The sequence below is a fragment of the Neobacillus sp. NPDC093182 genome, assembly GCF_044754045.1.
Genome location: NZ_JBIVOI010000001.1, coordinates 403072 through 459387 on the forward strand (window position 1 = coordinate 403072; position 56316 = coordinate 459387).

At 37.8% G+C, this 56316-nt stretch carries 64 protein-coding genes, 2 pseudogenes and 1 riboswitch (2 of these 67 cut by a window edge); of the genes and pseudogenes, 12 read left to right on the forward strand and 54 right to left on the reverse strand.

The annotated features are described in order from the left end of the window. The 6 genes in view from spoIIIAF to spoIIIAA are tightly spaced (at most 37 nt apart) and all read right to left on the reverse strand, a layout consistent with a single transcriptional unit that may run on beyond the window. A protein-coding gene (gene spoIIIAF / locus ACIQAA_RS02135; protein ID WP_402614356.1) for a stage III sporulation protein AF crosses the window boundary here: on the reverse strand, positions 1-86 show its 5' end (the start). The gene continues 535 nt to the left of window position 1, outside the view; 86 of the gene's 621 nt are visible here — the first part of the coding sequence; its start codon is at positions 84-86; its stop codon lies off the left edge, out of view. An 11-nt stretch (positions 87-97) separates the two neighbouring features. Next, on the reverse strand, positions 98-1294 hold the full coding sequence (gene spoIIIAE, locus ACIQAA_RS02140; protein WP_402615585.1) for a stage III sporulation protein AE: 1197 nt from the start codon (positions 1292-1294) through the stop codon (positions 98-100). Positions 1295-1331: 37 nt separating this feature from the next. Then, positions 1332-1721: a stage III sporulation protein AD gene (gene spoIIIAD, locus ACIQAA_RS02145; RefSeq protein WP_174524393.1), complete on the reverse strand. Its 390-nt coding sequence runs from the start codon at positions 1719-1721 to the stop codon at positions 1332-1334. A 16-nt stretch (positions 1722-1737) separates the two neighbouring features. Then, entirely contained in the window at positions 1738-1941 is a 204-nt protein-coding gene (gene spoIIIAC / locus ACIQAA_RS02150) for a stage III sporulation protein AC (protein WP_007084610.1), read from the reverse strand. Between the two features lie 11 nt (positions 1942-1952). After that, a complete protein-coding gene (spoIIIAB, locus tag ACIQAA_RS02155) occupies positions 1953-2468 on the reverse strand; it encodes a stage III sporulation protein SpoIIIAB (protein WP_335530334.1) in 516 nt (171 codons plus the stop codon). Then, positions 2469-3392 carry a stage III sporulation protein AA gene (spoIIIAA, locus tag ACIQAA_RS02160; protein WP_402614359.1) on the reverse strand — a complete coding sequence of 308 codons (924 nt, stop codon included), beginning with the start codon at positions 3390-3392 and terminating at the stop codon, positions 2469-2471. It lies immediately after the preceding gene. Positions 3393-3583: 191 nt separating this feature from the next. Between spoIIIAA and ACIQAA_RS02165 the strand changes: the two genes are divergently transcribed. Next, positions 3584-4258: an SIMPL domain-containing protein gene (locus ACIQAA_RS02165; protein WP_402614362.1), complete on the forward strand. Its 675-nt coding sequence runs from the start codon at positions 3584-3586 to the stop codon at positions 4256-4258. Positions 4259-4303: 45 nt separating this feature from the next. Here ACIQAA_RS02165 and ACIQAA_RS02170 read toward each other — a convergent pair whose 3' ends face one another. The 16 genes from ACIQAA_RS02170 to ACIQAA_RS02245 form a co-directional block, all read right to left on the reverse strand. After that, entirely contained in the window at positions 4304-4813 is a 510-nt protein-coding gene (locus ACIQAA_RS02170; RefSeq protein ID WP_402614365.1) for a TlpA family protein disulfide reductase, read from the reverse strand. Positions 4814-4887: 74 nt separating this feature from the next. Next, positions 4888-5013: a CcmD family protein gene (locus ACIQAA_RS02175; RefSeq protein WP_082799345.1), complete on the reverse strand. Its 126-nt coding sequence runs from the start codon at positions 5011-5013 to the stop codon at positions 4888-4890. Between the two features lie 12 nt (positions 5014-5025). Beyond that, on the reverse strand, positions 5026-5787 hold the full coding sequence (locus ACIQAA_RS02180) for a cytochrome c biogenesis protein (RefSeq protein WP_402614369.1): 762 nt from the start codon (positions 5785-5787) through the stop codon (positions 5026-5028). 3 nt (positions 5788-5790) lie between these two features. After that, complete coding sequence (locus ACIQAA_RS02185) at positions 5791-6465, reverse strand: heme exporter protein CcmB (protein WP_402614372.1); 675 nt, start codon at positions 6463-6465, stop codon at positions 5791-5793. After that, positions 6465-7169 carry an ABC transporter ATP-binding protein gene (locus ACIQAA_RS02190; protein WP_402614375.1) on the reverse strand — a complete coding sequence of 235 codons (705 nt, stop codon included), beginning with the start codon at positions 7167-7169 and terminating at the stop codon, positions 6465-6467. Before ACIQAA_RS02190 ends, ACIQAA_RS02185 begins: the two co-directional genes overlap by 1 nt. A 24-nt stretch (positions 7170-7193) precedes the next feature. After that, positions 7194-8189 (reverse strand): hypothetical protein, encoded by a 996-nt coding sequence (locus ACIQAA_RS02195; protein ID WP_402614378.1) that lies wholly within the window; start codon positions 8187-8189, stop codon positions 7194-7196. Beyond that, the gene (locus ACIQAA_RS02200) at positions 8186-8563 is read right to left on the reverse strand and encodes a hypothetical protein (RefSeq protein WP_402614381.1); all 378 of its coding nucleotides are present in this window, start codon (positions 8561-8563) and stop codon (positions 8186-8188) included. The genes ACIQAA_RS02195 and ACIQAA_RS02200 overlap by 4 nt, the downstream gene beginning before the upstream one ends. A gap of 12 nt (positions 8564-8575) precedes the next feature. After that, positions 8576-9079 carry a cytochrome c-type biogenesis protein gene (locus tag ACIQAA_RS02205; RefSeq protein WP_402614384.1) on the reverse strand — a complete coding sequence of 168 codons (504 nt, stop codon included), beginning with the start codon at positions 9077-9079 and terminating at the stop codon, positions 8576-8578. A 1-nt stretch (position 9080) separates the two neighbouring features. Continuing rightward, positions 9081-11063 (reverse strand): heme lyase CcmF/NrfE family subunit, encoded by a 1983-nt coding sequence (locus ACIQAA_RS02210; protein ID WP_402614387.1) that lies wholly within the window; start codon positions 11061-11063, stop codon positions 9081-9083. A gap of 15 nt (positions 11064-11078) precedes the next feature. Then, positions 11079-11543 carry a cytochrome c maturation protein CcmE gene (locus ACIQAA_RS02215; RefSeq protein ID WP_402614390.1) on the reverse strand — a complete coding sequence of 155 codons (465 nt, stop codon included), beginning with the start codon at positions 11541-11543 and terminating at the stop codon, positions 11079-11081. A 13-nt stretch (positions 11544-11556) separates the two neighbouring features. Beyond that, positions 11557-12606, reverse strand: a complete 1050-nt coding sequence (locus ACIQAA_RS02220) for a hypothetical protein (RefSeq protein ID WP_402614393.1) — start codon at positions 12604-12606, stop codon at positions 11557-11559. A 220-nt stretch (positions 12607-12826) separates the two neighbouring features. Further along, positions 12827-13474, reverse strand: coding sequence for a c-type cytochrome (locus ACIQAA_RS02225; protein ID WP_402614396.1), 648 nt, complete (start codon positions 13472-13474; stop codon positions 12827-12829). 10 nt (positions 13475-13484) lie between these two features. After that, on the reverse strand, positions 13485-13934 hold the full coding sequence (locus ACIQAA_RS02230) for a PCYCGC motif-containing (lipo)protein (protein WP_349654866.1): 450 nt from the start codon (positions 13932-13934) through the stop codon (positions 13485-13487). Between the two features lie 186 nt (positions 13935-14120). Next, positions 14121-14678: an elongation factor P gene (gene efp / locus ACIQAA_RS02235; RefSeq protein ID WP_283861464.1), complete on the reverse strand. Its 558-nt coding sequence runs from the start codon at positions 14676-14678 to the stop codon at positions 14121-14123. 20 nt (positions 14679-14698) lie between these two features. Continuing rightward, positions 14699-15760: a M24 family metallopeptidase gene (locus ACIQAA_RS02240; protein ID WP_402614399.1), complete on the reverse strand. Its 1062-nt coding sequence runs from the start codon at positions 15758-15760 to the stop codon at positions 14699-14701. Positions 15761-15864: 104 nt separating this feature from the next. Further along, complete coding sequence (locus tag ACIQAA_RS02245) at positions 15865-16362, reverse strand: YqhR family membrane protein (protein WP_402614402.1); 498 nt, start codon at positions 16360-16362, stop codon at positions 15865-15867. Positions 16363-16692: 330 nt separating this feature from the next. On the opposite strand from ACIQAA_RS02245, the gene ACIQAA_RS02250 reads away from it, so the two are divergent. Beyond that, entirely contained in the window at positions 16693-17082 is a 390-nt protein-coding gene (locus ACIQAA_RS02250; protein WP_402614405.1) for an SA1362 family protein, read from the forward strand. Positions 17083-17106: 24 nt separating this feature from the next. Here ACIQAA_RS02250 and ACIQAA_RS02255 read toward each other — a convergent pair whose 3' ends face one another. The 8 genes from ACIQAA_RS02255 to ACIQAA_RS02290 form a co-directional block, all read right to left on the reverse strand. Further along, the gene (locus ACIQAA_RS02255; RefSeq protein ID WP_402614408.1) at positions 17107-17991 is read right to left on the reverse strand and encodes a patatin-like phospholipase family protein; all 885 of its coding nucleotides are present in this window, start codon (positions 17989-17991) and stop codon (positions 17107-17109) included. A 98-nt stretch (positions 17992-18089) separates the two neighbouring features. Next, positions 18090-19115: a spore photoproduct lyase gene (gene splB, locus ACIQAA_RS02260; protein ID WP_402614411.1), complete on the reverse strand. Its 1026-nt coding sequence runs from the start codon at positions 19113-19115 to the stop codon at positions 18090-18092. Between the two features lie 252 nt (positions 19116-19367). Further along, on the reverse strand, positions 19368-20744 hold the full coding sequence (locus tag ACIQAA_RS02265) for a HAMP domain-containing sensor histidine kinase (RefSeq protein ID WP_402614413.1): 1377 nt from the start codon (positions 20742-20744) through the stop codon (positions 19368-19370). Continuing rightward, positions 20745-21431 carry a response regulator transcription factor gene (locus tag ACIQAA_RS02270; protein ID WP_402614415.1) on the reverse strand — a complete coding sequence of 229 codons (687 nt, stop codon included), beginning with the start codon at positions 21429-21431 and terminating at the stop codon, positions 20745-20747. A 125-nt stretch (positions 21432-21556) separates the two neighbouring features. Next, entirely contained in the window at positions 21557-23971 is a 2415-nt protein-coding gene (locus ACIQAA_RS02275) for a heavy metal translocating P-type ATPase (RefSeq protein WP_402614418.1), read from the reverse strand. 84 nt (positions 23972-24055) lie between these two features. Further along, on the reverse strand, positions 24056-24262 hold the full coding sequence (copZ, locus tag ACIQAA_RS02280) for a copper chaperone CopZ (protein ID WP_402614421.1): 207 nt from the start codon (positions 24260-24262) through the stop codon (positions 24056-24058). A 175-nt stretch (positions 24263-24437) separates the two neighbouring features. Then, the gene (locus ACIQAA_RS02285) at positions 24438-25172 is read right to left on the reverse strand and encodes an urease accessory protein UreH domain-containing protein (protein ID WP_402614423.1); all 735 of its coding nucleotides are present in this window, start codon (positions 25170-25172) and stop codon (positions 24438-24440) included. A 163-nt stretch (positions 25173-25335) separates the two neighbouring features. After that, positions 25336-26148 (reverse strand): hypothetical protein, encoded by an 813-nt coding sequence (locus ACIQAA_RS02290; protein WP_402614426.1) that lies wholly within the window; start codon positions 26146-26148, stop codon positions 25336-25338. Positions 26149-26427: 279 nt separating this feature from the next. Here ACIQAA_RS02290 and ACIQAA_RS02295 point away from each other — a divergent pair, with 279 nt between their 5' ends. Beyond that, the gene (locus ACIQAA_RS02295; RefSeq protein WP_402614429.1) at positions 26428-27612 is read left to right on the forward strand and encodes a chromate transporter; all 1185 of its coding nucleotides are present in this window, start codon (positions 26428-26430) and stop codon (positions 27610-27612) included. 39 nt (positions 27613-27651) lie between these two features. Here ACIQAA_RS02295 and ACIQAA_RS02300 read toward each other — a convergent pair. Together ACIQAA_RS02300 and ACIQAA_RS02305 are read right to left on the reverse strand one after the other, a co-directional pair. Next, positions 27652-28239 (reverse strand): annotated as a pseudogene (locus tag ACIQAA_RS02300) (hypothetical protein); the annotation flags it as partial. 298 nt (positions 28240-28537) lie between these two features. Beyond that, positions 28538-30499, reverse strand: a pseudogene (locus ACIQAA_RS02305) (vitamin B12-dependent ribonucleotide reductase); the annotation flags it as partial. A gap of 380 nt (positions 30500-30879) precedes the next feature. Between ACIQAA_RS02305 and ACIQAA_RS02310 the strand changes: the two are divergent. Continuing rightward, positions 30880-31359, forward strand: a complete 480-nt coding sequence (locus tag ACIQAA_RS02310; RefSeq protein ID WP_402614431.1) for an SRPBCC family protein — start codon at positions 30880-30882, stop codon at positions 31357-31359. 36 nt (positions 31360-31395) lie between these two features. On the opposite strand, the gene ACIQAA_RS02315 is transcribed toward ACIQAA_RS02310, so the two are convergent. Then, positions 31396-32232 (reverse strand): lipoate--protein ligase family protein, encoded by an 837-nt coding sequence (locus ACIQAA_RS02315; protein WP_402614434.1) that lies wholly within the window; start codon positions 32230-32232, stop codon positions 31396-31398. A gap of 181 nt (positions 32233-32413) precedes the next feature. Between ACIQAA_RS02315 and ACIQAA_RS02320 the strand changes: the two genes are divergently transcribed. Then, positions 32414-32797: a rhodanese-like domain-containing protein gene (locus tag ACIQAA_RS02320; protein WP_307194484.1), complete on the forward strand. Its 384-nt coding sequence runs from the start codon at positions 32414-32416 to the stop codon at positions 32795-32797. 269 nt (positions 32798-33066) lie between these two features. Here the strand turns inward: ACIQAA_RS02320 and gcvPB are convergent, their stop codons facing one another. Genes gcvPB through gcvT form a run of 3 tightly spaced genes read right to left on the reverse strand, consistent with a single transcriptional unit; the run spans position 33067 to position 36991 of the window. After that, positions 33067-34527, reverse strand: coding sequence for an aminomethyl-transferring glycine dehydrogenase subunit GcvPB (gene gcvPB / locus ACIQAA_RS02325; RefSeq protein WP_402614437.1), 1461 nt, complete (start codon positions 34525-34527; stop codon positions 33067-33069). Then, positions 34520-35866, reverse strand: a complete 1347-nt coding sequence (gene gcvPA / locus ACIQAA_RS02330) for an aminomethyl-transferring glycine dehydrogenase subunit GcvPA (protein ID WP_402614440.1) — start codon at positions 35864-35866, stop codon at positions 34520-34522. The genes gcvPB and gcvPA overlap by 8 nt, the downstream gene beginning before the upstream one ends. Positions 35867-35887: 21 nt before the next feature. Then, positions 35888-36991, reverse strand: a complete 1104-nt coding sequence (gene gcvT / locus ACIQAA_RS02335; RefSeq protein WP_402614443.1) for a glycine cleavage system aminomethyltransferase GcvT — start codon at positions 36989-36991, stop codon at positions 35888-35890. A 186-nt stretch (positions 36992-37177) separates the two neighbouring features. After that, positions 37178-37266: riboswitch (glycine riboswitch) on the reverse strand. A gap of 153 nt (positions 37267-37419) precedes the next feature. Here gcvT and ACIQAA_RS02340 point away from each other — a divergent pair. Together ACIQAA_RS02340 and ACIQAA_RS02345 are read left to right on the forward strand one after the other, a co-directional pair. After that, the gene (locus tag ACIQAA_RS02340; protein WP_402614446.1) at positions 37420-39108 is read left to right on the forward strand and encodes a DEAD/DEAH box helicase; all 1689 of its coding nucleotides are present in this window, start codon (positions 37420-37422) and stop codon (positions 39106-39108) included. Next, positions 39086-39877 carry a YqhG family protein gene (locus ACIQAA_RS02345; RefSeq protein ID WP_402614448.1) on the forward strand — a complete coding sequence of 264 codons (792 nt, stop codon included), beginning with the start codon at positions 39086-39088 and terminating at the stop codon, positions 39875-39877. The genes ACIQAA_RS02340 and ACIQAA_RS02345 overlap by 23 nt, the downstream gene beginning before the upstream one ends. A gap of 33 nt (positions 39878-39910) precedes the next feature. Here ACIQAA_RS02345 and ACIQAA_RS02350 read toward each other — a convergent pair whose 3' ends face one another. The 8 genes from ACIQAA_RS02350 to comGA all read right to left on the reverse strand — a co-directional run bounded on the left by ACIQAA_RS02350 (position 39911) and on the right by comGA (position 44194). Further along, positions 39911-40099, reverse strand: coding sequence for a YqzE family protein (locus ACIQAA_RS02350; protein WP_063251304.1), 189 nt, complete (start codon positions 40097-40099; stop codon positions 39911-39913). Positions 40100-40167: 68 nt separating this feature from the next. Next, complete coding sequence (gene comGG, locus ACIQAA_RS02355) at positions 40168-40551, reverse strand: competence type IV pilus minor pilin ComGG (protein WP_402614452.1); 384 nt, start codon at positions 40549-40551, stop codon at positions 40168-40170. Further along, positions 40548-41021 carry a competence type IV pilus minor pilin ComGF gene (comGF, locus tag ACIQAA_RS02360; RefSeq protein WP_402615588.1) on the reverse strand — a complete coding sequence of 158 codons (474 nt, stop codon included), beginning with the start codon at positions 41019-41021 and terminating at the stop codon, positions 40548-40550. Before comGF ends, comGG begins: the two co-directional genes overlap by 4 nt. Next, positions 40972-41310 carry a competence type IV pilus minor pilin ComGE gene (gene comGE, locus ACIQAA_RS02365; RefSeq protein ID WP_402614454.1) on the reverse strand — a complete coding sequence of 113 codons (339 nt, stop codon included), beginning with the start codon at positions 41308-41310 and terminating at the stop codon, positions 40972-40974. The genes comGF and comGE overlap by 50 nt, the downstream gene beginning before the upstream one ends. Beyond that, entirely contained in the window at positions 41294-41728 is a 435-nt protein-coding gene (gene comGD / locus ACIQAA_RS02370) for a competence type IV pilus minor pilin ComGD (protein ID WP_402614457.1), read from the reverse strand. Before comGD ends, comGE begins: the two co-directional genes overlap by 17 nt. After that, positions 41728-42036 carry a competence type IV pilus major pilin ComGC gene (gene comGC, locus ACIQAA_RS02375; RefSeq protein WP_402615590.1) on the reverse strand — a complete coding sequence of 103 codons (309 nt, stop codon included), beginning with the start codon at positions 42034-42036 and terminating at the stop codon, positions 41728-41730. The genes comGD and comGC overlap by 1 nt, the downstream gene beginning before the upstream one ends. A 54-nt stretch (positions 42037-42090) precedes the next feature. Continuing rightward, positions 42091-43122 (reverse strand): competence type IV pilus assembly protein ComGB, encoded by a 1032-nt coding sequence (gene comGB / locus ACIQAA_RS02380; RefSeq protein WP_402614459.1) that lies wholly within the window; start codon positions 43120-43122, stop codon positions 42091-42093. Next, the gene (comGA, locus tag ACIQAA_RS02385) at positions 43109-44194 is read right to left on the reverse strand and encodes a competence type IV pilus ATPase ComGA (RefSeq protein WP_402614462.1); all 1086 of its coding nucleotides are present in this window, start codon (positions 44192-44194) and stop codon (positions 43109-43111) included. Before comGA ends, comGB begins: the two co-directional genes overlap by 14 nt. Before the next feature lie 288 nt (positions 44195-44482). Here comGA and ACIQAA_RS02390 point away from each other — a divergent pair, with 288 nt between their 5' ends. Together ACIQAA_RS02390 and ACIQAA_RS02395 are read left to right on the forward strand one after the other, a co-directional pair. Beyond that, positions 44483-45178, forward strand: coding sequence for a helix-turn-helix transcriptional regulator (locus ACIQAA_RS02390; RefSeq protein WP_402614465.1), 696 nt, complete (start codon positions 44483-44485; stop codon positions 45176-45178). A gap of 80 nt (positions 45179-45258) precedes the next feature. Continuing rightward, entirely contained in the window at positions 45259-45507 is a 249-nt protein-coding gene (locus tag ACIQAA_RS02395; RefSeq protein ID WP_179596782.1) for a DUF2626 domain-containing protein, read from the forward strand. 47 nt (positions 45508-45554) lie between these two features. On the opposite strand, the gene ACIQAA_RS02400 is transcribed toward ACIQAA_RS02395, so the two are convergent. Together ACIQAA_RS02400 and ACIQAA_RS02405 are read right to left on the reverse strand one after the other, a co-directional pair. Continuing rightward, a complete protein-coding gene (locus ACIQAA_RS02400; protein WP_402614469.1) occupies positions 45555-46640 on the reverse strand; it encodes a class I SAM-dependent methyltransferase in 1086 nt (361 codons plus the stop codon). 321 nt (positions 46641-46961) lie between these two features. Then, positions 46962-47597, reverse strand: coding sequence for an MBL fold metallo-hydrolase (locus tag ACIQAA_RS02405; RefSeq protein WP_402614472.1), 636 nt, complete (start codon positions 47595-47597; stop codon positions 46962-46964). A 194-nt stretch (positions 47598-47791) separates the two neighbouring features. On the opposite strand from ACIQAA_RS02405, the gene ACIQAA_RS02410 reads away from it, so the two are divergent. Further along, complete coding sequence (locus ACIQAA_RS02410) at positions 47792-47968, forward strand: DUF2759 domain-containing protein (protein WP_402614474.1); 177 nt, start codon at positions 47792-47794, stop codon at positions 47966-47968. 39 nt (positions 47969-48007) lie between these two features. Here ACIQAA_RS02410 and ACIQAA_RS02415 read toward each other — a convergent pair whose 3' ends face one another. From ACIQAA_RS02415 to ACIQAA_RS02430, 4 genes are all read right to left on the reverse strand, one after another. Next, complete coding sequence (locus tag ACIQAA_RS02415) at positions 48008-49150, reverse strand: YqgU-like beta propeller domain-containing protein (protein WP_402614477.1); 1143 nt, start codon at positions 49148-49150, stop codon at positions 48008-48010. 192 nt (positions 49151-49342) lie between these two features. Next, on the reverse strand, positions 49343-50530 hold the full coding sequence (locus ACIQAA_RS02420; protein WP_402614479.1) for a M14 family metallopeptidase: 1188 nt from the start codon (positions 50528-50530) through the stop codon (positions 49343-49345). A gap of 99 nt (positions 50531-50629) precedes the next feature. Next, entirely contained in the window at positions 50630-51604 is a 975-nt protein-coding gene (locus ACIQAA_RS02425; RefSeq protein WP_402614482.1) for an ROK family glucokinase, read from the reverse strand. A gap of 5 nt (positions 51605-51609) precedes the next feature. Further along, positions 51610-51822: a YqgQ family protein gene (locus ACIQAA_RS02430; protein WP_402614485.1), complete on the reverse strand. Its 213-nt coding sequence runs from the start codon at positions 51820-51822 to the stop codon at positions 51610-51612. Positions 51823-52016: 194 nt separating this feature from the next. On the opposite strand from ACIQAA_RS02430, the gene ACIQAA_RS02435 reads away from it, so the two are divergent. Both ACIQAA_RS02435 and ACIQAA_RS02440 read left to right on the forward strand, forming a co-directional pair. Beyond that, positions 52017-52721 carry a hypothetical protein gene (locus ACIQAA_RS02435; RefSeq protein WP_402614488.1) on the forward strand — a complete coding sequence of 235 codons (705 nt, stop codon included), beginning with the start codon at positions 52017-52019 and terminating at the stop codon, positions 52719-52721. Then, positions 52678-52851: a hypothetical protein gene (locus ACIQAA_RS02440; RefSeq protein ID WP_402614490.1), complete on the forward strand. Its 174-nt coding sequence runs from the start codon at positions 52678-52680 to the stop codon at positions 52849-52851. The genes ACIQAA_RS02435 and ACIQAA_RS02440 overlap by 44 nt, the downstream gene beginning before the upstream one ends. Here the strand turns inward: ACIQAA_RS02440 and ACIQAA_RS02445 are convergent. The 4 genes from ACIQAA_RS02445 to ACIQAA_RS02460 all read right to left on the reverse strand — a co-directional run. Continuing rightward, a complete protein-coding gene (locus ACIQAA_RS02445) occupies positions 52814-54382 on the reverse strand; it encodes a rhomboid family intramembrane serine protease (RefSeq protein WP_402614493.1) in 1569 nt (522 codons plus the stop codon). The two genes, ACIQAA_RS02440 and ACIQAA_RS02445, sit on opposite strands and share 38 nt — an antisense overlap. Positions 54383-54518: 136 nt before the next feature. Then, the gene (locus ACIQAA_RS02450) at positions 54519-54725 is read right to left on the reverse strand and encodes a hypothetical protein (RefSeq protein ID WP_402614496.1); all 207 of its coding nucleotides are present in this window, start codon (positions 54723-54725) and stop codon (positions 54519-54521) included. Positions 54726-54782: 57 nt separating this feature from the next. Beyond that, positions 54783-55733 (reverse strand): L-lactate dehydrogenase, encoded by a 951-nt coding sequence (locus ACIQAA_RS02455; protein ID WP_402615592.1) that lies wholly within the window; start codon positions 55731-55733, stop codon positions 54783-54785. A gap of 114 nt (positions 55734-55847) precedes the next feature. Beyond that, on the reverse strand, positions 55848-56316 hold the 3' portion of the coding sequence (locus ACIQAA_RS02460; protein ID WP_402614499.1) for a DUF92 domain-containing protein. Its footprint extends 323 nt past the window's final position; 469 of the gene's 792 nt are visible here — the last part of the coding sequence; its start codon lies beyond the right edge, outside the window; the stop codon is at positions 55848-55850.

Genomic DNA, 56316 nt, shown 5'->3' on the forward strand with positions numbered 1-56316 from the left:
CTTGTATTAGGAAGCAGCATATCAATAACCGTTGCTAAAAGAATAAATAGGATGATATTGGTAACCCATTCTATTAAAAACTCCATAATGTTCTCCCCTATCTCATCATCATTGTTAAATTCCCTGCTGCGACAATTACTGTAATACTTAAAAAGAACATGAGAGAGACAATACCCAGTGCAGCAAACACATATATAACACTTTTGCTGATAATATCTAAACATTTAATAACGGGACCCCCGCCTAATGGCTGTAATATCGCAGCTGCAAATTTATAGATAAAGGCGATCATTAAGATTTTAAAAGCAGGGAAAGCAACGATAATGAGGAGAATAGCGACCCCTGCAATACCAACTGAATTCTTTAATAATCCAGAAGCACTTACTACTGTATCGGCTGCATCAGTGAAGATTCTGCCAATAACAGGGATAAAGTTCCCTGTAACGAATTTTGCTGTACGGATGGCTACACCATCGGTTATAGCAGTAGAAGCACCCTGGACTGAAATGACTCCAAGAAAAACCGTCAAGAAAAGCCCCATTAAACCAATGCTCCAGTTTCTTAACAGCTGTGCCAGCTGTGTCACCTTATACTGGTCGGACATCGTACTTACGATACTTAAAAGAGTGGCTAAAAAGAGAAGCGGGAGAATAACAAATTGCATAAACATTCCGCTTATATTCATTAAAAACAAGATAACTGGGTGAAAGAAAGCGGCTGAGATTATTCCTCCAGAAGAAGCAATTAAGGCTAACAAAAGCGGAATCAGTGCCAGCACAAATGAAATCATACTGCCTATTGCCTCATTGGTATATTCTATGACGATATGAAAACTATTAAGCGCAATAATTACTAGGACCATATAGACGATGGAGTAGGCAACTTTACTGATCGTACTGCTCTCAAATGCATTCTGCATCGATTGGAGAAACATACTGAAAATCGTAAGTAAGATTAATGAACCTAGCAGTTTTCCATTTACGACAAATTCATGAAACAAGAATTTAATAATTCCCTGGGTCCATTCCTTGAAAGAGAATTGCTTGTCTCCCTTCACAAAATCGTACAGACTCCCTTTTTGGCTTTCAGGGAGGAAGCCGCCATATTTAGTTTGTATATCCTCCCAATATTGTTTAAGTTCTGTTAAATCCATTGTCTCAAGCTGTGCATCTACTAATTCCTGTGGCGATAGAGGTGTGCTGGCTTCCTTTTCTTCGTTAGCTTTTACACTTGTTGAAGTAAAAAACATACATAATAGAATGATAATGGGAATAATCTGCAGCCTTTGCTTCATCATTTTTCACCTCATATTTTAAAAAGAAAATACCTTTCTAGCTTGGAATCAGCTTGATTATGGTTTCAATCATGACAGTTAATATTGGAATTGCCATCGCCAGAATCAATACTTTTCCAGCAAGTTCAATTTTCGAAGCCACAGCACCCTGGCCTGCGTCCTTGGTAATTTGAGATGCAAATTCAGCAATATAGGCAATTCCAATGATTTTTAGTATGGTCTCTACGTAAATCAAATTCACATTTGCATTCACGGCGAGCTTTTCAAGCATATGAATAATTTCATAAATTTTATCAACTAAAAACAGGAAAATGCTGCATCCAACAAATACAATTAAGAGGAAGGCGAAATTAGGTTTTTGCTCCTTTATTATTAATGCTAGGAAGGTTGCGACAAGAGCCACGCCAACTATTTTAATAATTTCGATGGCAAAGCCCTCCTTTCTATTGAAACAAGAAGACAGATTTTATTTTCTGGAATAGATCATCAACAATTGATGCGACTTGAAACAAAATGTAAATAAAGCCAAATAGTGTTACCCACTGGGCATATTCCTTTTTCCCAACCTGATCAAGAACAGTATGCAAAAACGCAACCACTATGCCCACTCCGGCTATTTTAAAGATAATATCTACTTCTAAGCCCATTGCTTTTCCCCCTAAATTAATAAAATGATCAGTAATAATCCTGAAAAGAACCCTAAACTCTTTACCATTTTTTCGTATTTCGCCTGGCTTTGAATGGCGTCCGCTTCTTCTCTTTCGAGATGGGAAAGAGTTAGCATAATATGTTTTTGCTGGGAAAAGCGATCGTGCCGACCGAGGGTTTCCCCGAATTGTTTCATGATTTCAAATTCACCTTGTTTAAATGCCGTTTGCTTCCAAACCTCCTTCAAGCTGTCTTCCCAGGCTTCTTTTACCGTTGTTTCCGTATCGGTCAACTTCTTTGCAAAGCTTTCAAAGAAGGATGACAATGGTTTAGATAGTTGTGCAGCCAATCTCCTCGCGGCTTCATGCAAGGGTGTATGACCATACATAATTTCTGCTTCAAGTGATTGTAGTGCTGATTTTAACTGCCTAAGCTGTCTAGGCCGCTCGCTTAAATGTTTGGCTGCTTCAAACCCTGTCCAAGTGGTAGCGAGAATAATAAAAATGGCTCCAATTAATTTAACCATTTACATCACTCTCACTTTTTGACTCAGTTCTTTTCCGCTTCCATCCAAAATATGTGTAATGGTTCCTGGACCTTGAGACCTGCTTAGTACAATAAATCGTTGGAATATGTTTTGGTCGATAATGGAGCTTAATGAAGGTCTTTTCTTTACCTCCTCCAAGCTCGATCCATGAGTGGTCATAATTAGTTTTATGCCTGCGTGGACAGCTTCTTGTATAGCCTCTGCATCCTCTGCACGACCGATTTCATCAACAACTAATACCTCTGGACTCATTGAACGAATCATCATCATCATTCCCTCTGCTTTTGGGCAGGCGTCTAATACATCTAGACGATGACCGAACGACATTTGAGGAATTCCATTTACACATCCAGCAATTTCCGAACGTTCATCCACGATCCCTACCTTATATGCGTGTATACCTTTTTGATGGTTTCCGGTTGAGATAATTCTGGCGATATCCCGTAAAAGCGTTGTTTTTCCTGTTTGTGGGGGACCAACAATCATTGTATGCATCCAGGAGTCTTGAAATAGTAAGGGCATAATCTTCTCTGCTATACCTAACTTCTCCTTGGCAATCCGAATGTTAAAAGATGCAATATCCCTTATCGCTTTTACCTTTCCTTCTTCAAGGATCACCTTTCCTGCAAGTCCAATTCGATGGCCTCCAGAAACTGTTATATACCCCCGCTTCAACTCTTCCTCAAGTGTATAGATAGAGAATTGGCTGATTTTATTCATTAAATGAAAAGCATCTTCTTGCTGAATGATATACGATAGAAACCTTGGAGCTCCTTTCATCGTAATTTCTATAGGACGTCCGATGCGGATTCTGATTTCTTCCAATTCTGCTTTTTGATTAGGAGGGATTTTACTGATTAGATCGGCAATGTTTTTGGGTAAGAATTTAAGGATCGTTTCCACATTTCTTCCTCCTTGTTGCTTGTCTCATTATTTAAAATGTATGCCCTTTGATAAGCAATATGACTTTGAAAATTTCAATTCTTTTAAAATACTCTTATATTCTATTTTTTCGAAAGAGTTACTAGAACTAGGAATACTTCATTTAGCTAAACGTAATGTATTAGTAAGAAATTTTAATAAGGGGGAATCCCGTGTATATTCAGAACCCTGGATACCTTAAAACCCTGAGCCAACAGAACCATTTAATAAAAGTAAGAGGGGAAGGAGAAATAGCAGTTCAGCCAGATACTGCCTCTGTTAATCTTGGTGTAGTCACGGAGAGTAAAGAATTAATTGAGGCACAGCAAGAGAATTCAATGACTGCAAACAAGGTAATTGATTCTCTCATGAGATTAGGGATTGAAAGAAATCAGATACAAACCTTTGATTACCGGATTGAACCTGATTATGAATATGAACAAGGAAAACAAATTTTTCGAGGATATAAAGTCACACATATTTTGCAGGTGAAAATAGAAGACTTAAACATTATTGGGAAAGTAATAGATACTGCTGTCCAAAACGGGGCCAACTACGTCGCAAATGTTCAATTCACAACGAGATACAAAGAATCTTATTACCAACAAGCACTCGCTATCGCTTTAAACAATGCCAGTAACAAAGCGAAAACCATAGCCAATACCCTAAGAGTGAACCTTAATCCCACGCCAATTCTTGTCACGGAAGGCGGCGAAATGATTCAGCCTATAGAGGTCCAACAAGCTGCGTTTGCTAAAGCAGTTAGCACAACTCAAATTCAACCAGGACAACTGAGTATCAAAGTAAGTATCGCCGCAGATTATAAATATCATCCAATTAGTGGATAAAAAAAGGACTGAATCAATTGTATAGTGATTCAGTCCTGACTATTATTATTGGTCATACTTCTTTACCATTTCGTATAATTGAGCCGATGTAACTGGACCATTGTAATGCTCCCTTATGACTCCTTTTCTATCAATGACAAAGGTTTCTGGCTGTCCCGTCACGTTATACTTTTTGGCAATTTTAGAATTGTAGTCAAATACATAAACAGCAGGTGTGTTATATTTCTCCAGAAACTTTTTAACTCGGTCCTTTGTTTCACCCTTGTTAATCATGATTAATCTGTATTGGTCACCGTAATCTTTCGCAAATGCCTCTAGCTCCGGAGCTTCATCCACACATGGTTTACACCATGAAGCAAAATAATTCAGGATGATAATTTCACCTTTGTAATCAGAAAGCTTCGTATTTGTCCCATCTAAATTTGGCAGTTCAAAATTATAGGCTTGATCCCCGACATCGGTATTGTCACCTTTGCTGGCCAAACTATAACCAAAAAAGCCAAACATTCCAATTAACAGAAACAACACGAGTAAGTTAATGACTCGTCTGCTCATTCTACTTCCTCCTGACAGCAATAAGTAGTTTTAGAAAAGGCCTGTTCTGTATAAACAGGCCTTTTTTATTTTTTCTACCTATCTAATTGTTTTAAAAACTCGATATCTTTTTTAAGACTGTTATGACGTTTACCAATTAAAAGCATATAGCCAAAAATAATTACCCAAACTACTGAATATGCTGCATACATGAATCCCATGATCTATTCCTCCTAGTTTTCCAATCTTTCGCGTAATCTTTCTTTGTAGTGACCAACATTTATTTTCATATTTTCAAATGATACTCCCTTGTGAAGCAGATAAGCATAAAGGAAGGTAAATGCCGTAATGGTAACCAACAATGCAACAAGCATACTAGGTGCAATTCCTCCGCCTTGCTGCGAAAGACCATCTCCAAAAACGATTGGATGGAATTTCGATTGCCACCAGCGAATCGCAAAGAATACAATTGGAACATCTGCAAAGCCGATAATTCCGAATACCGCAGCAAGTCTTGCTTTTTTATCCCAAACCCCATCCATCTGGCGAACCATAAGATAAGCCATATAAAGGAAGAAAAGAATTAATGTAGTAGTCAAGCGTGGTTCCCATGCCCACCATGTATTCCAAGAAGATTTCGCCCAGATTGGACCCGTTGTTAGTACGATAGCAGTAAAAACAACCCCTATTTCTGCCGATACATAGGCATATGTGTCATAAATTCTTTTACGTTTTATTAAGAATAAGATACTAAAGACAAAGGTCACGAAGAATGCTAAAAATGCTACCCATGCTGATGGAACATGCATATAAAATATCTTTTGTACTGCACCCATAGTCTTTTCAATTTCAGCATACATGAAAATAAAATAGAATGCCGCTAACATTGAAACTACCATACCGCCATATAACAATTTTGTAAGCAAAGGACTTTTCACCGGGGCCAAATCTATTATTGGAAGGGGCGCCTTTTCTCTTTCAAGATTCATACTCATCTCTTAAACCTCCAGAACATACTCAATTAGTAAAAAACATAGAACAAAGAAAATTACATCAAAGGCTGAGACCAATTGCATCCAGGAAATAGCAGTCGGTAATTTCTCCATATTCGTTAGAATAATTTTTGTTGCTTGTGTAACACCAATCAAGACAGGGCTTGTCATTGGGAAAAGCAATAGCGGTAATAACATTTCACTACTCTTTGAATTGGAAGCAAGTGCAGCTAGAAAAGTTCCAATCGCAATGAATCCAAAACTGCCGACAAATAAAACTAATATGAAATAGAGAATGCTGCCGGTGATTTTAAAATCAAATAGGAGAAAGAGAAAAGGAATGGACACAATTTCTACTATCAATATCATTGAGAAGTTTGCCATGAATTTACCTAAATAAATGCTAGAAGCATCCATGGGTGCAACGAGTAAACCATGCATCGTATCATTCCGCTGCTCTGATACTAACGAGCGATTTAGTCCCAATATTCCTGAAAAGACGATGATGATCCATACAGCACCGGGAATAACGGCTTTTGTGGTATTGTTTGCCGGGTCAAAAGCAAAGCTTAGTACGAGGATGACTAAACCTGCAAAAATAATCATGGTGCCCAAAACTTGTTTTGTTCTTAATTCTGAATAGATATCTTTTTTGGCTATAGTGAGGGCTGCTCTGAACATCATGAAACCCCCTCTACTAATACCTGATATTTTTCAGAAACTAAACTTAGTGATTTATTATTTATTTTAAAATCATCAGCAATCTTGCCATTTTTCACAATGATAATTCGATCACATATTGCAGCAGCTTGCTTGAAATCATGTGTTACGATTAATGTGGTACACCCTTTCTCTTTCATAGAAAGGACAACATTATTTAAAATGGTAATGGCACCTTGATCCAAACCGGTATGTGGTTCGTCTAGCAGCATGATTTTCGGTTCATGTATGATAGCTCTAGCAATCGCAATCCTTTGTATCATCCCGCGTGAAAAATTCTTTACAGGTTCATTGATAAAAAATGACAAGCCTACCTCATTTACAAGTTTTCTTGCTCTATTTTCAACATCCTTGACACCATATAAGTTACCAAAGAAAACTAAGTTTTCTAATGGCGTGTAGTGATCGTATAACAAGCTGGAATGCGGCAAGTAACCAAACATTTTTTTTACTTCGATATGATCTTTTTTTAAATCCAATCCGTTAATCTTCACAAGTCCAGATGTAGGCTTGATTAATGTTGCCAGCACTTTAAGCAGTGTGCTTTTTCCAGCACCATTTGGACCAAGTATAGCAACTGTTTCACCTTGAGTAATGGATAGGTCAATACCTCGCAGGATTAACTTATTGTCGGCTTGCTTTGTTAGCTTTTTAATTTCAATCATCAAGTATCCCTCGCATTCCGACTGCTACTCTACAAATTGGCGTAAATTTATTTTTACTTGTACTAAATGCTGTTTGTAAGCAGCCAATTTAGCTTGATAATCCTCTTCTGACATATTTCCATCACCGAAGTTTTCTTCTAATTCAAGGATTTTATCCATAATCGCTTTTTGCTTTGCCATAAGGTTTTTAAATGCTGATTCTTCCTTATCCGCTCCAAGCCTCTTTTCTTCCGCCCTTGCCTTCATTCTAAAATAGGCAAAATAAGACATTGCTGCGATAATAATCGCACTCATCACAATTAAGAAAACATGTGGATCCCAGCTGTGCAGCGGCGATTGTGACCACATTCGAAGGTGGCCCGGATTGTGGAACGCTGGTGCTGTTTTGGTTACATTCCCATCACTTGCACTCGCTCCTTGCATGTCAGAACCTTGTGTTTCACTTGGTGAAGGTTGTATCTCTTTGTCATAGACCATAGTAAAGGATTGTTGGGCTTGAATGCCTTCAACACTGTAGCCCTGATAATTTTGATCGTCCATTTTGAAAAGGCCTTGATTCGTTGCTGTAACATTTTTAAATTCAATGCTTCCCATTCCCTCAGGAACAAGAATTTGCATCATTTGAACAGGATAGTCGAAACTTAAGTTAATTTCCTTGCCCTTTGCCACTCTATAACTATATGGCATAACTAACGTCTGATTGGCTGGTATAGGATCTGTAGTGATAAATCCCGTATCAACCTGTTTTTGAGCAATTTTGTTATCTAAAAAGGTAAATCCTATTGCTCCTGTCGGGATAGTGACATTCAGAACTGCTTCACCCGTGCCGTCACCTTTAAATTCCTCTGCTGACGTATTAGTGTAGTTCACCATATTCATCATATTGGTTGAACCATCTTCTGCAGGGCTAACGACAAGATAATGCATATCAACAGATATCACTGATTCTGCAGCTGCCATTCCATTTATAGGAATGAGCAGCAGCAGCCCGAGGAGGAAAACGGTGATTTTCTTAATCACTTTCCTTCCCCCTTTTTAGTTTGATAACTCTTCATTAAAGCCTCTATTTCACTTTCTATTTCAGCCATTAAATCCTTGTCGACTGTCTGAGATGTCATTTGCTCTTCTTCATCCTTCATAATGCTGACAACTTGCGCTTCATATTGTTTCTTTAAATTTTTATAATCCGCGTGGGAGATTTTATCCATTTTGTATTCAAACTCTAGTTCATTGAGAGTGGATAAAAGCATTTCTTTATTCGTTGCAGAGTCTTGACCCTTGTTCACGAAACTTAAATATGAATCCCAAGAAAAGAAAGGTGCCAGCACGAGAAATAAACAAATGAGCACAAGTGCAGCGGCAAATATCATTGAAATGATCGAGATTTCTTGCATTATGTTCACATCCTAAAGGTACTTTTTGCGTTCTTCTTCAATCATAGATGAGAGAATTTCCTCTTCCACTTCATCCTTATCGCTTTCGTTGTCTGGGGTTAGTTCTTCTGTTCCTTTTTTCTTCACCCATTTACGAACGATGAAGAATATCGCCACCCCTGCAATAGCTAAAACTGCAAATGGCAGTACCCAAGCAACTAAACTGAACCCGCTTTTTTCTGGTGCAGTTAAAATTTCTTCACCGTAAATATTAACGTAGTATTCACGAATTTTATTCTTATCCCAGCCCTTGTTCATCATTTCAGCAATATCTTCTTTAAAGCCAATTGTTAGATTACAAGTCTTTGGGTCACATTCAAAATGGTCCTGACCACAGCCGCATGTACACATAAATTGTGACGCTGCTGCTTCGAATTCCTTAGATTTATAGTCAAACTCTTGCGCTTGCACCTGGAAGATTGAAGCCTGAAAAATAAATGCAATCAAAAGGAGTCCAATATAAATTTTACTTTTCATATTAAGACACCTCTTTGCGTACTCCTGTGTACCTTGGAGTAATATTTTGATATTTTCCATTCCAAACAGCAAATAGTGAACCAATTACAATCACGAAAGAACCAATCCAAAGCCAAGTAATCATTGGGTTAATTTTTACAATAAAAGTCGCCTTTCCGTCGTCTTCCCAATCACTCAAAACTACGTATAAGTCTTCTTTTAATGATGAGATTAAACCAACTTCTGATGAAGGCTGATCCCAGTTTCCGTAAAATACTTTTTCAGGTTGAATACTTCCAATTCGTTTTCCATTCTTGAAAACGGTCATTTCTGCATAAACGATGTCATTAATTCCCTCTCTTTTTTGATCAAGGCGTTCGTAATTAATTCGATAATCATTCAGTTTAATGGAATCACCTAAGTTCACTGTTTTCATCGTTTGTACGTCATAATTTTGTGAGCCGATAATTCCCATTGCAATAAACGCTATACCAATATGAACAATATATCCGCCATATCTACGACGGTTTTTAGTCATTAAGCGATAAAGTGAAAGATAAACTTTTTCATTTGTCATTTTTCTACGAGCTTTGACACCACGGTAAAACTCTAGGAAGTGTGTGATAAAAAGTAGAACAATAACGCCAAATCCGATTACTGCCCAGGCTTTTTGGATTCCTAGTACCACCATTAATGCCATTGCAGCAACAGCAAGGATCGCTGGAATTAAAAAGTTTTTCTTTAAGTTCTTTAGCGAAGATCTTTGCCATGCCAGCAGTGGACAAACTGCCATCAAAAACATCATCGATAATAAAATTGGGGCTTGAACGGTATTAAAGAATGGCATCCCTACTGTAACCTTGGTACCCCGTACCGCTTCAGATACAAGTGGGAATACTGTTCCCCAGAATACACCAAATGCCGCTCCTACTAACAATAAATTATTAATTAAGAAACTGCTTTCCTTTGAAATATATGAACTGAATTCTCCTGCACTGCGTTTTAGCAGATTGTAACGGCTCATTAGCACATATAAGGCACCAATTACCATTACACCCATAAAGATTAAGAAGTATAATCCTAGATTTGAGTTAGCAAACGCATGAACAGAAGTTAAGACACCGCTTCGAACAAGGAATGTTCCAAATAATGTTAAGGCATAAGAAGTAATGATTAAACCTATGTTCCAAATCTTTAACATGTTTTTCCGTTCTTGAATCATCACTGAATGTAAGAACGCAGTTGCCGTTAACCAAGGCATGAAGGAAGCATTTTCAACCGGATCCCAGGCCCAATAGCCGCCCCAGCCTAGCTCCACATAAGCCCATTGACCCCCAAAAATATTACCTAAACTTAAAAACAACCAAGCTATTATTGTCCAGCGTCTAGTCATTTTGAACCAGAAATCATCGACGTTTTTCAGTATAAGTGCTGCCATTGCAAACGCAAATGGGATAGCCAGTCCTACGTAACCAAGGTAAAGTGTAACTGGATGGATAATCATACCTGGATTTTGCAGCATTGGGTTTAAACCATGGCCTTCAATAGGAACTTGGTCCAATAACACAAACGGTTTTGCAACAAACCCAAGGACTAAAAAGAAGAAGACGATATTTCCTAATAGAATAGCGGAAATATAAGGAACCATCGGATTTCCTCTCATTTTTCTTGAGAAGGCAATCATTACAGTGTAAAGAACTAAGAAGAAAGTCCATAATAACAAGGAGCCTGAATTCCCAGCCCATAATGCTGTAAGCTTATAAATTACAGGAAGCTCACTGCTCGTATAATCACTAACATATTCATATTGAAATTGAGATGTCGCTAGTAAGTAGAATAAGGAAAGCATAGCCATTGAGGCACAAACTAGAATTCCAATGACTCCGCCTTTACCACTGTTAATTAATTTTTGATTCTTCGTGCTAATCCCCAATGTGATTATGAGGAGTGAATAGATCGCAAGCGCTAAGCCTGCGTATATTGTTGCATTAGCAAATAAGTACATATCGTCACCTTCTTATTATTTTGCCTCATCGGGTTCTGCTGGTGGCTGATCTAATAACTTTTTATGTGCTTCAGGATCATAATTTTCTACATCTTCACCCTCGTATTTGGAAGGACATCTTGTTTTTACGGTTTCAGCAGCAAACGTATCCTTCTTAGTAGGTGCGCCCTGGAGGATAACAATAACACCTTCAGAGAAGTTATCTGGTCTTGTACCATTATGAATAACATGCATTAAGTTACCGTCGTTATCTTTTAAATCAAACTTCAACTCAATTTTATCCGGGTTCCATTTAATAGATTCTTCGATTAATAGACCTTCAACGGTTACAAAATCATCTTTATGTTTTTCTTGGTTAGCCAAAAGCTCCTTCATGGTTAATTCAATGCCACTTGATCCTGGTGTTGCTGCCATAAGTAAGAAAACAATAGCCCCGGCAATAATAAATCCGCCAATCATAACAATCGTGTTCTTTTTCATCCCTTTCACCCCATTAAATTAATTTTTTCATTTCCTCATCATATGTTTCTTGATCAATTTTTCCATTTAGAAGTTTCTTCCGTAATTCTTTTTTATCTTCAACACTGATAGATTTAATCTCTTTTTTAACCGGCTGCTTTTTAGGGGGATGGTTTGCTGCTTTAGAACTTGAAGCTTTAGGTGCAGACTGTGATTTTCCCTTTAATCCTAAGTAAACAAATACACCTGAAATGATAATAGCGATTCCAATTACGATAGCCCCGCCCATTCCAATTAGAGGACGGTCGCCGCCGGATCCACCAGAGAGTTGATCTGTTGCAGTACCATTTTTAACACTAGCGTGGTTTTCATCATTCGGCGGTTGTTTTTCATTGATAGCGTCTAACGTTGATTTAAAACCATCTTTTTGATAGGAGAAAGTATATTTATAGCTATCACCAGCTTTTACATCTTTGTATTGATAGTAGAATAGTTCTTCACCATATTCGCTTTGTGTATTATTTGGCGCCTTTGGCTCTAGTGTGATCTCCTTTGCCTCCATTGGGGCATAAAAGATTACATCCAGTGTTCCAATCTCTGCAGGGCAGCTATATTCGTAGGTAAAGCTTCTCTTGTCCTTTACTTCTACTGCGCTTGTATAGTACTCCACTACGAATCTATACGTTTCATTATTCTTAATTGCTTTTGATGGTTTCCATGAAATGATTCCCTTTTCCGTATCAACATCAAATGGCCGTTGCACTTCTGGCTTATTGTCTTCAGGAAATTCAGCAACTAAGTATGCTTGGAAGCCTTTTTCGCTAGCGGGAACAGATATTTCCACCTTTCCATCAAAATCCTGTCCACTCTTGTTTGAAATAGTTCCATACTGCCCCACTAGTAATGATGGTGTATCTTTTGCCCAGCCTTCAGGGTAATCAAACTCTGGCATTACTTGAATTTGCATTTCAGTATAAGGAAACTTTTCTGGCAGAAAGGTTGTTTCGGCATATGCGTTTGGAATGATAAAACTAGATAAAAATGACGAAATTGCAAATAAAGCCAACAACTTTTTTTTAAGCATGTTAATCCTCCTTGAGCTCCTATAAAAAGCTATTTTTCACTATAGCCCTCTTTGAAACAAATATAATATTAATCATCTATGTATAGTTGATTCACTTTTGAACATTTTGTAAAAGGGGAGAAACCGTTACGTTTTCGTCAAAATTTGACCACAAATTGTTCACATTTGCCGATCTAACTAAAAAACCCCTGAATCCGAAGATTCAGGGGTTTATTTAGTTTCATTCTAATGAACGTATATACGACACAATATCTGAAATTTCTTTTTCTTTGAGCTGTCTTACTCCGTCAAGTCCTTTTAGTGAAGCTGCCATTCTAGTATCATCACGACCATAAGCTGTACCAATCCAAATCTGCTTATCAGTGGTGTATTTCAGGAATTGTGGATTTGAAAGAGCTGTCCCCATTTTTAATTTACCTGCACCCGCTTCTCCGTGACAGTTTATGCAGTATAAATTATAGAGTTTCTCACCGTTAACAGGATTACCCGCAATGGTTTTAGGCACTTCAAACTCAATTTCTTCTGACTGCCAATTCCGAATATAAGCAACAACATTATTTAATTCTTTCTCTGTAAGTCTTGGTCCATAACTCGGCATACCAGTACCTTCTCTGCCGAATTTAACACTGTTATAAATGTCTTTGTCGCTTACAGAATTTAAGTATTGTTGGTTGTTTATGGCAGTACCAGCATTTTTACCTTCACCTTTACCATCGTCTCCATGACAAATCAGGCACTGCTTTTGATAAATTTTTTCACCTGCAGCAACCGCTTCCGCATTCTCACTGCTAAAAATACCACTATTAATAATACAGATAATAATCCCAGTAATGATGATCGTGTAAAGGCCGTATAATATTTTTTTCATTGGCTATCCCTTACTTAGGTTCTGGTGTCGGAGTTGGCTCCCCAAAATCTTGATATTTGGTAGTAATTAAGTCATATATTTTCTTAGGGCTTTTACCGTCAAGATGCATTTCTACCGCCTCCCGGGCGATATCTATACAGACGTCTCAGGATATACTCATTGAATCCCAGCCGGTAACGGCCTTATCGTCTCCAAATGAATCAATATAACAATCCAAATTACTTTCATGACCATCTTGTGCATAACAGCCGCAATAGCAAGGCACGCCTGCTACCACCTCTGGATAGTTAGATACCATTGCATATGTTTCTTGAATTAAATCAGAAGAATTCAAAACATAATCTGGCAGTGGCAGATGTTTTTTATCTAAAGTTACATTTATCTCTTTAGAACTGCCGCAGGCTGCTACTAATAGACCGATAGCAGTACAGAGAAACAAGAGAGATAGAATTTTTTTCATTTCTTTGTCACCCCTTTTGTTTATATGTTGTAATTCTACTTTATTTTAGCAAAAACTAATCATATGAATTGAAAGTAAATATTACTATTTAGTGAAGTTTTCACAATAGGGAAAGTAAAAAATTTTTTTCATGTTTATAAAAAAAACTAAGACCGTAAAAAAACCGGTCTTAGTTTAATGCGTGAATTATGCACGAGAAACATAGGAAGCTTCTGTAGTATTAATAATTAATTTATCTCCTTGGTTAACGAAGAATGGTACTTGAACATTAAGCCCAGTTTCAAGAGTAGCTGACTTAGTGCCGCCTGATGAAGTATCACCTTTAATTCCTGGCTCTGTTTCAGCAACTTCAAGGACAACAGTGTTTGGCAGTTCCACACCAAGTGTTTCATGACCGAACATCATGATATGAACTTCCATGTTTTCTTTTAAAAACTTTAATTCATATTCAATATTGCTTGCAGGAAGCTCTACTTGTTCGTAAGATTCCATATCCATGAACACATGCTGATCACCGCTAGCATATAGGTATTGCATTTTACGGTTATCAATTTGAGCTTTTTCAACCTTTTCACCTGCACGGAATGTTTTCTCTTGGATTGCTCCATTACGAAGGTTACGAAGCTTTGAACGAACAAATGCCGCGCCTTTCCCTGGTTTTACGTGTTGGAAATCAAGAACGCGCCAAAGCCCGCCGTCCACTTCAATTGTTAGACCTGTTTTAAAATCATTAACAGAAATCATGTTTTATCCTCCTATGTCTATTACAAAATAATAAGTTCTTTAGTAGAATGAGTAAAAGCTTCGTTATGGTCCTTCGTAATGAGAGTATCATCTTCAATCCGAACCCCGCCAAGTCCTGGCAGGTAGATACCTGGTTCAACCGTTACAATCATGCCTGGTTCAAGAACAAGATCGGAACGGAAAGAAAGAGCCGGACCTTCATGGACCTCAAGTCCAATACCGTGACCGGTAGAATGCCCAAAATAATCTCCATAACCTTTTTCCGTTATGTAATCTCTTGTTAGTGCATCTGCTTCTTTTCCTGTCATTCCAGGCTTAATACCAGCCATTCCCCTCAATTGGGCTTCTAGAACGATGTTATATATTTCCTTAAGCTTTGCCTCAGGTTCACCTACTGCCACTGTTCTAGTGATATCTGATACATAGCCGTCATAATAAGCACCAAAGTCCAAGGTTACAAAATCTCCTTTTTCAATCACCTTATCGCTTGCAACTCCATGTGGGAGAGCAGAGCGATACCCAGAGGCAACAATTATATCGAAGGAAGAAGAAGTTGCGCCTGCCTTTCTCATAAAGAACTCTAATTCATTGGATACTTCAAGCTCCGTTTTTCCTGGTTGAATAAAATCCAATATATGCTTAAACGCAGCATCGGCAATATCTGCAGCTACCTTTAATATCTTAATCTCTGCTTCTGTCTTAATCAAGCGTAATTTTTCGATAACACCTGAAACAGGAACAAGTTCTGCTTCGAGTTCTTTTTCATAAGCTTTATAAGTGGAATATGTTAAATGATCTTCTTCAAAACCAAGTTTTTTAATACCTAGGTTTTTTGCTTGCTTCGCTACTTCTTCCACAAGCGTTCCAGTCATTTTGACAACTTCATACCCTTCACATTGGTTTGAAGCTTGTTCAACATATCGGAAATCGGTAATAAATTGTGCCTTGGAAGCACTAATGAGCACTACCCCAGCTGATCCTGTAAAGTTTGTCATATAGCGACGGTTAAATTGACTTGTAATTAAAAAACCATCTATTCCGTGTGTAGAAAAACTTGATCTAAATTTATCTATCTTTTCCATCTCTCCCACTCTCCCGTATGTAATCCAAAATCAAATTAATTTCCTATTGGAATAATATCAAAAATTATTTTATCACACCTCAGTCTATAAAGACTAATAAAGCGTTAAGTAGCGGTCTCATTTTCTTCCATATGATTGATTTCATACTCATAGTTAATCGAATAGCCAATAAATAATCCATATACCAGATATAAGCAAATAGTGGTAATAACTGTATTACGACTTAAGTCTAAAAATGGTTTTATCCCTGGAAAAATTGGATTTAGTACCAAGTACACTATGAAAAATAGTACAATACCATACCCTAAGCCTAACCAAATTCCGTTAAATTTTTTTAAAGCAAGGGAATAAACAAAAGCTGCACCAACAGATAGGATACCAAGTAAAATGATTGAAATGACCGTCCCAAGCCATTCATTTTTCCAGTTCCCCAACGCCCAAGGGCCTAATATTACATTTGGACGAATTTCAGTGAAATTAAAGTAGTATGCTAAAAATCCGATTGTTCCCCAAAATAGACCTCCAAATAATCCCGTCCAGAAAACTACGGTAACAAAAGACATTGGTTTTGGATAATTTGATTTTTTCGATCCATTAGCCATAATAATCTACCCCCTCAAAAGCTTTTTTTACTTGAAAAATAAATAACAAATCATAATTCCACCATATTATGCCCTTTCATTGCCAATCACTTGCATAGATTACACTTTTAAATTGGAAATATTATGTCATCCTAGAGGTTTTTTCATGGTTGAAGTAGAATAAAATTAAGTACACATTATTTTTTTAAAGAAAGATAAAAAAATTTCTCCATATAATTCTAAAGAACTACCTGTGAGTGGTAAAATAACTACAAAAATGGAAGAAATATCTAAAACTCATTGGTTATGTGTTTAAAAAATTAAGAAAATGCTTATGATGCTCTTAGGGAGGTGGCTTTCTTGAAAAATCGGATTTCCGTTCCTTTGGTTGGCAGTGTTATTGTTTTAGGAATAATTGGCATTATTGGAGCTTTTGCAGGTGATCCTATCGGTTTTCTTAAGAATATCGTAGTGTTCGCCTTGGTCGGCTTAGCCATTTATTTTGTTTTTAGATTAATTCGCAGATCAAATCCTAGGAATAAAGAGCAGCAGGCCTTTATCAAAGCAGCTAAAAAGTCCAAAAAACGATTGCATACTAAAGGTGGAGAACAGTCTACAAAAAGTACATCTTTTGGTTCACTGACTTCTTTAAAGAAAAGCAAGACAAAAAAGAAATCCCCTGTTCACTTAACCGTCATCGATGGCAAAAAAGGCAAAAAGAAAAATCGAGCGTCACTATAACGCTCGATTTTTTTATTTGCTTCCTTAATAACACCAAGACTTGAAGAACTTTTTGGCAGCTTCTCTGCCTAATTCAAACAATTCATTTTTCTTTTCATCTGTCAGATGGAACTCTATTGATAATGCTCCCTCAGAAGGAACAAATATGATGTTTTTGGCATGTTTTCTAGATACATACCGGGAATCATGTGCATCCTTCATCGTTTCAAACAGTGCACCAAACAACTGAATCGCATTTTTGATTTTATGTTTTTCGTGCTCGTATTCATCTGCGCTTAATTTAATTCCGATTACTGGCCTTACCTTTTGTATATTTTCCCGGTCAAATAGCCACATTGGGAAATTGCTTAATACTCCTCCATCGACGATTACATTTACTCCATCCATGGATTTTAATTTTACAGGCTCGAAAAAATATGGAATACTGCAGCTCATTCTTACAGCTTTTGCGATTGAAAACGACTCAGGAGGAATACCATATTTAACTAAATCATCCGGCAGGACCATCAGCCTGCCATTGGAGAGGTCGGAAGCGATTATTCTTAAGTTCTGCGGCGGCAAATCCGAAAATGTTCTTACACCTTTTGCTGCTAATTTTTCTTCAATCCACTTTTCCAGCTCATTCCCTTTATATAAACCCAGCTTCCAATAAACAAAAAGCCATTTAGCCAGTGGAAAAGGAATAATCATTTTTCGGGCATCGAGAAACTTGGTTAAATCCAGTTCATCAAGAAGTTGTTCCATCTCACCACTGCCATAGCCAGCCGCAATAAATGCAGCAACAATTGATCCCGCACTCGTCCCAGCAACCCGTTCGAATTGAAAACCTCTTTTTTCAATTTCTTCAATTGCCCCAACTAATGCGAAGCCTTTAATTCCTCCTCCAGAAAAAACACCGTCTATTTTCATGGCAGCCACTCCTAAAGGTGTACTCATTGTTACATCTTTAAGCAGCAGCAAGCAGAAATAGTACGGTGTACAAGAAAAAAAACAAAATTTTATTTTTTTTATGTGAAGTATTCAATAGTGGCGTTTGGAAAATATTCATTAATATAGTTCCGAATGGTTGTTTCTAATTCACTGGCTTCTTCTGTTGGATATACATATTTTCCAATCCCATAGCGGCCCCATTTATATTTTCGTTTTTCCTCATCCATTTCAAGCTTGGTTTTTGGATACCTTTTTGCTATCACGTTTTTTGCTGGCTTTGTAAAACGGTGCTGGATAAGTTCAAACGTCAGATCCGGTATTTCTAATCCTGCCAACTCATCACTTAAACGTCCAAATAGCTCACGATAGCCTTCCTTCCAATCTTCATGTAAATAAATGGGTGCGACAATAAATCCTAAGGGATATTTTGCCTTTGCGACCTTTCTTGCAGCTGCCAGACGATCTTCAAAGGAAGAGGTACCTGGCTCAAAGTTCTTAATGACATAACGAGAATTAACACTAAAACGGAATCTTGTCCTTCCATTGTGATTGGCATCAAGCAGATGGTCGACATGATGGAATTTTGTTACAAACCTCAGCAAGCCAAATTCCGATTGTCCGATAAATTCAATTGTCTTCTTCAGTGAATGTGTTAAATGGTCTAATCCCACTATGTCCGAGGTACAAGCAGCTTCAAATCGAGTGATCTCTGGCTTACGCTCATCCATGTATTTTTGTGCTTGTTCGAAGATATCCTCTAGGTTTACATAGGTTCGGATATAAGGTTTGCTTCCGAGTGTCGTTTGCAAATAACAATAATGGCAATGCCCCATACAGCCAGTGGCCAAAGGGATGGCATATTCTGCTGAAGGCTTAGAAGTATCGAATTTCAATGTCTTTCTGATTCCTACTACAAGGGTTGATTTTGCATTTCTATATTTTTGATTTTCATTCTCCCCGGGCAAATCACGTATTTGGTTATGCGAGGTAGTCTCACGAATTTCAAGATTCAATTTTTCAAACTTCTCTTTTAGTTCTCTTCCAAGAGGATATTCTAATGCTCTTGGTTCAAAGTATACTAATTGAGGCATAAAAGGTTCCAAAATGTTTCCTCTTTTCAATCTGTTTTTTATAGTATGAACCATTTTTAAATATTAACATGGTTTATAATTTGTTTTTATTTTGTCTACAAATTGTTCACTTTAATACTCTCTTTCTTCATATCATCAACACAAAAATTCTCTATACTTTACCTATTATTTAGTGAGTTTTTATTAACAAGTAAAAACCCACCATTTTGATGGTGGGCTTTTATTTAAGAACGGGTATAGTATTGATAGTGATTTATAGTTTAGTCACAGATTTGGTGTTGAGTTAAAATACAGTGTAACTGTGGTTCCAAGCCCTTCCTTACTATCAACCTTAATCTTTGCATTATGAAATTCTAGGATATTCTTAACGATGGTTAAACCGATACCATTTCCTTCTATTTGATTCCTGCTTTTATCCCCTCGATATAGCCTTTCAAAGATAAACGGTAAATCCTCCTGCTTAATCCCAAGGCCGTTATCTATCACTTCCACAACAATGTGTTTATTATCTTTATATAATTTAATTACAATTTCCCCATTACTTTGATTAAATTTAATTGCGTTTGATAATAAATTAATCATTACTTGCTTGATTTTATCTTTATCGCCAATAATATGATATTTTTCATTTGTATTAATTTCATATTTGAATGTAATATTTTTATTTTCAACAGCCTTAAAATAATCATTACTCATCTCAGTAATTAACTTATCTAGATCAATGGTTTCATAATTTAATTTTATGCTTTCTGATTCAAACTCTTTTAATAGGTTTAAGTCATTTATTAATTTACCAAACCTGATGACTTCCTCATTTAGATAATGTAGCCCCTCTTTTGAGACTGGAACCACTCCATCAATCATGGCTTCAAGATTATTTTGCAGGACATTTAAAGGGGTTCTAATTTCATGTGTAATATCCGACACTAACCTTTTTCTAAGTGTGTCCTGATACTTTAACTTACCTGCAAGGATATTCACGCTCTTCCTTAAATCCTCTAACTCGTCAATATTACTTTTAAAATTAGATACAGTATCAAAGTTGCCTTGAGATAAGCGTACAGACATTTTTGCTACTTCCCGAATCGGTGTTGAGAATTGTTTTGAAAAATAAAGACTCAAGCTAATGATGATGATAAGTGTGAGACCACCACTGACAATAATACTTTTGTTTATCGAAGACTTAAAGGTTAGGTCTTCTTCTGAAAAAAGCACAGACGAATATTGTCCAATATCGACAAACCCAGCTATGCTGTCATCCACCTTAATTTCAAATGTTTTAGTGGTATAAACACCACTATCATGACCGGACATTTCTCCAATATGGATTTGAGTTTTTAGGTCATTAGGATCCATTCCCCAGACCGGTTGTTTACTGCTATCTAAAAGGGTCAAACAATAATTCCCCATATAAGCTTCGTGCATTAGTTCAATACCTGTATCTGAGGACCATTTACCTTCCCTTTTGTAAGCTTCCTCGAAATAGGAAACAATTCTTTCATACCTCTTGTTTTGAATATCAATCATGTATTCGTTAAATTTATTTGAAACCGTCAGATTGACAAAAACAGTAACTAGCAGGATGGCGGCAACGGCAGATAGCACCAATAAAATACTCAATCTTCTGCTGATTGATTGCATTTACTTCTCACCGCCAAATTTATAGCCTGCTTTCATTACCGTAACAATATATTTAGGGTTCTTTGTGTCTTTTTCTATCTTTTTACGGATATTTTTTATATGGACATCAATCGTCCGATCATACCCGCTAAAATCGACTCCAAAGATTTTATCAATCAACTGTTCCCTGGATAATACATTTCCTTTTGCCGTGACGAGGGCACAAATAATATCAAACTCATTAGGTGTAAACGGAACCTCTTGTTCCAAAATTCTAACGGATCTTTTATCACAATCTATCGCTAAATAACCGTCGTCAAAAATAATCTTTGATGAAGGAAACTTTGAGCCTATTCTCCTGAATAAAGCATTGACTCTAGCGGTTAGCTCTCTAGGGCTGAATGGCTTTATCAAGTATTCATCTGCACCCATATATAAACCTTCTATTTTGTCATTTAAGGATCCTTTTGCTGTGAGCATAAAGATATGGACATCCGATGTTTGACGGATTATTTTACAAACTTCTTCACCGCTAATATCAGGAAGCATTAAATCTAATATGATTAATTTATACTCTGTGGTTTTAAAAACATCCAGCCCTTTTATTCCAGTTGGAACGCTAGAAACTTTATATCCTTCTTTCTCCAAATACCCTTTAATAACCGTTGATACACTTTGCTCATCTTCAATCAGTAAAATATGATCCATCTTATTTCACCCTGCTTTATAATAGTCTCCTTATAAAGTAAGTATAATAGTTACAGATAGTGAAAAATGTGAAAAAGGCTGACAATTATGTGTCAGCCCTTTTGTATGTTAATGAAGTTTCGCATTTATAGTTTTACTTTTTGTAATCGTAACGCATTAAGGACAACGGATACAGAACTAAATGCCATTGCAGCTCCTGCCAGCCAAGGAGCTAAGAAGCCTAATGCAGCAAATGGTATGCCAAGTGAGTTATAGGCAAGTGCCCAGAACAGATTTTGCCTAATATTCGTGATCGTTTTCTTACTCATAAAGATTGCGTCTGCAATACTATTCAGGTCTCCGCGAATAAGGGTGATATCCGCAGCTTCCATTGCCACATCTGTTCCAGTTCCAATCGCCATTCCAATATCAGCAACAGCCAGCGCCGGGGCATCGTTAATCCCATCACCAACCATCGCAACTTTCTTTCCCTGCCCCTGTAATTTCTTAATTTCATCGGCCTTACCCTCTGGAAGAACTTCCGCAATCACATGGTCTATTCCAGCTTGTTTGGCAATCGCTTGAGCTGTCTGCTGGTTGTCACCAGTGATCATAATGACATCAAGTCCCATGGTTTTAAGACGGTTGATCGCACTCTTTGAGGTATCCTTAATTGTATCGGCGACAGCAACGGTTCCTGCATATTGACCGTTGATAGCAGCAAGCATTGCTGTCTTGCCTGACCTTTCTAATTCATCCATTTTTTCATAAGCAGCATCGGCATCCACCCGATATTTATTCATTAATTTTCTTGTTCCAACTAATAATTCTTTACCATCAACCATTGCTTTAATGCCAAAGCCGGGAATCGCTTCAAATTCAGTAACATCTTTAAAAGTAATCCCCTTATCTTTAATCCCTTGGACAATTGCTTGAGCTAATGGATGTTCCGATTGCTTTTCAGCAGATCCAATCAATGACAGTAATTCTTCTTCGTTAAACAAATGGTGCGTGATGACATCCGTTAAAACAGGTGTACCATTTGTTACTGTCCCTGTTTTATCCAGTACAACAGTTGTAATTCGGTGGGTCATTTCTAAATGCTCCCCACCCTTAAAGAGAATCCCAAATTCTGCAGCTCTTCCCGATCCAGCCATAATAGACGTTGGTGTTGCTAAACCTAATGCACATGGACAAGCAATAACAAGGATAGCAATCATTTTTTCTAATGCCTCACCAAAGTTGCCAGGAGCAGCCCACACAAACCAGATAATAAAAGTAAGAACGGCGATTCCAACCACGATTGGTACAAATACACCAGATATTTGATCGGCAAGTCGTTGGATGGGTGCCTTTGAGCCTTGTGCTTCTTCAACTACTTTTATAATTTGCGCTAATGCTGTATCTCTGCCAACCTTTTTAGCCTCAACCTTTAAAAAACCATTTTTGTTAAGTGTGGCTCCAATAACATCGTCACCAATCGACTTATCAACAGGAACACTTTCTCCAGTAAGCATGGACTCATCGATGGCTGAAGTTCCCTCAATGATTTTGCCGTCTACAGGGATTTTTTCACCCGGCTTGATAAGAAGGATGTCTCCAACAGCTACAGCTTCAAGTGGGATTTCTAGTTCTTGCCCATCTCTTTCAACAGTTGCGGTCTTAGCTTGAAGACCCATTAATTTTTTGATCGCTTCTGATGACCGGCCTTTTGCTCTCGCTTCAAAAAGCTTACCTAAAATAATTAAGGTAATTAATATGGAACTTGTTTCATAATAAAGCTCTACTCCATGGGCCTCTGCCATGAGGGACATGATCGATAAATACAAACTGTAAAAATAGGCTGCAGATGTACCTAAAGCAACGAGTACATCCATATTTGCACTCTTATTTCTGAGTGCTTTATATGCTCCGATGTAAAACTGGGAACCAATAATAAACTGAACAGGTGTAGCTAATGCCAGCTGCACCCAAGGATTCATAAAAGCTTCCGGAACCCAAATAAAGGATGTAAAGGAAAAGTGTCCAACCATTGCCCATAACAAGGGAAGGGACAGAATGGCTGCAAAAATAAATTTGCCTGTTTGCTTTTTAATTTCCTGTTCACGATGATCAGTTGTTTCCTTAACATCCTCTTTTATATGAGCTCCATAACCAAGCTTTTCAACTTTGTTAATAATGTCACTTGGTGTTAAAACAGAACCATTGTATTCCACCGTCGCCTTTTCGAGCGCTAGATTCACATTTGCCTTTACAACACCATCTAGTTTATTTAAGCCTTTTTCAATTCTTGTTGAGCACGCAGCACAGGTCATTCCAGTAATATCAAACTCAGCTTTTTCGGTAACCACGCCATAACCAAGGTCTCTGATCTTTTTTTCAATATCTTCGACCTTTAGTTTTTGTGAATCATATTTAATAGCAGATTTTTCTAATGCAAGATTTACGGTAGCGTTTTCTACACCTTCTAATTTATTTAATCCCTTTTCAATCCTTAAGGCACAAGCAGCACATGTCATTCCAGAGATTTGTAAATTGGTTTCTTTTAAACCTTGAGACATAAAAGTCACCCCTTCATACCCCACATGGGTATATTTCACTTTAAAAAGAACGTGCTATTGACTAGCACGTGTCTTTTCCTATTTTTACTCTACATCGTAACCTTGATCATCAATTGTTTCTTTAATTTTATCTAGTGATACCTCGTGGTTGTTATATTCCACATCCACTGTATTAGCTTTTAAGTTAACTTTTACAGAGCTTACCCCATTTAGTTCACCAACACTGCCTTCAACTGCTTTAACACAATGATCGCAAGACATTCCTTGTACGTTTAAAGTAACTTTTTCCATTTTATATACACCCTTTCGCAAATAACACTTTTTTTAACTTGTAATAGAGGTAAGGTTCTTAACTATATTTAACCATACCCCCCTACCCTATGTAAAGTATTTTTTATCGTTTATTTAATTCCTTTTCCAACTTTCACATTTTGTTCATAAATGGATATTTTTATCCTGAGTTTTGTTACAAGGACCAATAGGTTAAAGAGTCAATTATGCCTAACAAGATAATCAATACTCCAGAAACTCTTTGAATGGAAGCTCCAAGGTTTCTTCCCTTTTTCATTAGTAAGCCGCCCCCGCCTAAGTACCAAATAATGAAAATAAATAGGATTAAAGGCAGTGCAGTACCAAAAGCAAATATCGATGGCAGGATAAAGCCGTAAGAACTGGACAATACAATCGGCATTAAGGTAACAAAAAACAGAATAAACATCGTTGGACAAAAAGCAAGCGAAAAACTGAAACCAAGCATAAATGAACCAAATGGAGTTTCCTGTTGGTAATCTTTAGACCCGTTAAATAAATTGAATGTTCCGCGAAGTTTTATAAATCCTAACATATACAAACCTACGGTGATCAGCAGCGGGCCCATAATTTTACGGATCCAAGGGAAATAAGAAATTAGGTTTTCTTGAATTTCTCTTCCTAGTATCCAAACCAGCCCGCCTAACAATGAGAAGGCTACTATTTTCCCTAATGTGAAAAATATTACGTCCTTCCAAACAATTTTCTGTTGAAAGGAGCGGTTACCATACAGTGTCAAGGCACTTATGTTTCCGGTTAGCTGACAAGGTGCCAATGCCCCTACTATCCCTAAGAGTAAGGCAAAAATGATCGGCCAAGACTCCAAGTTATTGGCGATGATAAAAAAAGGTTTGCTAACAAAAGAACTAAATTGACTCAAGATGTTGTACATAGAATCACCTTATTTTTCATGGATGATAAAAAAGACAGTTTATTAAGTTAATACTATAACAATAGTAAGCAAATATTATGAAGAACGTATGAAGAGTTTTCGACAATTCCGGGACAGTTCAAGCAGGCAAAAAGCACCGGTAATTACCGATGCTTTTACCTTGCTATTTAATTTCTACAACGAATGGATAAACAAATACTTGACCGTTGAACTTAAACTCCGCCCAAATCTTATATATCCCTGGTTCTGAAAATTTTGTAGCAAACACAGGTTCATTTCCTTCTAATGGATGAACGTGAATGTAATTTTCTCCTTTTTGATCCAGTATTACGACATGTCCTAATGCTCCAAGATACTGCTCTGGGGTATCTCCAGCTAAATCAAATGAAAGTTGGATGTCCTCATTTACTTTTAATGAACTTGGAAGCAGTGTAACTGTATGGCCGCCAGCTTCCTTTGTTAATTCGGTGTCGGTTAGAGAATCTTCCTCATGTTCAGTATGATTTTCTCCTGCCATGAACGAAATCGGGGCTGCCTCATAGGTCTTGCCTGTTGGTTTAATATCAACAAATGCTTTATACTCCCCTGCTGCTAATGAATGAGGTACTCTGAAAACTCCAGGCTCGTTTGTTTGAGGATGTAAATGCTGGTACTCTTTTAAATCCGTGCTGACAACAATTAAATGCATCAGTTTTTCGTGATTCACTTCTAAATCTGATACAGGGTTTCCTTCTAAATCCTTCAGCGTAATAATCAATTCTCCATTTTCAACTTGAATGTTAGGGATGACCTCACTTTCACCATCGTGGTTATTACCATTTTCTACATGCTCCTGACCGTGGGAGGACTTTGCTTCTTGTTGGTGTGGAGCATTTGTATCATTATGAGACTCTGGTTCAGTAAAAGAAGCATAAACATAGTATCCTCCTACAATTACAAACAGGTAAACTAATGCAGAAATAGTCCATTTCTTCATTCAAACTCACTCCTTAATACCTATATAGGGTATATTTTTTTGAAAAAGAGAGCGTGCTAATTAATAGCACGTTTTGTAACAATCCTTTATTAATGTTTTGGCAAACTAACATGAAAATGTTGTTAACTTTCTGATGAAAAGATTATATTATACCCTGGTATAGTATGTAAAGAGGGATTTACATATTTTTAACATTTTATGGAGGCCATTTTAAATGATTATTTCCAAACATACAGATAAACTTATCTATAATAGACGTGTAGCTCAAAAGGAGGATTTATGAAACAAAGTAAACATTCATTACTTCTTGAAATCCTAATGGTTTCAGCAAAACTTGGATTAACTTCATTTGGCGGTCCCATAGCACATTTAGGATATTTTCATGATGAGTATGTTCGAAGAAGAAAATGGCTGGATGAACAAGCATACGCGAATCTTGTAGCTCTGTGCCAGTTTTTACCTGGTCCTGCCAGCAGTCAGGTTGGTATAGGAATAGGCGTAATGCGCGGTGGTTTGTTAGGAGGAATTTTAGCATTTGTGGGTTTTACAACCCCTTCAGTCGTCATGCTGATCCTTTTTGCCCTTATTCTAAAAGGAATGGATATCGGAAATGCAGGCTGGATTCACGGGTTAAAAATTGTAGCAGTTGCCGTTGTGGCTCATGCTATATGGGGGATGACACAAAAGTTAACGCCTGATTTAACCCGAAAAGTAATTGCCTTACTTGCTTTACTATGTACCCTATTATGGCAAACAGCATATACACAGGTAAGTGTAATCCTTATCGCAGCGGTTGCTGGTTTTATAATCTATAAAGGGCAAAAGGATGATTCCCCCGCTACTATTCAGGTCCCACTTTCTCGAAGATTTGCATTCATTTGTTTAGGTTTATTTTTCGGATTATTGATTGTCCTTCCTATTTTAAGAGAGATGACGGCTTCTAGCTGGGTAGCGATGTTTGATAGCTTTTATCGCTCAGGTTCATTAGTATTTGGCGGCGGGCATGTAGTTTTACCATTATTAGAACGCGAATTTGTTCCCAATGGCTGGCTTAGTAAAGAAGCGTTCCTAGCTGGATATGGAGCTGCACAGGCCGTACCTGGGCCGTTATTTACCTTTGCTGCCTATTTAGGTGCTGTTATGGATGGATGGGCAGGCGGTTTGCTGGCCACCTTTGCAATCTTTCTCCCTGCGTTTTTACTGGTGTTAGGTACATTACCTTTCTGGGAAAGCTTAAGCCGTAATCCAAAAATAACAGGTGGATTAATGGGGGTAAACGCAGCAGTTGTTGGTATATTAATTTCTGCCTTTTATGATCCAATTTGGACTAGTTCGATTCAATCTCCAATAGATTTTGCTTTTGCTGCCCTATTGTTTAGCATGCTTGCCTATTGGAAGCTTCCACCTTGGGTGATTGTGATAACTGGAATTATCGGAGGTTACCTGATTAGTTTGAATGTGTAAAAAACGAGGATGCCCTAGGGACATCCTCGTTCCTTATTTTTATAAACCACACTTAAGCTGTGTACCACAGTTGGAACATGTATTGCAGCCGCCAATTTCTTTTACTTTACCTTTTCGGCAAACTGGACAGGTGTTTCCAACTTCAGAACCAATCGTTACATCTGTTGAACGAAGGTCACTAATGGTATCAACAAGTACGACGTGCTGTTTCGTTTTTTCTGTGAATGTTGGTATCTCGTTTTCTTCTGCTTTTAGGGTAAGGACTTGTGAATCACGTGATCCATCTACGTATACAGTACCACCCTTAGCTCCGCCTTTGTAAAGACGTTCATACACTTTTTCCACTTGTTCAACACTATACCCTTGAGGGGCATTAACAGTTTTACTAATAGAACTGTCAATCCAGCGTTGAATAACACATTGAACATCAGCATGTGCTTCAGGTGCAAGCTCCATCGCTGCAACAAACCAGCTTGGAAGATTATCAGCATCTGCTTCTGGGTGCTTATCAAGGTATTCTTGAACAATATCTGCTTTTACTTCAATAAATTTCCCTAGACGTCCGCTTCGGAAATATGAGAATGAGAAATAAGGTTCTAATCCAGTTGATACACCAACCATTGTTCCAGTACTCACTTTTGTTACTCTCTATATATCCTTATAGAGGGCGGGAATATTAGTACCCGCTCCATATGTCGCCATATGGGTCAGACTATATCATCAACCATAATTTAATGGTTGCTCAGCATGTAGTCGTTGAAGGGTCAGCCACGACTTCCCTGCGGATTGTCTGGTAGGCTATAAGCCAACACTCTTACATTTTTACCTGATTACTTGTTGGCAAGACAAAGGTAGTAAGAGATACGCCAGGGTTTCCCGCATATAGCTAAGTTTACGCAGCGCTCTTACGAACACTGGGGGCAATTACTTTACCCGTTGGAGCAACAGTTAGCAAATGTGAATTTCTTATTCCATTTTCTAATATAGATTGACGGACATCTTCAGGCATTTTTTTCATGTATCCTGTATCGATAAATGCTTGACGCAAACGGTTTGTTTCTTCACGTGTTTCACCGTTTAAGAAAGGGAAACTTCCCTTTTCTTTGGCTAGTTCCACGGATGTTTTATACGCTGTGGTTGCAATTACTTCAAAAACTTGATCAACAAGTTTATTACCTTCTTCTGAACCATAGACCGTTTCACAATAGATTAGCATATCATGCAAGCCCATTACACCAAGACCTACACGTCGCTCTCCAAGAGCCTGCTTCTTATTTTCCTCAAGGAAGTATGGTGTAGCATTAATAACGTTATCCTGCATTCTTACGCCGACTGCTACAGTCTTCTTTAACTTTTCAAAATCAACTGTTTTTGTTTCCTTATCAGCCATTTCTGCCAGATTAACAGCTGCAAGATTACAAACAGAAAATGGTGCGAGAGGCTGCTCTCCACAAGGATTTGTTGCCACGACTTGCTGACCGTATGCTTTTGCATTAGTCATGTCGTTGGCGTTGTCAATGAAGAATATTCCTGGTTCAGCCGAGTAGGTTGCGCAAATGTTTATAAGGTTCCAAAGCTCTTTTGCCTTAATTTTTTTATAGACTCGTACTTTGTAACCAAGTTTTTCCCACTCGCGTACGTCGCCAACTTTATGCCATTCTTCATTGTAAATCTTCATTTCTTCTTTATTGTATATTTCAACATATGGGAAACGAAGCTCATACTCACTATCATTTTCAACAGCTTCCATAAATTCTTTTGTTAAACAGATAGAAATATTTGCACCGGTTAGAAATTCTGGATTATGAACCGTATAGTTACCGCCAGTTTGAAGCTTTTCTTCAGCCTCAGCAATGATTTCTTCACTAAATCCGCCAGTACCTGGAATATGTTTATAATTAATAATTCCCTGGTACATTGCTTTCTCTTGGGCAGTTAGGGGTGTTAATTTTAGTTTGTCCTTTGCATGTTTCTTAATCGTTTCATCGTTTGTATTTTCAATCAAAAACCTTAAAATTCTAGGGTTTTGCATTTTTGAGATAATAAATTCAATTACATCTGGATGCCAATCCGCTAGCATGATCATCTGCGCGCCCCTACGCGATCCACCTTGTTCTACTAGATGTGTCAATTTCGCAATATCATCTAACCACGATACTGAACCAGATGATTTACCATTTACTCCTCTTGCCAATGTGTTTCTTGGTCTTAATGTTGAACCATTTGTTCCAACGCCGCCACCGCGGCTCATGATTTCCATTACCTGTTTACGATGATCTGAAATACCTTCACGTGAGTCTGGAACAAAAGGCATTACATAACAGTTAAAGAACGTTACATCTGTTTCAGCTCCTGCCCCGTAAAGTACACGACCAGCTGGAATGAAATTCATCGATACTAGCTCATTGTAAAACTTTTCAAACCACTCGATTCGCTTCTCTTCAGTTTCCTCAACTGAAGCAAGACCAGTTGCATTTCTCTTGGCAATCTGCTCATAAAACAATTCTAGAGGCTTCTCAATTACATCTAACGAGCGCCAAATCAATCCTGTTGCCGATTCCTCAGGGTCATCTAGGACAGCTCTAAATTCCTCTTCTACTAAAACCTTTGCTTTTTTACTCTCCCAATCAATCTCCATGATGTATCCAAGACCGCGTGCTGGGAATTTTGGATCTTCTTTTATAGTGAGAACAACAAAGTCGCCATTCGTTAGGGTGATTTTAGCAGTGTCTTTGAAGGTGTACCGGTCCAACATGACCAATCGTGAAACACCCTTATGAGTTATTTTCATATCTGGGGTAACCGGGTGCACTTGGGGGAATAAGTGGATATCCTCATTCAACCTTTCAAAATCAATATTCATTTTTTGTCTAAAAACTACAGACATGAGAACAACTCCTTCAAAAAATTCATATCTTGTGTGGGATTCTAGTAAGTTATGCTATATCTAGCTGACTCAATATAAATAAGTTAACATAGGTAGTTACAACAAATCAATATATAGTACCGAAAATATTTTCGACACCACTACATATTGTGTCAGAGGCAAAAAACATAAACTTTGTCAAACTCAAAATAAACTAGAAACAAGAGAATAGATAAGATATCTTTTAATTTTCGGCATAAAACAAGAAATTTTAACAAATTTCGCAGGTTGCGATTTTTAAATATAGGAAAATTTAAAGCTATAAAGGAGATAAATTGATTATCAAGAATATTAAAAAAGGTATACTTAATTAATAAGCCATTAAGAGGAGGAAAAAATAGATGATAGCACATATTGAAAAAGTTGAAAACGACTATACTGCCACATATGAACGCCATCTTAACCATTCAGTTGAAGAGGTGTGGTCTTATTTAACGGACAACGAGAAACTGCCAAAATGGTTCTCAGAATTACGTGTAGACGAACTTCGTAAAGGAGGGGTAATTAAATTTGATATGGGGGATGGAACATTTGATGAGCTTTCTATCCTGGACTTAAAAGTAAATTCTGTTTTGGAATTCTCGTGGTGGGTAGATACCGTTCGGTTCGAATTAACCGAAGTATCAAATGGATGTGTATTACGGCTAATAGAAAAAATAAATGCCATTACGGACCATACCCCAAAAGACCTTGCTGGTTGGCATGTATGTTTAGATGTCATTCAAGCATTGCTTGACGGCAAGACAATAGAACGAAAACAAGAATGGGAAAAGTGGTACGAAAAATATGTTATGGAAGTCCAAAAAGTAACTCAACAATAAAAACAGGCGAACCGGAAAAATGGGTTCGCCTTTTCTTTATCTTTTGAAGTTCCATTCATCATTTTCATATCGCTCTTTAGCAATTTTATTGACGTATGCAAGTTCTTCTTCGGTTAATTGGTAGGGTTGTAGTTCGATATTAAGACCTTCTGCAAAGCCTTTATAGAAAGCTTCTTTTGCTTCCTCTAAAGTAATTCTTCTTGAACTGATTTCATTAATGGCAACTGCCTTACTTTTAAAAGCAGATTTCATCCTATCCTTTACTCTCTCACTCGGATATTTAAATAAACTGAACAGCTTATCCTCATCTAAATCTAATAAAATCGACCCGTGTTGGAGGATTACTCCCTTTTGGCGAGTCTGTGCACTTCCGGCCACCTTACGACCTTCGACCACAAGTTCATACCAGCTTGGTGCATCAAAACATACTGCTGAACGAGGATTCTTCAGTGCACTTCGCTCCTCATCTGTTCTAGGGACGGCAAAATAAGCTTCTAATCCCAGCTGATGAAATCCTTTTAAAATTCCTTCTGATATAACACGATATGCCTCTGTTACCGTTGTAGGCATTTCTGGGTGATCTTCCGAAACAATCACACTATATGTAAGCTCATGCTCATGGAGCACACCACGGCCGCCTGTTGGTCTTCTAACAAAACCTAATCCATGGGCTTTTACTGCTTCTAGGTCGATTTCCTTTTCAACCTTTTGGAAATATCCAATTGATAGAGTCGCTGGTTCCCAGCCATAGAAGCGGATAACGGGCGGAATTTTCCCTTCACTATGCCAATCAAGTAAAGCCTCATCCAACGCCATGTTAAATGATGGAGAACAATTACCAGAATCTATAAAACGCCAAACCTCTTTGTTCATATAAAAACCTCATTTTTATGTAGTTTACTCTTATTTTAGTCTACCAAAATCTGATATGAATTCAAAACCAGATGTTTTAGGTATAATGAATTTGAAGTTTTTTGTCGTTTATTCTTTATCTTTCCGTGATTGGCTTATATAATAAAACATAGTGTACCATGCTTGAAAGGAGCAATAGAAATTGAATTCACTTTATGTCCTACTTATCATCATCGTGGCAGTTGCGGCTTATTCCGTTTTCACCTATTTTTATCAAAAAAGGATTGTTAAAACGGTAACAGAAGAGGAGTTTCGTGCCGGTTATCGAAAGGCACAATTAATCGATGTTCGTGAACCGAACGAATTCGAAGCAGGTCATATTTTAGGAGCCCGTAATATTCCAATGTCACAAATGAGAATGCGAATGAAGGAGCTTCGTCCGGATTTACCTGTTTATTTATATGACCAAAATGGCATGCGCAGCGCCCGTGCAGCACAGTTTTTGCACCGTAAAGGCTACAAGGATCTTACCCAGCTTCAAGGCGGATTCAAAAAATGGACTGGGAAAGTTAAAACAAAAAAATAATTCAAATGTGGGACTTCCGTTATCGGAAGTCTTTTTTATTACCCAAACACGTTATCGGATTGTTCCCCTAATTCCGCCCCGCATGATTTACGGGCACAATAACCCCCTAATTCTGCCCCTATTTCCTACCCGCCTGATTTATCGGCACAATAACCCGATAATTCTGCCCCTATTTCCTATTCCACACATTTACGGGCACAATTCCCTTCCCCTTCCCCTCCCACGAAAAAAAAGCCAGATTCAGCACCCTGAATCTGACTTAAACTACACTATGCTTTCTGATATTTCAAAATTGGTTTACGAGCAGCTGTTGCTTCGTCCATACGGCCTACTACAGTGGTATGTGGCGCTTCTTGAACGATTTCTGGATTCTCCTCTGCCTCTTTGGCAATTTGAATCATGATGTCAACGAATGAATCTAGCGTTTCTTTAGACTCTGTTTCAGTTGGCTCAATCATAATACATTCTTCTACATTTAATGGGAAGTAGATGGTTGGCGGATGGTAGCCAAAATCAAGCAGGCGTTTTGCAATATCCAAAGTACGAACACCTAATTTCTTCTGTCTTCTTCCGCTTAAAACAAATTCATGTTTGCAATGCTTATCAAATGGAAGATCATAATACTCAGCAAGTCTTCTCATCATATAATTTGCATTTAATACAGCATATTCAGTTACCGCTTTTAAGCCATCTGGTCCCATTGAACGAATGTAAGTGTAGGCACGAACATTGATACCAAAGTTACCATAGTAAGGCTTCACGCGCCCGATTGATTGCGGACGGTCATAATCAAATACAAACTCTTCACCGCGCTTCGTAATCACAGGCTTCGGTAAAAACGGAATAAGGTCTGCTTTTACACCAACTGGGCCTGAACCAGGTCCGCCGCCGCCATGTGGACCCGTAAAGGTTTTATGAAGATTTAAGTGAACAACATCAAATCCCATATCCCCCGGTCTCGCTTTTGATAGTACAGCATTTAAGTTTGCACCATCATAATAAAGCTTACCGCCGGCAGCGTGAACAATTTCAGCCATTTCTACAATGTTTTCCTCAAAAAGTCCAAGGGTATTTGGGTTAGTTAACATTAAAGCAGCTGTATCTTCCCCAACTACTCTTTTTAAATCATCAAGGTCAACAAGACCATTCTCATTTGATTTTACAGTGATGGTTTCTAGTCCTGCAACGGTTGCAGAAGCAGGGTTAGTTCCATGTGCAGAATCAGGAACAATAACCTTTGTTCGCTTCAAATCTCCGTTTGCTTCATGGTAAGCACGAATCATCATCAAGCCAGTCCATTCCCCATGAGCACCAGCAGCTGGCTGTAATGTTACTTCATCCATTCCTGTAATCTCTATTAAATGCTCCTGCAAATCATACAACAGTTCAAGTGCACCCTGTACAGAGCTTTCATCCTGAAGTGGATGAACATGAGCAAATCCGTTAAAACGGGCCACATTTTCGTTGATTTTTGGATTGTATTTCATTGTACATGAGCCTAACGGGTAGAAACCTGAATCCACCCCATGGTTTCTCCTTGATAGCGCAGTGTAATGACGCATAATATCAAGCTCGGAAACCTCAGGAAGCTCTGGTTCCTCACTGCGTAAATATCCTTCAGGAAGAAGGCTTTCAAGGTCTAATTCGGGAACATCCATTTCCGGGAGGCTGTATCCAATTCTGCCTGGTGTACTTAGTTCAAAAATGAGTGCCTGATCTTGGTTATGCATGCAAATCCCCCACTTCTTTCACAAGAGTATCGATTTCTTCCTTCGATCTTTGCTCTGTTACAGCAATCAGCATATGGTTAGCAAGTTCTGGATAGTCACGCCCTAAATCGTAACCGCCAATGATTCCTTTTTGCAACAAGGCTTGGTTGATCTCTTTTACTGGTTTGTTTAATTTCACAACAAATTCATTAAATGAATAGCCATCATAGACAATATCAAAGCCAGCTTCTTTAAAGGCAGTTCTTGCGTAGTGTGCCTTCTGCAAGTTAGCCGCGGCCATTTCACGTACGCCTTTTTTACCAAGGGCTGTCATGGCTACAGAGGCAGCCAATGCATTTAAGGCTTGGTTTGAACAAATATTTGATGTCGCTTTATCACGACGGATATGCTGTTCACGAGCTTGAAGCGTTAATACAAATCCACGGCGGCCCTGATCGTCAGTGGTCTGGCCCACAAGACGTCCTGGTACCTTTCTCATTAACTTAGTAGTTACCGCAAAATAACCGCAGTGTGGTCCGCCAAACGCAGACGGAATTCCAAACGGCTGTGCGTCACCAATGACAATATCTGCACCAAACTTTCCAGGAGGTGTTAATACTCCAAGTGAAAGTGGATTGCTTGAAACAACAAATAAAGACTTATTTGCATGGACAATTTCCTCTAGTTCTTTTAACGGTTCAATTCTTCCGAAGAAATTTGGGTACTGCACGATGACTGCGGCAATTTCTTCATTTGCCAATCCCTTTAATGCTTCAATATCTGTAATTCCCTCGTTAACTGGTACTTCAATCACTTCAAGATACTGACCTTTTGCATAAGTTTTTAGGACTTCCCTTGACTCAGGATGAACAGCACCAGAAACAATAATCTTTTTGCGTTTCGTATGACCCGCGCTCAACATCGCTGCTTCTGCCAATGCGGTTCCGCCATCATACATGGAGGAGTTTGCTACATCCATACCAGTTAACTCACAAATCATCGTCTGGAACTCAAAAATGGCTTGGAGCTCCCCTTGGGAAATTTCAGGTTGATATGGTGTATAGGCTGTATAAAATTCAGAGCGTGAAATAACATGGTCAACGATTACCGGCATATAGTGGTCATAAACTCCTGCACCTAGAAAGGATACATTTGTTTTTAAATCGGCATTACGAGAAGCCATTCGGAATAGTTCTTTCATCAAAGAAGTCTCAGATTTTGCAGCTTTGATGTTGTATTCCCCTTTAAATCTAACCTTTTCAGGAATATCGCTGAATAATTCATCGACGGATTTAACGCCAATTGTTTCGAGCATTGCCTTTTTATCTGCTTCAGTCATAGGTAAATATCGATGTTTCATAAACCTAATCTCCCCTCGTGTTTACTTTTCTCGTTTATAAAAAGGTGTTGGTACGACTTTCGCCTTCAAGCGTTTTCCGCGAATTTCAACCTCAATTTCTGATTCAAGACCTGCGTATTCATTTTTAATTAGCACAAGTCCAATATTCTTTTTCAAGGATGGTGATTGCGTTCCCGTTGTCACTTCCCCAATCAGTTCCTCACCTTTATAGACAGGGTAACCATGACGCGGTATTCCACGGTCAATCATTTCAATTCCAACTAATTTTCTTGCAGCACCCTGTTCCTTTTGCTGTTTAAGTACTTCTTTACCGATAAAATCAGCTTCTTTATTTAACTTAACTGCAAAGCCGATACCTGCTTCCAGCGGGGTGATTTCAGGAGACAATTCTTGGCCATAAAGCGCAAGAGTCGCTTCAAATCTAAGAGTATCCCTGGCGCCTAAACCACAAGGAACGACCCCTTCCTCTTGCCCAGCAGATAAAATCGCCTTCCAAAGTTCTACTGCGTCTGACGCATCGCAATATATTTCAAAGCCATCCTCGCCTGTATAACCAGTTCGTGAGACCAGTGCGTTTTTTCCTTTAATCGTTACTTCCTGTTGGAACTTAAAGAATCCAATGCTACTTAGATCAGTATCACCTGCCAGCTGTTGAAGTACTTTTTCAGCAATCGGGCCTTGCAGCGCCAATTGAGCCATTTTTTCAGACAAATTATCGATCGAAACATTGCCCTCTAAATGGTCCTCAAGCCATTTATAGTCCTTTTCGATATTGGAAGCATTAACAACTAGTAAATAATGATTGTCTTCTATTTTATAAACAAGAAGATCATCAACAGTGCCGCCATTTTCATAGCACATTGCATTATATTGTGCTCCGCCATTTTTAATTTTTGATATGTCGTTTGTTAACATCTTTTGCAAATAGCTAAGACTGTCTGGTCCCGTGACGATGATTTCCCCCATATGCGAAACATCGAATAAACCAGCTTTTGTGCGGACTGCCTCATGTTCTTCCTTGATGCTTGAGAATTGAACAGGCAGCTCCCAGCCTCCAAAGTCAATCGTTTTTCCACCATATTCTTTATACACTTCGAATAGCGGTGTCCGTTTTAATTCAGTCATCAATAATCCCCCTTCAACTAAAGATGTTTTTCATTTGTTGTTCCATAAATCCAGGGCATAATAAACAAAAAAGGACAGAAACCTCCCTTTAACAAAAGAAGGTCTCTGTCCTTGCACCTGAAAGTTTACCTTAGATGGCTTTCCCCTTTGGTGGCTGCTCAATTTTGTCAGCACTCTCCAGAGCTGCGTCAAACAAGAGTTCTTTTGCCTGAGAGATTCACACATCGTGCTTGCTCCTTCGGCGCTACATTTGTAGTCTCTCCCCTTGTCATCATCCGCATTATAATATTTTCAAATTCGGGTCATACTAAAATATACATCTGAGAAATTTATTTTATTGCAATAATTAAAACATTCAAATCTATTACCATCCTACCATTAAAGCATAAGGTGAGCAATAAATTTTTGTGCATTAAGGAGCTGAAACCATGACTGTTGAAATAGAATTTGATTCCTCCTGGCAGGATGAATTTTTACATAGAATTGAGAACGATGGACCATGGGGAAATTGGGACCTTTTTAAACTGGCAGTCGGCGTTGAAAAACACCTGATTATCCCTGAATTTGAAGGCTTGCAGGCACCCAAACATTTGCCTAATCTGACGCCGCTTCCACACCAGCTCGAGACGGCAAAACAAGTAATTGAGAATATGAATGGAAAGGCCATTCTTGCCGATGAAGTTGGGCTGGGAAAAACGATAGAAGCTGGTCTTATTTTAAAAGAATACATGATTCGTGGACTTGTAAAAAAAGTTCTCATTCTTGTCCCAGCCTCTTTAGTAACCCAATGGTCTTATGAATTGAATAGTAAATTCTTTATACCCGCAGTTTCTCAAAAGAAAAGCTATGTTTGGGAACAATGCGATGTTGTCGTTTCGTCTATTGATACAGCAAAACGGGATCCACACCGTGATATTATCTATAAGCAGGACTATGATTTAATCATTATTGATGAAGCACACAAGCTAAAGAATAATAAAACAAAAAACTATGAGTTTGTTCAAAATCTAAAGAAGAAGTTTTGTCTGCTTCTCACTGCTACACCCATTCAAAACCGAATTGGTGAAATTTTCAACCTCGTATCCCTATTAAAACCTGGACATTTAGGCAGTGAAACAGCCTTTTTTGATAAATACAAACGGGATGCACGTTCATTAAATGATAATGAGCATTTAAAAGAGCTAGTTAATAAGGTAATGATTCGAAACCGCCGCGCCGATACAGGCATTGAATGGACCAAGAGACATGTTGAAACCATACCGATCGAATTTACACCACAGGAAAAAGAATTGTATCAAGCCATCACTGATTTAAAGAGCGAAGGCGATTGGGTACAAACAAGTGCATTCTCGGTGATGACTTTACAGAGGGAAGCATGCAGCAGCAGAGAGGCCGTTTTTTATACGCTTAAGAACATGCTTCAGAAAAAAGAAAACCCTACAAAGGAATTTGAAGAGCAGATTCAACATTTAATTTCAAAAGTGGAAGCAGTTCCATCCAACTCTAAAGCAGAAAAGGCTTTGGAACTGATTCAAAAAATAGATGATAAGGTTATTATTTTCACCGAATACAGAGCAACCCAAATGTACCTGCAATGGTATTTAAAACAAAACGGGATATCATCCGTTCCGTTCCGCGGGGGCTTTAAACGAGGTAAAAAAGATTGGATGCGCGAGCTATTTCAAAAGCATGCACAGGTACTCATCGCGACAGAAGCAGGTGGTGAGGGAATTAACCTTCAATTCTGTAATCATATTATTAATTTCGATTTACCGTGGAATCCAATGAGACTGGAGCAAAGAATCGGAAGGATCCATCGTCTGGGGCAGGAAAAGGACGTTATGATCTATAATTTTGCAATCCAAAACACAGTGGAGGAACATATATTAAAACTTCTATATGAAAAAATTGAACTTTTTGAAAAAGTAATAGGTGATTTGGACGATATTTTAACGAAGTTAGACTTTGGAAGTATTGAAGATCATTTAATTGATATTTTTGGACAATCCTGCTCTGAGGGTGAGATGCGGATTAAGATGGAAAATCTTACATCTATGATTGATTTAGCTAAAGATATGCAAAAGGAGGATTCACATGCAGCAGCTGGAAATTCATAACTTTCTCATACGCTATTTTCAAGCTAATGAATGTGAAATAACAGAAAATGGTCCAGGATACTTAACGGTTCAATTAACAATTGAGCTCGATAAGGAATTAATGAATCGGCCTTTTTATTGGCATTACCTAGAAAAAACTGGCGGTATTCCAAATCCGATGAAGCTTACGTTTATTACGAACCCACAGATAGCACCGGAACATATTAAGGGAGAAACCGTTCATTTTGGTTCTCCTCGTCTGCACCAAATTTTTCAATCAACCAAAAAGCTTGCAAGCTACATCAGGCTTTATGAGAATCATCGGAACGGCCAACAACAAACTCCATTAATGCCTTGGCTTTGTATGAATGTTAAGATCTCGTATCAATGTGACCGTAAGCGGGATATTTTTAAATCAATCGGTCTGCAGCTCATTAATGGACAAATGATTGAGGATTTTCATGAAAGACTGCAGAATGTTCAACTGACACCGAAAATACCGGATTATTCGTTTACACTTTCACCTCTTGTTAAGCCAAAAAGCGGAATGTCAAGAATCGAAAACTATCTAAAAGCAGTAATTTATGAAGATGATCATACTTGGGCAGAGGATGCTCGAAAACGCTGGGAGCAAGATTTACGTCTTCTTGATCATTTTTACGAGGATGCGGAAGAAGAAAATGAAAGTTATGAAACTGAGAAAAAGGCCTTACAAGACCAATATGAACCCAAAATAAACATATCATTTATCAATGGTGGATTGTTTTATTTAACCGATAATGCTGTATAAAAGAGTAAAGAAGCAGACGTTGAATCTGCTTCTTTACTCTTTTCTTCTCCTGTTTTTCACTTCAATATAAAATATATAGGGAAGTATCCCGAACCAACGATACCAAAAAGACGCTCTTGTTTGTTTTCGTTCTTCCCGGAGCCGTTTTCTTTCATCTTTTGGCTGGTCCGCATATTTAACAAGCGTTTGAGTCATATATTTTACATAATCATTCGTTTTCATGGACACACCTGCCTTCATTCTTCACTAAAAGTATGTCCATGTTTTAATTTTTCAAACAACTATTGCCCTTAATAAAACTCAATCCACTTTATCATTTTTTTTGAAGAAATATCAAAAAAACCGCGTCCTGCCAGTGTTGCACCTGAATGCATTCTGAGAGTGAAGTTGATTTTCTGTATCGTTCCAATTGGAATGTCCGCTTGAAATCCCACGGTGCCCTTTAAATAGGTAAAGGTACCTTTGGATGGAATTACACCACCCGAATGCATGATTTCTTCAACTTTTTTTACCGAAGAATGAAAATAATATTCCTCCTGAAGAATTAGATTAGTTTCATGGACCAGCTTCCTTTCGGTTAATAGTTGTTCTACACGAAAAGAGAAGAGTAATAGAAAAAGGATAAGCACTGCTAAAGTTAGTGGATATGTAAATCCATGTTCGTTATTTCTCATATGACCGGAAACCATTGAATATAAGATTGCACTACCACATTGTATTCTTTCCCCCAAACATCTTTTACGATAATTTTTACTGAGTTATTATTCCTGATAAAAGTGACGGAGGATACATTTTGCAGTAACGTCTCATGCCCCGAAGAATTCACGCGCCTTCTTAAATTACTTCCATATTTCTCGTAGGTAATCGTTTCATTATTATTCGTTAACACCAGTCTCCCTGAAACCACCTCGGCTTTTGAGCTAATACGAATTTCTTTTTTAATCTGGCTGCAAAAAACATCCCATTCCATTTCTTGAAGCCTTCCATTTGAATCTTTATTGTCTAAAACGATATGAAGGACAGGAACCATGAAGAATACAATGGTCATAAAAATTGAAAAGGCAAAAAGTACTTCAAGGAGTGTAAAGGCTTTTTCATTCCGGTACATTACAAATTTCTGTTCTTGGCAGGAAGGATGTTTCATCAACTTTTACACACACCTCCTTTTGTCCAATACCAGACGATTGCTTCCAATAAATCTTATATTCTGTTCCATTATGAAAGATGGAGTAATTTGAGTTGGTTCTGTCTTCTGTTAAATTTGCTTGGAGTTCTTCAAATAAAAACTGTACAGCTTTTTTATCCCTCACAAGCTGTTGAGATTGATTAGATAATTCCATTAATAACGGCATAAAAAACATGCCCACCATAAACCATGCAGATAGTGATAATAAGAGCTCTAGTAAAAAGAATCCATCATTCTTCCATAACATAAAACCGTCCCTTTCCAATCAAAAGAGTTAATCGGTAATTTGTTTGTTGTGTCCGAATATATAATGTACCGAATCTGTCTACATTTCCATTCGAGTTAAATTTAAATACTAATTGGATCGTTCCTTGAGTCACAGTTATCATTGGAGAATGTTTTCTTTCAACGAGCTGTTTACTGCCTGTACTAATGAGATACATGTGCTCATGTTCATAAAAGATAACTTTGACTTCCATCTGATTAGCAATAGCGTATTGCTGACCATAATATAAGTCCGCTTTTAATTGAGAAATAAAAGCCTTATCAACAGCTGAATAGTATTGTGGCTTTATGGTAAAAGCAGTTATCGAGGAGATGATTAGAAAAATGGAGAGAACAATCAAGGATTCTATTAGGGTAAATCCCTTTTGATTGCGGAGCATTATGTTGTTGGTACTGCCGTTACTTTACCTTCTGAATCAATTTGTACATTCTTTGTTCCATTTGGACAACCAGTATCTTCAATTAGATATCCATCCGAAATTAAAATTGCCATTGTTGGCACCTTATTCTTTTCCATAATATAAGACTGCACCTGTGCTTGAACCATTTTCACATAAGCCTCACAGCCTTTGGTGTTAATATTTGTATTATGCTTTGCCACATTTGGAATTGTAACAATTAATAAAACCGAAATAACCAGCATCACAATCATCATTTCAACAAGAGTAAAACCTTTTTCATTTTTCATCATCATTAATTCCCCCATTTATAGTATTTTTGGTCCTAATACGCTTAAGCTTTTCTATATTCCTTCTAATAGTTGGAACATTGGTAATAATATTGCTAAATACATTGATACAACGAGTAACCCAATAAAAAGATAGAGCATAGGCTGAATCATTTTTAAACTCTTTTCGATCCTTTCTTCCATATTCACCATACAGTGTTCGCTGAAGAAGAGTAATTCCTGTTCCAATTTCCCATTCTCTTGACCATGTTTAATAATCATCGGGAACTCTTTTTCAAAGAATGGAAAGGAAGCCAAGATAGACTCTAGTTTTTCACCCGTTAACAGCTTTTGCTTGATCACCATTCCCAACTGGCTGTAAAATGGCTGTCGGTGATTCTTCTCAAATAAATTTAGTGCTTCAAATACGGAAATACCACCCGCTAATAGGAAGCTGAGTTGTACAGAAAAATAATGAGTAAACAACAATTTGAGGATTCTTCCAACAATCGGAGTTCTTACGAGAAGTGACCTTTGCCGGAGGATGGAGACTTTTCGAAATACAAAAAAATGATAAATTACACCGGCTGCCAGCAGGAGCAATAAACCAGTCAGAAAAATAGGAAAATACTCATCAAAGGAATAAAGTACTTTCATAAAGAAATTCGCTTCAAGACTCATAGACTGGAAGAGGCTTGTAAATTTAGGCAGCAATGATTTTTGGACAAACACAAAAAGAAAACCAGTAATAAAGGTAAGTAAAGCTGGATACTGTAATAGTTTCAAAAGCTTTTTCCTATCATTCTCCTTAACTAAGGCTAAACTGCTCCCTTCTAATAGTGCCTCCGCAAAGCTGCCATGCTGTTCCGCAAAATAGACATAACCAATCAAGTCCTTGTGAAACCCTATATTATTTAGAACATCATGGAATGAAATCCCATTTTTCAAATCGGCCAAACATTTGTACAACTCCTCCTTTCGATTTTTTGGTAAATGCAAAGATAGGGATTCAATAGCCTCTGCAATTGGGTAACCACGTGCCAATAATTCTCCAATCCTTTTTAAAAAATTGGCCTGCTCATTGATCGTCCAATTATGGCGCTTCATGGTCATACACCAAACGATCGTATTCAGACTCTTTGATATAACCAAGGGCAATCCCTTTTTTTATTACTTCCTTTACTGTAAGGTAACGCGATATAATATCTTCACCTTTTGCCTCTTTCATCGCTGCATTAAGGTTTCTCCCTGACAGCAGTTCAAAGACACTCGCCCTTTTCCATCTTCCATATGAATAACAGAAGGGAGAACATTCCCCTTGGCAATACGGACAGGTTAGCTCTACTAATCGTTGAGCAGTAACCGCAATAAGAGTTTGTTCTACCTCTAACCAATTGACACCAAACTCATGGAGACGATATACCGCTCCCTTTGCATCCCTTGTATGCATCGTGCTTAGAACTAAGTGTCCTGTTAATGCTGCACGCACAGCAATTTTGGCTGTTTCCGCGTCACGGATTTCACCGACCATAATAATATCTGGATCATGACGAAGAATTGCCTTTAAACCAGCCGCGTATGTCACACCTGCTTTTTCATTCACTTGTATTTGTAAAACAGAATCATAGTTTTTTTCGATGGGATCTTCAAGAGTAATAACGTTACGATTAAAAAGATGTGCGGTTTCATTTAAAAGGGAGTAAAGAGTTGTGGTTTTGCCTGAGCCCGTGGGACCGGTGAAGATAATTAATCCGTGTGCATGTTTTAGGAGAGCCAGTAGTTTTCTCGTCATACCAGGGAAAAGTGAGAGCTGATGAAAGGGAATCTGTTCTTGCTGTGGCAGAAGTCTAATCACAAGACTTTCTCGATTGTTAGAAGGAAGGGTTGAAAGTCTAAGACCCATTAATTTTCCATCTACCTCACAAAAAATAGCTCCGCTTTGAGGGCGTCGTCGTTCTCCGATATCCATATTGGCTGTAAATTTAAAATGTGAAATTAATCTGTCGCATTCATCTTTTGGAAGTGATAACCGGGGAATGAGTTTGTTTGTTAAGCGGATTTGGATGAGTGTATCTTTTTTCCTGGGAACAATGTGAATATCTGTTGCTTGATTTCGAGCAGCATCTGTGATAATCCTATTTGCTAGTATTTCGATTGCACTTACAATGGGAAACACCACCTTTTATTTTGTCTTTGTAGTTATTCGACACCTTTCAAGCTTTTCCTTCACGATTCTTTTTTTGAAATTATTTTTTTGTTTTTTTGACTCCTTAATCTACCGAAAAACAACTCTTGACAGACACACTGTATATATTTTGTATAACTTTTGTACAAAACAAGTAATCCAAGCATTTGGTAATTGTGAACATTTTCTAAACATATAGTGTTAACATTGTTAACCTCATTCCCATGTTTAAATAGCCGTATTATAATTGGGTTAAATTATGGGGGTTCGAGGTGAACAGAGATGGAACAAACATTAAAGATAACAAATGTTTTATCAGATCCAACCAGGTACTACATCTATCAATACATTACGAAACGTCATCAAGAAGTGACAGTACAAGAGGTTGCAGAGAATTTTAATATCCATCCGAACGTTGCAAGATTACATTTGTCTAAGCTAGAAGATGTTAACATGTTAGCATCTGAAACAAAAAAGACTGGTAAAGGCGGCAGACCAAGCAGGCTATACCGTTTATCAGATGATGTCATACAACTGCATTTTCCGTTCCGGGACTATATGCTGCTATCCAAAGTAGCTATCTCTACCATGCTCACATTGGGTGAAGCGGGTAAACAGGCTCTTTACTTGACTGGCAAGCGTTTTGGTACTGAAGTCATTGAACAAGAAATGGCAAAAAGATCCTTTGGGGAAGAAATAGATTTCGAACAAAAGTTATCGATACTAAAAAGTGCAGCAACATTAGCTGGGTTTTATCCAGAGTTTGAAGTAAATGGAGATGATACAAAAATCTACTTCCAGATCTACAATTGTCCTTTCAAAGAGGTTGCAGAGGAACATGAAAGTGTTTGTGCTATGCATCACGAGTTCCTAAAAGGAATGTTTGAAGCTTTATTTGAATCGGTAGAGTTAGTTGAGAAGGAAAATATTATTTCAGGCTGCGAAACTTGCTCTTACCAGGCACTTGTAACAAACTAATTTGAATCTTTATTTACTTTTGAACTCCTTTTCTTTATAATATTGCATGATGGTACCGTAGGGGAAAAGGAGGGATACATATGGATCGCATGTTCAGAGTTTTGGGTTTCTGGACGGGTATTTTTACCGTAATGTTCTATCTAGGAGATATGAATAAAACTGCATTGCTATTCCTAGCCCAAACTGGATTCTTTGTTTTGTTAAGCTATCTTAAACTTTCCGAACGTATGTATATGTATGTTTTCGGAGCATATTTGACCGTATTCTTCGCAGGCTTCACTTATTGGACAACATTCATGATGCCGCTTGGTGGAGTTGGAGGACATTAAGAAGTAATCAACACATAAAAAACACCGGAGCTCTTCTCCGGTGTTTTTTATTCTTCAAAAGGATTAAAATCAACGATACCTTTCTGTTGAATAATGAGATGGAAAAAAGAACTTATCCCAGATGGCATAATTAAACTCCTGATTGCACGATTTCGTTTAGCAGCCTCTGAAAAAGGGTTGGGATCGTAATGGTTTTCTAATTCCTTAAGTATCCCTGCTTTTAGTAAAAACTCATCCTGTCTTAGCTTTGAATGAAATACTAACTCTGCTTGTTCTCCCTTTTGAATAAGCCAATCAAAATGGATGTGTGTCGTAATATCCATTTCTCCAGGATGCTCCAAAACATCATCAATCATTTGATGCTGATAATATCCTCTTAAGCTTCCTTTTATTCTTGAAGGATGTTTCCAATCTTCTTTCGTATAACCATAATCTGCTGTCACGACAAGTCCCTTCGTTAACACCCTGGATATACTTTGTACCATGCCTTCCATGAACAAAGGCACTTCTATTCGCTGTTTATCTTTTAGTTCCAGCATACTTTCCTCTAAAAAGGAGTGGATAGCTGGATTGGTTAATAAAACCTTCTCCTCATATAAGGTTTCATTTTTTATTCCTACCATAACCTCGTATAATTGACCGTTCTCTTTCTCTATGACATGAACTGGCAAAGCATCAAATAATTCATTAGAAAAAACCATCCCATTGAAAGGCTCTAGTTCATCCAGGTTGTTTACTTGGATTACATTATGGCGGGGGGAAATTAATTCATTTTGTAATCTCAAATGGTAGGGACTGCTTTCTACAATCATGTAATTGATCGGAGTTTTGACGGAATTCCCCCATTCCTGCAAAAAGGCAAAGGCAAAACGTCCATTGCCAGCGCCAATTTCACAAAAATTAGGTTCAAGATCATACCTCATACAAACACTTGCAAACCATTTAGCAGCCATTCGGCCATAAATATCGGAAATATTACTTGTCGTGATAAAATCCCCTTGGCTCCCAATTTTCTGTTTATCTTTCATATAGTACCCATATTCGGGATGGTAGAGGACTGCTTCCATGTATTCTGCATAGGAAATTAAGTTCGTTGGTGAGTTTGAAATTAAACTCTTTAAGTACGTAATCATAAAATCTCCTTTATGTAGGTTTACATCATTGACATAGTGAAAACTTTATTATATTGTAAGTCTAGTAGCTTAACGATATCCCCTCCCATTTTTAATATGAAAAGAACATCCCCCAGAAAAACCCTCCTCATTCGAGAAGGGTTTTTCTATTGTCGTCTAGCTCCAGCGCCTAGGGGCTCGGGGTCATAAGCCAATACGTAAAGAACAACCTTCTCGCCGGCTCGTCTTATGCCTGTCGCCCCTGTGCACTAAGGAAAGCTCCTTAGATTAATCCTCGCAGGAACAAGCTGTGCTTGTTCCGAAGGCGCTTCCGCTTTTGGTTTAAAACCCATTTAAAAACGGATTACTATCCATTTCTTCCCCTATTGTGGTGATTGGTCCATGTCCTGATAGTACTGTTGTTTCTTCAGGTAAAAATAATAATTTTTCATGAATGCTCTTCATTAACAGTTTATGGTTACCACCTGGCAGGTCTGTTCTGCCAATGCTGCTCTTAAATAATGCATCCCCTGATACAACAAATCCCTCTGTCTCAAAGTAATACGACACACTCCCAGGAGAATGTCCTGGAGTCTCGAGGATAGCGAATGTGAAATTACCAGTCGTTATCGTTTCCTCTTTTTTAAGAATGTAATCTGCCTTTTTCATTTTTATTGACTCCTGCATTTGAAAAAACTTCGAACCATTTAATGACGGATCGATGAGCCAATCTTCTTCCTCTTCATGAATATAAACCGGAATTTTATAATAGTCTCTTATTTCATCAACAGCACCGATATGGTCGAAATGTGCATGTGTTAAAAAAATAGCAATCGGACTGAGCTCTCTTTTTGTTAACCACTTTATTAACTTTTTGCCTTCACTCCCTGGATCAAAAATCAAACAGGTTTTGTCAGGACTTTCTACGACGTAGCAATTTGTTTGTAATACTCCTAACGGGATTTGAGACCATTTCATTTCTACATACCTCCAACTATTTTTACATTACTATTATTTTACACTATGTAAGCTGCATTGCTAACTTTTTAGCCCTCGACAAATGATTGAAAAGAATATAAAATAAGAAACGAATGTATATAATATTCTTACATAACTCTTAGAAATGTGTTGGGCTTTAGCCCAAGTATTATCTAATAAAGGGGGCTTTATTAATGGGAGTAGTTATTATTTTTGCTTTGGTAGCATTACTTGCTGCTTATGGTGCATTCACTGCCCTAAAAAATAAAAATTTCTTAGGAGTATTTTTTGCAGTAGGCACATTGGCTGTTTTTGGCTGGTTTGCGATCATGACCGTTATTGAAAGTGGGTTTCCAACTGGTACACACTAAACTAAAAAAAAATTGAAAGACTGCCAGCCGGCAGTCTTTTTATTTTGCTACAAGATCTCTTAATTCTTTTGTTTTTAAATCGATGATTTTTTCAAAACGATTACCATACAGTGCAGCTTCACCCGAAGGGGATAACAGAATGGGTTCATTTTTCAGGCCCTGCAAAATCACGTTACTGTTGCCGCTATCAATATCATAGCTTAAAAGCTCAAAACCTTCCCTATACGTATCAGCCTCTACACTTTTTACTGGCTTAAGGGTAAAAAATTCTCCTTTCCTTACATTTAAGTCATTGTAAGGAACCAGCCATCCAGAAAACATGGATAGATGAGGAATCGAAAACGAATTAAGTATCTTTTTGTCTTTATCATAAAATGTATAAGCAGCCTGTAACTGTTCATCGTCCTTGACGGAAACAGTCATCAAAATCTCATTATAAGCGGCGAATTGAATTACATCCGTCAAAATTACTTCCTCTGTATCAGCATTTATTTTTCTTGTCATAAGTGGTGCAAAAAGAGATGGGCTGTCCTCATTCCAGTTCAGATAGGCAACTTCCTCATTTCCTACCCATTTAATAAATGGCTGCGGAAGTGTTAGTTCGGTTGTTTTTCTTTGTTCAATGTCTAAAAGCAGCATTTGATATGTCCAATCTTCATTAAAAGATGAGATTAGAATCTCAGACTCATTGAACGGGTTCCATTCAAAAGCTAATTCATATGATGGGATTGATTGTTTAAAGATTTCTGAGCCCTCAGGAGATAGTATGATAACTTGTCCTTCATACGTAGAAGGAGATGATTGAATAAGTATATTCTTTTTTGATGGGCTTGCCTGTAAAGTGACAATGGGAACTTCACTCTTATAAAATAGAGCACTACTGCCTGTTAGAAGATTATAAAGATAAACAGACGATGATTGTTCAAGATTCGTAATATAAAGTAACTGATGGTCGGAATACCAGCCTGCTGCTTTGTAAAATTCACCTTCTGGTACCTTGATAGGGAGTTTCCATGTAACTTCAGGTTGTGATGGCGGGACATTTTGCTTGTCATTATCTTCAGAAGGGCTGGGCTTGGCATCTTGTTGATGCGAACAAGCACTAAAAAAGGAGGCAAAAACGAGCAAAAATAAGATTTGAAAAATAAATTTTATGATTATATTACTTTTGTTAAGGCTCATTTTCCCCCTCCCTCCATTTTTCTTCACATTAATTAGTACGTTTATTTTACAGAAATGTTTCAATAATTACAGAACATTCTAGAAATGAGAAAAAAGTCGCATGTTCACGACTTTTTCTTATTAACAAAAACCAACACAACAATTTATTTTAATTCCATTGAAATCATTTTACAAGTCGTATAGATGAACTATTTACAAATAAAGTGAGGCTAGAAATATCCCTTCCACTTTTTTGAGAATGTAGTGAAATTGTGATAAAGGCAATGGATTTATACCCCTTCCCAATTCAATGGTGAAACCAGGGCGATTATATTCTTGAATATACCAATCCTTGAATCCGGCATGACTATCGACATTTCTAATCGCTTTGTAACCACTCACCCGCTCGAATTCTGTTGCTAAGATTTCAGATTCCGGTGGTTCGAATCCTTCATACCCCCAATAAAACTCCTCTCCTTGAGTATGAAAAGCCAGTATTCGATCAAACTGATTGTTTTTTATCAAATCGGCCATAGCTTTCGCTTCTGGTTCTGATAAAGAAGACCTGCCAGGATAATCTCTAGGTGCAGGGGACTTTGGCGCCTTCCTTTCCTGTTCAATCTCCCAATTTGCTGGAAACTGATTATTTAAGTCTACCCCTCTAATATTTGCCTTCCAATGAACAAATTCATCGCTTCCTTCATTTATCTCCATAACCTCTTGACGGCTGCTTGTTGGCGGTCCATTTAATACGAGGTCTACCCCGTCCGGATTTACCATTGGAACAATGGATAATTCTGTTTCATTATATAAATTAATCGTATTTATACCTCTTACCGGGCTTCGATTCGTTAAAGAAATAAGGTATTGGTTAACAAGACTCATTAAAACCATGGTTGTAATCCATTCATTCGCATGAAAAGAAGCGTTCATATGAACTTTTTTCAATCCCTTTCCAATCCTAATTTCTTGAATGTGGTTACCTAAAACACTCGTGCCGATTGTATCTACATTTATAAATGGATAAAACTTTTTTAAAGTTTTGATTTGCTTCGTTAAAATCCCAGAACCATAAGGGAGTTTCGAACTAACATGTTGTTGTGTAATACGTTCAGGTAAATATAGAGTGTCACCGGGTGCTAATTGATCGGGATTTTGCATTTGGTTTAATATCATCATGGCATCAATGGATAAACTCTTTGCCTTGCCAATTTCCCATAATGTATCCTCTTCTTTTATCGTATATGGAACGGAAACATAGCCTGGTATCATTATTTTTGTACCAGTTTTAAGATTAGCTGGGTTGACGTTCTCGTTTGAATCGATAATGAGTTCTAGTGGAACCTTAAACAATCGACCATAATACGCGTATGAGTCACCTTCTCGGACTCTAACCTCCATATTTCTTCCTCCTTCCATCATAAAAATAATATGACAAAAGGCGGTAGAAAATGAGCAAAACAAAAACCTGCATTTGAGTGCAGGTTTTTAGGATATTTCTTATAGGTTTAGTTTATTTTTGATTAGCCATGCTGCACCAATTGCTCCAGAATCATTTCCTAGTGTTGCAAGCGAAAGATTTGTAGTTTCTCGAGCCGCTGAAAAAGTAAACTTAGAGAAATTTACTTTTATCGAGTCTAATAGTATATCACCAGCACGAGAGACTCCGCCGCCGAGAACAATCATTTCCGGATTCAATGTATTAGCAATATTCGCTAGAGCAAAGCCTAAATGAAAAGTGACTTCATCGAGAACCTTGGTAGCCAGTTCATCACCATTACGGGCACTATCAAAAACATCCTTTGCTGTAACTTTTCCATTATTAGCAAAAATCACAGCAAGCTCTCCCTGTGACTCGGGCTTCGATAGCTCGTTCTCCGCTAATCGTACAATGCCCGTTGCAGAAGCTATGGTTTCAAGACAGCCAGACTTTCCACAATTACAAGGTGCACCGCCAAATGGTATTGACGTGATATGACCAATTTCCCCTGCGGCACCGTTAATACCTCGAACGATATTACCGTTAGCAATGACGCCGCCGCCTACACCAGTGCCAAGTGTCACACATACGAGATCACTTGTACCCTTACCGGCGCCATTCCACATTTCACCTAATGCAGCACAGTTAGCGTCGTTTTCAATAGCAACTGGTAAGCCCGTTAAAGAATGCAAACTCTCTTGTAAAGGAAAGTTATCCTGCCAGCCCAAATTTACAACATTTAAGACAACACCTGTCTCATAATTTATTGGTCCAGGTGCCCCCATGCCAATTCCAATCAAGTTAGTTTTCTGTTCTCTTAGTTCTTCTAGTTTTTGATCAATAGCATTAGCAATATTCTTAGTAATATTTTGACCTTCGTTTGAGTTATCCGTTGGAATTTCCCACTTATGAAGGATTTCCCCGTCCAGATTAATAAAAGCCAATTTGGTTGTTGTCCCTCCAAGGTCAACTCCAACTATCCATTGTTTTGACATTGTAATCACCTGTCTTTTTCTTCTTTTTCTCTTAAGAATCTTATTTCATGTCTTAAAATTAACAATGCAGTCGAGTATTCTCTTGGTTCTATTAGCTGAGCTTGATACAAGTCTTTTAATTCTGCCTCCATTAATTCAAGGTCAGCTATTCGATCACCAATATAAATAATCGTTCCATATTGCTTTAATAATTGTTGAATATCATAAATTGACTTCATTTCATTTAGCCCTCTTACCTAAAGAATAAGATACATTACATGTAAAGTATACCTTATGCCCCTTCTCCCCTCAAGACGTTCTTATACAAAGCAGCCATGTTCATACAAAAAATCTGGCATGTCCGTCTAGTTGTTCCCATAACATAATATAACTGCTATTCTCCATTAATAGTATAAAAGAAGGATGCGATCAGATGAAAAAAATCTATTTGGTATTAGGAACATTATTGCTCCTTATTCTAGCTTTTGGAATCTATCAGTATACTAATCCGAAGGTACAGGAAAGTATTACGTACTTCCCTATTGACCCAAATGTAACCTTCAAAACAGCACAGACCACACTTACATTAATGAATCAACAAGCAAAAACTATTCTTTGGAAAGAACATTCCACTCTTGACCGTAAAGCATACTTAAGACAGGATGCAGCCATGTTATATGCCAATGGCCGCCTATTAGAGACATTATGGAATTGGAAACAAAATACGGCTGTACTCGAGCAGGAGAAAAGGATCAAGCTTGATAAAAGTACCCTTTTACAAGCGATTACTTTTCACCATGCGGAGCTTCATGAAAAGGAAGATCGAATTTCCAGCTCGCAAGCAATGTCGTCGGACCAAATTTACTTCATTACAGCTGGTGCAGACGAAGTAAATATCAAGAAACAGCTGGACGAACAGACCGAAAGAATGCTGCAGCTAAGCTGGAACAAAGGACTGCGCCATTTTGCAATAAATTTGAAAAACAATCAGGCTTTTCCCCTCACCCATTTCAATGAACTGGCAAAGGATGTATTGCCAGGTTTTACAAAATCAGAGACTGGTACGATTGTAGGTAATCTTTGGGAGGGCTTATATGAAAAACTATATCCTAGGTATAAAAAAAGCAGACGGTACTAGTGAAGATCCTATAGGCAGTACCCTTCCGCTTATTTTAATTGCAACTGATAAAACTCACTTATTGGTTTTAACAGAAACTGCTTCAGGAGAGCCTATTCTCCTTCGCCAGATGATGGGAGCAGCCGATTAAGTTCTTCGGCCAATTCAGCATATTCCTGTTGACTTGGTCGCATTTCTGCTGCCTTTTCAGCATTTTCCTTTGCATTCGAAATGTCATTTTCCTCTAAATAAATCAATGCAAGATTATAGTATGCTTCTGGTAAATCTGGATCCAATTCTATCACTTGAAGGAGATGTGATTTCGCTTCCTTTAGCTCACCAAGCTTAATTTCAATAAAGGATAATGCAAAATATACCTCTGCAGATGGTTTATTAGATTCTGCGTATTTTATTAATACTTCATATGCTTGTTCATAATTCTCCTGTTTAATATATTCTTGAGCTAACATCATAGTGGAGCTTTCATTTCCACTTGTCTCCGAATGCCGAAAGCCATAAAATAGCGAGCCATAAATAATAACAGCGGATACTACCAAAAATAACAGCTGCAAGAGCGGCTTTTTCTTCTTTGGGAAATGCATTATTCCTGCTGCAAGAAAACCACCGGCTAATCCACCTAAATGTCCAGCATTGTCTACAATGGAGACTGTAAAACCAAAGATTAAGTTAAAGACAAGAACGGTTATGACACTTGGTCCCATTGTTCGAAAAAAAAGCTTCGGATAAATGAGGGCAAAATAAAGCAAAGCTCCAAAACAGCCAAAGATTGCGCCGCTAGCCCCTGCAGAAATATTTGGACTAAAGATAAAACTGGCAATAACCCCTGATATACCCGCAAATAGATAGATAAGTAAAAACCGTATATTTCCAAAGATTCTTTCCACAGCTGGACCTAAAAAATACAGTGCCAAGGTGTTCATGGCTAAATGTAAAAAACCGATGTGCAGGAAAATGGGTGTAATGAATCTCCACCATTCTCCATCATAAATATATGGATTGAATTTTGCCCCAAATTTAATGAGAGTAGAAGTATTTGTACTCCCCCCTTGCAGTTCTAACAATAAAAATACAGCCACCTGGATGATCATAAAAAAGTATGTAAAAAATGGCTTCCCATTCGTAAATATTTCTTTTTCTTTCTTTGCCATTTGTGATGCAAAATCTAAGGTTGTTTTCTTTTGAGCGCTAACATCCTGCTCTGAATACTCATCTTGAATGGGGAAAGAGATTTCCCTTTCTAGTACTGCTGATAAAGATTTAAATCCTGACTCATTTTGTTCACCGGTTAATAGTACAGAAACAACACTTGTTTTATTACCTTTCGGAAAAATATATGGACGTTCCAACCGATATTCGTACTCATCAACAGGAGGAAAATGACTAATGTAGATATTTACAATCGAAAGCTCCCCGCGACCCAGCTGTTTTCGAACCTTTTCACCATTCGAGGCTGTAAATTCTATATCTCTTTGCATGGAGCTGCTCCAGTCTAAATCTTGCCGTAATAACCGAACGATTGGGGCTTTTTTATTTTCAAGTTTTTCCAGCCATAATTCTTTTTGATTTTCAAATAATTGAATGATTCGGTAGTCTTGCTCCGAAATGAAGATATAAGCTAATCTCCAAAAGATAAAATCTTCTTTATTGTTCAATACCCCCACTACTTTCTATTAGGACTATATATTTTGTATCCATTTTTCACTAGTTTATTTCATTATAAACGAAAAACAAGCTTAATAATGACTAAACAAGTTGATAAGATAGGCTTTTTTATAACAAAAAAACCATCTGTGGTTTTCACCATTCAGATGGTTTTTCAGTTGGTCCTCCAAATACAGTCTGCATCATTTTGCTTTTCACGCCTGGAAAGCTCATGATTGAGCCTACCGCAAGTCGGCGCAGCCAGCCGGACCTTAGCATTACATTAATGATTCGGTACCTAAAGCGGAATACAAAATAGCCAATTGACCCAATCATAAATATGGATGTCAACATACGAGACATTATCATCCCTCCTTCTCATATTGTGTGAGCAGGAGTCTGTTTTTATCCAACCCTTTTTCAGTACTTACTTAAAACAGGAACCATGGTCTCCTTAAGTACCTTTACGGAGTTCGAGAATTTTTCCTTTTCTTTTTTATTCAGGTCAAGTTCAACGACCTCTCTGATTCCACTGCGATTTACCACTGCAGGTACGCCAATATAGACGTCATTATGACCGTACTCCCCATCTAAATATGCAGAAACAGTTAACACTGAATTTTCATCACGCAATATTGCTTTTGTTAACCGAACGAGTCCCATCGCAATTCCATAATAGGTGGCACCTTTTCGTTCAATAATATGATACGCTGCATCGCGGACATTGATAAATATATTATCAAGATCCTCTTGGTTCGTTTCATGTTTACTCGTCCATTCGGATATTTTCATTCCAGCAATATCCGCATGGCTCCATACTGGAAGTTCCGTGTCTCCATGCTCACCAATAATGTATGCGTGAACGTTACGTGTATCAACATCGTAATATTGTCCCAATAAAAAGCGGAATCGTGCAGTATCTAAAATCGTACCCGAACCAATTACACGTTCCTTTGGAAGCCCGGAAAATTTCCATACTGCATATGTCAAAATGTCAACAGGATTCGTTGCAACAAGGAAAATACCATCAAAACCACTAGCCATTATTTGCTCAACAATTCCTTTAAAAATGTTAGTGTTCTTCTCTACCAGGTCGAGACGTGTTTCACCTGGCTTCTGGTTAGCTCCTGCGGTGATCACAACTAGGTCAGCTTGATCGCAATCTGCATAGCTGCCATACCATATTTTGGTTCGTGAAGGCGCAAATGGCAGACCATGATTTAAATCCATCGCATCCCCTTCAGCTTTGGCTTCGTTTAAATCAACTAACACTAATTCTTCTGTTATTCCTTGATTTAGTAGCGCAAAAGCATAGCTTGAACCGACAAATCCTGTTCCAACCAGGACGACTCTATTTACTTTTACCATGATATTTCCTCCTCTGGGCATAGTGGATATATTCATAAATTCATTACTCTTGTATTTTACATTAGTTTACAAGTATTTATCAGTTAGTATCAGACCTCGAAACCGTTGTCTTTATAACTATTTTGTTACAAAATAAACAACAATCATTGCTAACAGAGCAGCAATAGAACCAGACAAAAAATTCACCATATCATTATCCACTAAATGAAACCCTTTTATTCTTTTGGCCGCTGTTTGGCAATGTATTTTCTTCTCTGTTGCAATTCCACATTTATTGCAAATGTAAACCTGTTGATAATAGGCACCAAATAAAGTATCAATGATATTACCTAAGAAGCCAAACAAGAAAATAATAAAGAAGTGGAATAGCTGCAAATGAAAAAGCCAAGCACCTGCAAAAGCAATTAGCATGGAACCAAATATGGCAGCAGTAGTCCCTAATGTACTGACAGCTCCTGACGTTCCTTTTTCAATTGGCTTAAAAGTACGTATGTATACGGGTTTTCTTTTACTTAAGGTACCGATTTCCGATGCCCAGGTATCGGAGTTCGAACTAGCAAGGCAAACAATAAATCCAATCAGCCAA

Excerpts from the sequence above, each read along its gene's own strand:
- spoIIIAE (WP_402615585.1), bottom strand. The coding sequence starts at position 1,294 with ATGAAGCAAAGGCTGCAGATTATTCCCATTATCATTCTATTATGTATG.
- spoIIIAC (WP_007084610.1), bottom strand. The coding sequence starts at position 1,941 with ATGGGCTTAGAAGTAGATATTATCTTTAAAATAGCCGGAGTGGGCATA.
- spoIIIAB (WP_335530334.1), bottom strand. The coding sequence starts at position 2,468 with ATGGTTAAATTAATTGGAGCCATTTTTATTATTCTCGCTACCACTTGG.
- ACIQAA_RS02170 (WP_402614365.1), bottom strand. The coding sequence starts at position 4,813 with ATGAGCAGACGAGTCATTAACTTACTCGTGTTGTTTCTGTTAATTGGA.
- ACIQAA_RS02175 (WP_082799345.1), bottom strand. The coding sequence starts at position 5,013 with ATGGGATTCATGTATGCAGCATATTCAGTAGTTTGGGTAATTATTTTT.
- ACIQAA_RS02180 (WP_402614369.1), bottom strand. The coding sequence starts at position 5,787 with ATGAGTATGAATCTTGAAAGAGAAAAGGCGCCCCTTCCAATAATAGAT.
- ACIQAA_RS02185 (WP_402614372.1), bottom strand. The coding sequence starts at position 6,465 with ATGTTCAGAGCAGCCCTCACTATAGCCAAAAAAGATATCTATTCAGAA.
- ACIQAA_RS02190 (WP_402614375.1), bottom strand. The coding sequence starts at position 7,169 with ATGATTGAAATTAAAAAGCTAACAAAGCAAGCCGACAATAAGTTAATC.
- ACIQAA_RS02200 (WP_402614381.1), bottom strand. The coding sequence starts at position 8,563 with ATGCAAGAAATCTCGATCATTTCAATGATATTTGCCGCTGCACTTGTG.
- ACIQAA_RS02205 (WP_402614384.1), bottom strand. The coding sequence starts at position 9,079 with ATGAAAAGTAAAATTTATATTGGACTCCTTTTGATTGCATTTATTTTT.
- ACIQAA_RS02210 (WP_402614387.1), bottom strand. The coding sequence starts at position 11,063 with ATGTACTTATTTGCTAATGCAACAATATACGCAGGCTTAGCGCTTGCG.
- ACIQAA_RS02215 (WP_402614390.1), bottom strand. The coding sequence starts at position 11,543 with ATGAAAAAGAACACGATTGTTATGATTGGCGGATTTATTATTGCCGGG.
- ACIQAA_RS02220 (WP_402614393.1), bottom strand. The coding sequence starts at position 12,606 with ATGCTTAAAAAAAAGTTGTTGGCTTTATTTGCAATTTCGTCATTTTTA.
- ACIQAA_RS02225 (WP_402614396.1), bottom strand. The coding sequence starts at position 13,474 with ATGAAAAAAATATTATACGGCCTTTACACGATCATCATTACTGGGATT.
- efp (WP_283861464.1), bottom strand. The coding sequence starts at position 14,678 with ATGATTTCTGTTAATGATTTTAAAACAGGTCTAACAATTGAAGTGGAC.
- ACIQAA_RS02240 (WP_402614399.1), bottom strand. The coding sequence starts at position 15,760 with ATGGAAAAGATAGATAAATTTAGATCAAGTTTTTCTACACACGGAATA.
- ACIQAA_RS02245 (WP_402614402.1), bottom strand. The coding sequence starts at position 16,362 with ATGGCTAATGGATCGAAAAAATCAAATTATCCAAAACCAATGTCTTTT.
- ACIQAA_RS02255 (WP_402614408.1), bottom strand. The coding sequence starts at position 17,991 with ATGAAAATAGACGGTGTTTTTTCTGGAGGAGGAATTAAAGGCTTCGCA.
- ACIQAA_RS02265 (WP_402614413.1), bottom strand. The coding sequence starts at position 20,744 with ATGCAATCAATCAGCAGAAGATTGAGTATTTTATTGGTGCTATCTGCC.
- ACIQAA_RS02270 (WP_402614415.1), bottom strand. The coding sequence starts at position 21,431 with ATGGATCATATTTTACTGATTGAAGATGAGCAAAGTGTATCAACGGTT.
- ACIQAA_RS02275 (WP_402614418.1), bottom strand. The coding sequence starts at position 23,971 with ATGTCTCAAGGTTTAAAAGAAACCAATTTACAAATCTCTGGAATGACA.
- copZ (WP_402614421.1), bottom strand. The coding sequence starts at position 24,262 with ATGGAAAAAGTTACTTTAAACGTACAAGGAATGTCTTGCGATCATTGT.
- ACIQAA_RS02285 (WP_402614423.1), bottom strand. The coding sequence starts at position 25,172 with ATGTACAACATCTTGAGTCAATTTAGTTCTTTTGTTAGCAAACCTTTT.
- ACIQAA_RS02290 (WP_402614426.1), bottom strand. The coding sequence starts at position 26,148 with ATGAAGAAATGGACTATTTCTGCATTAGTTTACCTGTTTGTAATTGTA.
- ACIQAA_RS02295 (WP_402614429.1), top strand. The coding sequence starts at position 26,428 with ATGAAACAAAGTAAACATTCATTACTTCTTGAAATCCTAATGGTTTCA.
- ACIQAA_RS02310 (WP_402614431.1), top strand. The coding sequence starts at position 30,880 with ATGATAGCACATATTGAAAAAGTTGAAAACGACTATACTGCCACATAT.
- ACIQAA_RS02315 (WP_402614434.1), bottom strand. The coding sequence starts at position 32,232 with ATGAACAAAGAGGTTTGGCGTTTTATAGATTCTGGTAATTGTTCTCCA.
- gcvPB (WP_402614437.1), bottom strand. The coding sequence starts at position 34,527 with ATGCATAACCAAGATCAGGCACTCATTTTTGAACTAAGTACACCAGGC.
- gcvPA (WP_402614440.1), bottom strand. The coding sequence starts at position 35,866 with ATGAAACATCGATATTTACCTATGACTGAAGCAGATAAAAAGGCAATG.
- gcvT (WP_402614443.1), bottom strand. The coding sequence starts at position 36,991 with ATGACTGAATTAAAACGGACACCGCTATTCGAAGTGTATAAAGAATAT.
- ACIQAA_RS02340 (WP_402614446.1), top strand. The coding sequence starts at position 37,420 with ATGACTGTTGAAATAGAATTTGATTCCTCCTGGCAGGATGAATTTTTA.
- ACIQAA_RS02345 (WP_402614448.1), top strand. The coding sequence starts at position 39,086 with ATGCAGCAGCTGGAAATTCATAACTTTCTCATACGCTATTTTCAAGCT.
- ACIQAA_RS02350 (WP_063251304.1), bottom strand. The coding sequence starts at position 40,099 with ATGAAAACGAATGATTATGTAAAATATATGACTCAAACGCTTGTTAAA.
- comGG (WP_402614452.1), bottom strand. The coding sequence starts at position 40,551 with ATGAGAAATAACGAACATGGATTTACATATCCACTAACTTTAGCAGTG.
- comGF (WP_402615588.1), bottom strand. The coding sequence starts at position 41,021 with ATGAAACATCCTTCCTGCCAAGAACAGAAATTTGTAATGTACCGGAAT.
- comGE (WP_402614454.1), bottom strand. The coding sequence starts at position 41,310 with ATGTTATGGAAGAATGATGGATTCTTTTTACTAGAGCTCTTATTATCA.
- comGD (WP_402614457.1), bottom strand. The coding sequence starts at position 41,728 with ATGCTCCGCAATCAAAAGGGATTTACCCTAATAGAATCCTTGATTGTT.
- comGC (WP_402615590.1), bottom strand. The coding sequence starts at position 42,036 with ATGAAAAATGAAAAAGGTTTTACTCTTGTTGAAATGATGATTGTGATG.
- comGB (WP_402614459.1), bottom strand. The coding sequence starts at position 43,122 with ATGAAGCGCCATAATTGGACGATCAATGAGCAGGCCAATTTTTTAAAA.
- ACIQAA_RS02390 (WP_402614465.1), top strand. The coding sequence starts at position 44,483 with ATGGAACAAACATTAAAGATAACAAATGTTTTATCAGATCCAACCAGG.
- ACIQAA_RS02395 (WP_179596782.1), top strand. The coding sequence starts at position 45,259 with ATGGATCGCATGTTCAGAGTTTTGGGTTTCTGGACGGGTATTTTTACC.
- ACIQAA_RS02400 (WP_402614469.1), bottom strand. The coding sequence starts at position 46,640 with ATGATTACGTACTTAAAGAGTTTAATTTCAAACTCACCAACGAACTTA.
- ACIQAA_RS02405 (WP_402614472.1), bottom strand. The coding sequence starts at position 47,597 with ATGAAATGGTCTCAAATCCCGTTAGGAGTATTACAAACAAATTGCTAC.
- ACIQAA_RS02410 (WP_402614474.1), top strand. The coding sequence starts at position 47,792 with ATGGGAGTAGTTATTATTTTTGCTTTGGTAGCATTACTTGCTGCTTAT.
- ACIQAA_RS02415 (WP_402614477.1), bottom strand. The coding sequence starts at position 49,150 with ATGAGCCTTAACAAAAGTAATATAATCATAAAATTTATTTTTCAAATC.
- ACIQAA_RS02420 (WP_402614479.1), bottom strand. The coding sequence starts at position 50,530 with ATGGAGGTTAGAGTCCGAGAAGGTGACTCATACGCGTATTATGGTCGA.
- ACIQAA_RS02425 (WP_402614482.1), bottom strand. The coding sequence starts at position 51,604 with ATGTCAAAACAATGGATAGTTGGAGTTGACCTTGGAGGGACAACAACC.
- ACIQAA_RS02430 (WP_402614485.1), bottom strand. The coding sequence starts at position 51,822 with ATGAAGTCAATTTATGATATTCAACAATTATTAAAGCAATATGGAACG.
- ACIQAA_RS02435 (WP_402614488.1), top strand. The coding sequence starts at position 52,017 with ATGAAAAAAATCTATTTGGTATTAGGAACATTATTGCTCCTTATTCTA.
- ACIQAA_RS02440 (WP_402614490.1), top strand. The coding sequence starts at position 52,678 with ATGAAAAACTATATCCTAGGTATAAAAAAAGCAGACGGTACTAGTGAA.
- ACIQAA_RS02450 (WP_402614496.1), bottom strand. The coding sequence starts at position 54,725 with ATGTCTCGTATGTTGACATCCATATTTATGATTGGGTCAATTGGCTAT.